This is a genomic window from Pseudomonas sp. MNR3A, assembly GCF_009650575.1.
In the GTDB taxonomy this organism is placed as follows: domain Bacteria; phylum Pseudomonadota; class Gammaproteobacteria; order Pseudomonadales; family Pseudomonadaceae; genus Aquipseudomonas; species Aquipseudomonas machongensis.
The window spans coordinates 1-57,671 of the sequence record NZ_VZZS01000041.1; the positions used below are offsets into that span (position 1 = coordinate 1).

The 57,671-nt window shown below is 62.2% G+C and carries 49 protein-coding genes and 2 pseudogenes (1 of these 51 running past the window's edge); 11 read left to right on the plus strand and 40 right to left on the minus strand.

From position 1 onward, the window contains the following. From F6X62_RS24265 to F6X62_RS24280, 4 genes and pseudogenes are all read right to left on the minus strand, one after another. Nucleotides 1–220 (minus strand): annotated as a pseudogene (locus F6X62_RS24265) (AI-2E family transporter); the annotation flags it as partial. Between the two features lie 12 nt (nt 221–232). Beyond that, a complete protein-coding gene (locus tag F6X62_RS24270) occupies nt 233–1,027 on the minus strand; it encodes a DUF4892 domain-containing protein (RefSeq protein ID WP_153774953.1) in 795 nt (264 codons plus the stop codon). A 107-nt stretch (nt 1,028–1,134) separates the two neighbouring features. Next, nucleotides 1,135–1,989, minus strand: a complete 855-nt coding sequence (locus F6X62_RS24275) for an alpha/beta hydrolase (RefSeq protein ID WP_153774954.1) — start codon at nt 1,987–1,989, stop codon at nt 1,135–1,137. Continuing rightward, nucleotides 1,986–2,774, minus strand: a complete 789-nt coding sequence (locus tag F6X62_RS24280; protein ID WP_153774955.1) for an alpha/beta fold hydrolase — start codon at nt 2,772–2,774, stop codon at nt 1,986–1,988. The genes F6X62_RS24275 and F6X62_RS24280 overlap by 4 nt, the downstream gene beginning before the upstream one ends. A gap of 225 nt (nt 2,775–2,999) precedes the next feature. Here F6X62_RS24280 and F6X62_RS24285 point away from each other — a divergent pair, with 225 nt between their 5' ends. After that, nucleotides 3,000–4,952, plus strand: coding sequence for a hypothetical protein (locus F6X62_RS24285; RefSeq protein ID WP_153774956.1), 1,953 nt, complete (start codon nt 3,000–3,002; stop codon nt 4,950–4,952). A gap of 92 nt (nt 4,953–5,044) precedes the next feature. Here the strand turns inward: F6X62_RS24285 and sixA are convergent, their stop codons facing one another. From sixA to F6X62_RS24300, 3 genes are read right to left on the minus strand one after another with little or no spacing between them, the layout of a single operon-like run. After that, entirely contained in the window at nt 5,045–5,503 is a 459-nt protein-coding gene (sixA, locus tag F6X62_RS24290; RefSeq protein ID WP_153774957.1) for a phosphohistidine phosphatase SixA, read from the minus strand. Further along, nucleotides 5,500–5,847, minus strand: a complete 348-nt coding sequence (locus F6X62_RS24295) for a DUF4389 domain-containing protein (RefSeq protein ID WP_153774958.1) — start codon at nt 5,845–5,847, stop codon at nt 5,500–5,502. The genes sixA and F6X62_RS24295 overlap by 4 nt, the downstream gene beginning before the upstream one ends. A gap of 37 nt (nt 5,848–5,884) precedes the next feature. Further along, complete coding sequence (locus F6X62_RS24300; RefSeq protein WP_112898747.1) at nt 5,885–6,910, minus strand: NAD(P)H-dependent glycerol-3-phosphate dehydrogenase; 1,026 nt, start codon at nt 6,908–6,910, stop codon at nt 5,885–5,887. A gap of 238 nt (nt 6,911–7,148) precedes the next feature. Here F6X62_RS24300 and F6X62_RS24305 point away from each other — a divergent pair, with 238 nt between their 5' ends. From F6X62_RS24305 to fabB, 5 genes are all read left to right on the plus strand, one after another. Continuing rightward, nucleotides 7,149–9,260, plus strand: coding sequence for a TonB-dependent siderophore receptor (locus F6X62_RS24305; RefSeq protein WP_153774979.1), 2,112 nt, complete (start codon nt 7,149–7,151; stop codon nt 9,258–9,260). After that, the gene (locus F6X62_RS24310; protein ID WP_153774959.1) at nt 9,260–10,150 is read left to right on the plus strand and encodes an ABC transporter substrate-binding protein; all 891 of its coding nucleotides are present in this window, start codon (nt 9,260–9,262) and stop codon (nt 10,148–10,150) included. Before F6X62_RS24305 ends, F6X62_RS24310 begins: the two co-directional genes overlap by 1 nt. Next, nucleotides 10,147–12,063 carry a response regulator gene (locus F6X62_RS24315; RefSeq protein WP_153774960.1) on the plus strand — a complete coding sequence of 639 codons (1,917 nt, stop codon included), beginning with the start codon at nt 10,147–10,149 and terminating at the stop codon, nt 12,061–12,063. Before F6X62_RS24310 ends, F6X62_RS24315 begins: the two co-directional genes overlap by 4 nt. A gap of 213 nt (nt 12,064–12,276) precedes the next feature. Then, complete coding sequence (fabA, locus tag F6X62_RS24320; RefSeq protein WP_054894238.1) at nt 12,277–12,792, plus strand: 3-hydroxyacyl-[acyl-carrier-protein] dehydratase FabA; 516 nt, start codon at nt 12,277–12,279, stop codon at nt 12,790–12,792. An 11-nt stretch (nt 12,793–12,803) separates the two neighbouring features. Further along, a complete protein-coding gene (gene fabB / locus F6X62_RS24325; RefSeq protein ID WP_054894239.1) occupies nt 12,804–14,024 on the plus strand; it encodes a beta-ketoacyl-ACP synthase I in 1,221 nt (406 codons plus the stop codon). A gap of 78 nt (nt 14,025–14,102) precedes the next feature. Here fabB and F6X62_RS24330 read toward each other — a convergent pair whose 3' ends face one another. Continuing rightward, nucleotides 14,103–15,107: an amidohydrolase family protein gene (locus F6X62_RS24330; protein ID WP_153774961.1), complete on the minus strand. Its 1,005-nt coding sequence runs from the start codon at nt 15,105–15,107 to the stop codon at nt 14,103–14,105. Nucleotides 15,108–15,225: 118 nt separating this feature from the next. Here F6X62_RS24330 and F6X62_RS24335 point away from each other — a divergent pair, with 118 nt between their 5' ends. Then, entirely contained in the window at nt 15,226–16,089 is an 864-nt protein-coding gene (locus tag F6X62_RS24335; protein WP_153774962.1) for a pirin family protein, read from the plus strand. A gap of 128 nt (nt 16,090–16,217) precedes the next feature. On the opposite strand, the gene F6X62_RS24340 is transcribed toward F6X62_RS24335, so the two are convergent. The 4 genes from F6X62_RS24340 to F6X62_RS24355 all read right to left on the minus strand — a co-directional run bounded on the left by F6X62_RS24340 (nt 16,218) and on the right by F6X62_RS24355 (nt 20,066). Then, nucleotides 16,218–16,943, minus strand: a complete 726-nt coding sequence (locus tag F6X62_RS24340; RefSeq protein WP_153774963.1) for a dienelactone hydrolase family protein — start codon at nt 16,941–16,943, stop codon at nt 16,218–16,220. Nucleotides 16,944–17,138: 195 nt separating this feature from the next. Then, the gene (gene htpG, locus F6X62_RS24345) at nt 17,139–19,046 is read right to left on the minus strand and encodes a molecular chaperone HtpG (RefSeq protein WP_065861955.1); all 1,908 of its coding nucleotides are present in this window, start codon (nt 19,044–19,046) and stop codon (nt 17,139–17,141) included. Between the two features lie 88 nt (nt 19,047–19,134). Further along, nucleotides 19,135–19,593, minus strand: coding sequence for a PaaI family thioesterase (locus F6X62_RS24350; RefSeq protein ID WP_153774964.1), 459 nt, complete (start codon nt 19,591–19,593; stop codon nt 19,135–19,137). Continuing rightward, nucleotides 19,590–20,066, minus strand: coding sequence for a PaaI family thioesterase (locus F6X62_RS24355; protein ID WP_054894247.1), 477 nt, complete (start codon nt 20,064–20,066; stop codon nt 19,590–19,592). Before F6X62_RS24355 ends, F6X62_RS24350 begins: the two co-directional genes overlap by 4 nt. A gap of 155 nt (nt 20,067–20,221) precedes the next feature. On the opposite strand from F6X62_RS24355, the gene F6X62_RS24360 reads away from it, so the two are divergent. Continuing rightward, nucleotides 20,222–20,497 (plus strand): hypothetical protein, encoded by a 276-nt coding sequence (locus tag F6X62_RS24360; protein WP_054894248.1) that lies wholly within the window; start codon nt 20,222–20,224, stop codon nt 20,495–20,497. An 82-nt stretch (nt 20,498–20,579) separates the two neighbouring features. Here the strand turns inward: F6X62_RS24360 and F6X62_RS24365 are convergent, their stop codons facing one another. The 11 genes from F6X62_RS24365 to sdhC form a co-directional block, all read right to left on the minus strand. Further along, the gene (locus F6X62_RS24365; protein ID WP_065861957.1) at nt 20,580–21,329 is read right to left on the minus strand and encodes a DUF599 domain-containing protein; all 750 of its coding nucleotides are present in this window, start codon (nt 21,327–21,329) and stop codon (nt 20,580–20,582) included. 198 nt (nt 21,330–21,527) lie between these two features. Next, nucleotides 21,528–22,841 carry a branched-chain amino acid transport system II carrier protein gene (gene brnQ, locus F6X62_RS24370; protein WP_054894250.1) on the minus strand — a complete coding sequence of 438 codons (1,314 nt, stop codon included), beginning with the start codon at nt 22,839–22,841 and terminating at the stop codon, nt 21,528–21,530. Nucleotides 22,842–23,229: 388 nt separating this feature from the next. Next, entirely contained in the window at nt 23,230–24,114 is an 885-nt protein-coding gene (sucD, locus tag F6X62_RS24375) for a succinate--CoA ligase subunit alpha (protein ID WP_016393102.1), read from the minus strand. Further along, nucleotides 24,114–25,280, minus strand: coding sequence for an ADP-forming succinate--CoA ligase subunit beta (gene sucC, locus F6X62_RS24380; protein WP_153774965.1), 1,167 nt, complete (start codon nt 25,278–25,280; stop codon nt 24,114–24,116). The genes sucD and sucC overlap by 1 nt, the downstream gene beginning before the upstream one ends. Nucleotides 25,281–25,450: 170 nt before the next feature. Next, complete coding sequence (gene lpdA, locus F6X62_RS24385; RefSeq protein WP_054894251.1) at nt 25,451–26,887, minus strand: dihydrolipoyl dehydrogenase; 1,437 nt, start codon at nt 26,885–26,887, stop codon at nt 25,451–25,453. Nucleotides 26,888–26,982: 95 nt separating this feature from the next. Continuing rightward, nucleotides 26,983–28,206, minus strand: coding sequence for a 2-oxoglutarate dehydrogenase complex dihydrolipoyllysine-residue succinyltransferase (gene odhB, locus F6X62_RS24390; RefSeq protein ID WP_054894252.1), 1,224 nt, complete (start codon nt 28,204–28,206; stop codon nt 26,983–26,985). A 42-nt stretch (nt 28,207–28,248) separates the two neighbouring features. Next, nucleotides 28,249–31,080: a 2-oxoglutarate dehydrogenase E1 component gene (locus F6X62_RS24395; RefSeq protein ID WP_063545586.1), complete on the minus strand. Its 2,832-nt coding sequence runs from the start codon at nt 31,078–31,080 to the stop codon at nt 28,249–28,251. A gap of 244 nt (nt 31,081–31,324) precedes the next feature. Next, entirely contained in the window at nt 31,325–32,029 is a 705-nt protein-coding gene (locus F6X62_RS24400) for a succinate dehydrogenase iron-sulfur subunit (protein WP_012315348.1), read from the minus strand. 11 nt (nt 32,030–32,040) lie between these two features. Next, on the minus strand, nt 32,041–33,813 hold the full coding sequence (gene sdhA / locus F6X62_RS24405) for a succinate dehydrogenase flavoprotein subunit (protein ID WP_054894254.1): 1,773 nt from the start codon (nt 33,811–33,813) through the stop codon (nt 32,041–32,043). Nucleotides 33,814–33,816: 3 nt separating this feature from the next. Further along, nucleotides 33,817–34,185: a succinate dehydrogenase, hydrophobic membrane anchor protein gene (gene sdhD / locus F6X62_RS24410; protein WP_054894255.1), complete on the minus strand. Its 369-nt coding sequence runs from the start codon at nt 34,183–34,185 to the stop codon at nt 33,817–33,819. Then, nucleotides 34,179–34,565, minus strand: a complete 387-nt coding sequence (gene sdhC / locus F6X62_RS24415; RefSeq protein WP_023628897.1) for a succinate dehydrogenase, cytochrome b556 subunit — start codon at nt 34,563–34,565, stop codon at nt 34,179–34,181. The genes sdhD and sdhC overlap by 7 nt, the downstream gene beginning before the upstream one ends. A 351-nt stretch (nt 34,566–34,916) precedes the next feature. Between sdhC and gltA the strand changes: the two genes are divergently transcribed. After that, nucleotides 34,917–36,206: a citrate synthase gene (gltA, locus tag F6X62_RS24420; protein WP_054894257.1), complete on the plus strand. Its 1,290-nt coding sequence runs from the start codon at nt 34,917–34,919 to the stop codon at nt 36,204–36,206. 71 nt (nt 36,207–36,277) lie between these two features. Here the strand turns inward: gltA and F6X62_RS24425 are convergent, their stop codons facing one another. The 9 genes from F6X62_RS24425 to F6X62_RS24465 form a co-directional block, all read right to left on the minus strand. Continuing rightward, nucleotides 36,278–36,883, minus strand: a complete 606-nt coding sequence (locus F6X62_RS24425; protein ID WP_153774980.1) for an START domain-containing protein — start codon at nt 36,881–36,883, stop codon at nt 36,278–36,280. A gap of 31 nt (nt 36,884–36,914) precedes the next feature. Beyond that, nucleotides 36,915–37,169, minus strand: coding sequence for a YkgJ family cysteine cluster protein (locus tag F6X62_RS24430; RefSeq protein WP_054894259.1), 255 nt, complete (start codon nt 37,167–37,169; stop codon nt 36,915–36,917). 107 nt (nt 37,170–37,276) lie between these two features. After that, on the minus strand, nt 37,277–37,747 hold the full coding sequence (locus tag F6X62_RS24435) for a hypothetical protein (RefSeq protein ID WP_153774966.1): 471 nt from the start codon (nt 37,745–37,747) through the stop codon (nt 37,277–37,279). 60 nt (nt 37,748–37,807) lie between these two features. Continuing rightward, a complete protein-coding gene (locus F6X62_RS24440) occupies nt 37,808–39,250 on the minus strand; it encodes a PLP-dependent aminotransferase family protein (RefSeq protein WP_054894261.1) in 1,443 nt (480 codons plus the stop codon). Nucleotides 39,251–39,429: 179 nt separating this feature from the next. Then, nucleotides 39,430–40,245, minus strand: a complete 816-nt coding sequence (locus tag F6X62_RS24445; RefSeq protein WP_054894262.1) for an OmpA family protein — start codon at nt 40,243–40,245, stop codon at nt 39,430–39,432. Next, nucleotides 40,242–40,595, minus strand: a complete 354-nt coding sequence (locus tag F6X62_RS24450) for a DUF4398 domain-containing protein (protein WP_054894263.1) — start codon at nt 40,593–40,595, stop codon at nt 40,242–40,244. Before F6X62_RS24450 ends, F6X62_RS24445 begins: the two co-directional genes overlap by 4 nt. A gap of 9 nt (nt 40,596–40,604) precedes the next feature. Beyond that, nucleotides 40,605–41,426: an ABC transporter substrate-binding protein gene (locus F6X62_RS24455; protein WP_054894264.1), complete on the minus strand. Its 822-nt coding sequence runs from the start codon at nt 41,424–41,426 to the stop codon at nt 40,605–40,607. Nucleotides 41,427–41,509: 83 nt separating this feature from the next. Further along, the gene (locus F6X62_RS24460) at nt 41,510–42,439 is read right to left on the minus strand and encodes an electron transfer flavoprotein subunit alpha/FixB family protein (protein ID WP_063545592.1); all 930 of its coding nucleotides are present in this window, start codon (nt 42,437–42,439) and stop codon (nt 41,510–41,512) included. Further along, nucleotides 42,440–43,189 carry an electron transfer flavoprotein subunit beta/FixA family protein gene (locus tag F6X62_RS24465; protein WP_153774967.1) on the minus strand — a complete coding sequence of 250 codons (750 nt, stop codon included), beginning with the start codon at nt 43,187–43,189 and terminating at the stop codon, nt 42,440–42,442. A gap of 540 nt (nt 43,190–43,729) precedes the next feature. Between F6X62_RS24465 and F6X62_RS24470 the strand changes: the two genes are divergently transcribed. Next, nucleotides 43,730–45,394, plus strand: a complete 1,665-nt coding sequence (locus tag F6X62_RS24470) for an electron transfer flavoprotein-ubiquinone oxidoreductase (RefSeq protein ID WP_063545594.1) — start codon at nt 43,730–43,732, stop codon at nt 45,392–45,394. 68 nt (nt 45,395–45,462) lie between these two features. Here F6X62_RS24470 and F6X62_RS24475 read toward each other — a convergent pair whose 3' ends face one another. The 7 genes and pseudogenes from F6X62_RS24475 to F6X62_RS24505 all read right to left on the minus strand — a co-directional run bounded on the left by F6X62_RS24475 (nt 45,463) and on the right by F6X62_RS24505 (nt 53,358). Further along, nucleotides 45,463–47,274: an ABC transporter ATP-binding protein/permease gene (locus F6X62_RS24475; RefSeq protein ID WP_153774968.1), complete on the minus strand. Its 1,812-nt coding sequence runs from the start codon at nt 47,272–47,274 to the stop codon at nt 45,463–45,465. A gap of 94 nt (nt 47,275–47,368) precedes the next feature. Continuing rightward, nucleotides 47,369–47,976: pseudogene (locus F6X62_RS24480) on the minus strand (Fic/DOC family protein). A 3-nt stretch (nt 47,977–47,979) separates the two neighbouring features. Continuing rightward, the gene (locus tag F6X62_RS24485; protein ID WP_153774969.1) at nt 47,980–48,147 is read right to left on the minus strand and encodes a YhfG family protein; all 168 of its coding nucleotides are present in this window, start codon (nt 48,145–48,147) and stop codon (nt 47,980–47,982) included. Nucleotides 48,148–48,243: 96 nt separating this feature from the next. After that, nucleotides 48,244–48,447 carry a formate dehydrogenase subunit delta gene (locus F6X62_RS24490; RefSeq protein WP_125929374.1) on the minus strand — a complete coding sequence of 68 codons (204 nt, stop codon included), beginning with the start codon at nt 48,445–48,447 and terminating at the stop codon, nt 48,244–48,246. Further along, nucleotides 48,444–51,332 carry a formate dehydrogenase subunit alpha gene (gene fdhF / locus F6X62_RS24495; protein WP_153774970.1) on the minus strand — a complete coding sequence of 963 codons (2,889 nt, stop codon included), beginning with the start codon at nt 51,330–51,332 and terminating at the stop codon, nt 48,444–48,446. Before fdhF ends, F6X62_RS24490 begins: the two co-directional genes overlap by 4 nt. Then, nucleotides 51,329–52,879, minus strand: a complete 1,551-nt coding sequence (locus F6X62_RS24500) for an NADH-quinone oxidoreductase subunit NuoF (RefSeq protein ID WP_153774971.1) — start codon at nt 52,877–52,879, stop codon at nt 51,329–51,331. Before F6X62_RS24500 ends, fdhF begins: the two co-directional genes overlap by 4 nt. Next, nucleotides 52,876–53,358, minus strand: coding sequence for a formate dehydrogenase subunit gamma (locus F6X62_RS24505; RefSeq protein ID WP_153774972.1), 483 nt, complete (start codon nt 53,356–53,358; stop codon nt 52,876–52,878). Before F6X62_RS24505 ends, F6X62_RS24500 begins: the two co-directional genes overlap by 4 nt. A 528-nt stretch (nt 53,359–53,886) precedes the next feature. Here F6X62_RS24505 and F6X62_RS24510 point away from each other — a divergent pair. After that, entirely contained in the window at nt 53,887–57,204 is a 3,318-nt protein-coding gene (locus F6X62_RS24510) for a type III effector HrpK domain-containing protein (RefSeq protein WP_153774973.1), read from the plus strand. Nucleotides 57,205–57,360: 156 nt separating this feature from the next. Here F6X62_RS24510 and F6X62_RS24515 read toward each other — a convergent pair whose 3' ends face one another. Next, nucleotides 57,361–57,671 carry the 3' end of a M20/M25/M40 family metallo-hydrolase gene (locus F6X62_RS24515; RefSeq protein WP_153774974.1) on the minus strand. 931 nt of this gene lie beyond the right edge of the window, so the window shows 311 of its 1,242 coding nt (coding positions 932–1,242); its start codon lies off the right edge, out of view — the gene reads right to left on this strand; it ends in the stop codon at nt 57,361–57,363.

Genomic DNA, 57,671 nt, shown 5'->3' on the forward strand with positions numbered 1-57,671 from the left:
GCAACGCGACCACCAGGATCCACACCGTCGTGAGGATGCTGGCCGCGAGGGTTTCGCGCCCACCCAGCAGGCGCGTCAACAAGCGCATCAGCGGCCAGCTGGCAAAGGCCAGGATCGCCCCCCAGAGTAGCGCCGAGATGAACGGCGCCATGACCCACAAGGCGGCGCCCAACAGCGCCAGCAACAGAATCTGGACCAGCAGACGGTCATTGTTGGCCATGATGGCCCTCGTTCAACGAATCAGTTCCAGATGCAGGCCCTCGGTAGGCGCCGTACCCACTTCGAGACGGGCACTGCGTACACCGGCCTTGACCAGTTGCTCGCGCCAGGCTTCGGCCGCCTGGCCGCTGAGGCTGGCACGCAGGGTGCTGTCCAGGTTCAGGCTGCGGGCCAGCAGCGAAACCCACGCAGGCTGTGGTGCGCTCAGGTCAGGGTAGTCGAGCTTGCCGGTATCGCGCATCTCACGCAGCACCGTGGCGGGTGTCGGCAGCACTTCGCCCAGCGGGCTGTCAGCGACGAATTCCTCGACATGCAGGTAGGCGCGGCGATTGCCGCGGGTGACGCTGTACAGGGCGACCAGCGTGTCGGCCTCTTCGGCCGAGCGGCGCAAAAGAATGAAGGCCTGCTGCTCGTCGCCACCATTGAGACGGGCGTTGTTGAACACATCGTTGGCCCAGATGCTGGCCTCGCCGCAGTCACGGCCCTGGCACCAGAACAGCGGATAGCCACCGTCGCGCTGCAGCTCCTCACGTGCGCTGGTAAAGGCTTCGCGGGCAGTGCGCTCCACCGGCAGTTCGTAGGTGACCGAGCTGACCTGGCCACGGCTCTCGACCTTGCCCTCGACGCGCAGGCGACCGCTGATCTTGCGTACCGGGCCCATGGGGTAGACCCTCTCCCCCTCCACGACCGGACGCTGGTCGACCACCTTGGCATCGGCCGGCACCGGCAGGCTCCCGGCCCACAGCAGCGGACTGGCGAGTGTGAGGCAGGCGGCGATGGCACTGCGAACGAGGAACGGCGCGCTCATCGGCCGTCCTTGCGGCGTCGGGCGCCGTGGCGAAGATCGTGAATGTCTGGCATGTATGGTTGTCTCCCTGTTCAACCCGCCAAGCCTCGACACTTGTCCAGTGCAAGTCAAGCAAAGCCAAAGAAGCGATTGAAACAGTCTGCGACAAGGGCCGCGCCCTGCGCATCGTTCAAGTGCAGATGATGACCACCGGGCAAGGTCACCTGCTCGAAGGGTAGCTGCTCCAGCAGAGTTGTGTGGCGCGCCAGCATGCCGTCCTCGGCGATCACCAGGCAGGTCGGGCAGTTCACCCGGCGCACAAAGGCCATGGCTTGCGCCTCGTTCAGGCGCACTGGCGACGGCAAGGTCAGGCGACTGTCGCTGCGCCAACTGTAACCGCCAGGCACCGGCATGAGCCCACGCTGGGCGAGCAGCTCGGCAGCTTCGCGGCTGACTGCGACCATGCCCTTCATCCGCGCCTGCACGCCCTCTTCCAGGCTCGGGTACACCGACTTGCGCTTGCCATCCAGGCGCAGTTGCGCCTGCAGTGCCATACCCAGGCGCTCGGCGGCATCCTGCTCGGCGACCGTAGGCGGGATGACGCCATCGATCAACGCCAGATGGCTGATCCGTTCAGGCAGTGCGCCCGCCAGCTGCACCGAGATGATCGCCCCCAGCGAATGCCCGAGCAGGCCAAAGCGCTCCCAGCCCAGTTGCTCGGCTACCCGCAGCACGTCATGGGCATAATCGGCCAGGTTGTAGCTCGCCCCGGCTGGACGATGCTGTGAATAGCCGTGCCCGGCCAGGTCGAGCGTGACAATGCGCAGGCCTTTCAGGCGCGGGGCCAGATGGGCGAAGCTGTTGGCGTTGTCGAGCCAGCCGTGCAGAGCGATCACCGGCAGGCCGTCGGCAGGACCGAACAGGTGTGCGGCCAGTTCGATATGCCCCAGGCTCAGGCGAATCTCCTCGACCTGCGCGCTCATACCTGGCTCCAGCGATCGAACAGGCCCTTGATCAGGCTGGCAGTATCGGTGGGCCGCTCCAGTGGAAACATGTGCCCGCCCGGAACGCTGTGATACTCCCCCCGCGGCATCGCACGTACCGCCAGGGCGTGGTGTTTGCGGATCACCCGGCTGCGATCGCCACGCACCATGGCCAGTGGCACCTGCAGTTGACGCGCAGGGGCCGGACTGACATGGGGAATGCTGCGGTAGATGCGCATCTCGGTGCTGGGGTCGAAGCGCAGACGCACGCCCTCCTCCACCGTTTGCAACCCGTGCTCGAGATAAGCTTCGAGGCAATCGGGATCGAACTGGCGGAACAGCGTCTTGCTGGCGAAATAACTGCGTGCGCTGTCGCGATCAGGAAACGCCTCGCGCCGTCCTTCGGTTCGCCCGGCTGGCGTGATGCGGTCGATGAAACCGAAGCGCTTGGCGGTGCGGATCAGCCACTGGTCAGCGCGGGTCAGCACCGGCGAATCGAGCATCACCACACCGCGGTAGAGCTCGGGTCGGCGCAGGGCGGCGTGCAGGTGCAGCACACCACCGAGGGAATGACCGACACCCCAGACCGGCGCCGGCTGCTGCGCCAGATGGTGCAGCAGCTCATCGACCAGGTTCTGCCAGTTGTCATCCACTGGAAAGCGCGGGTCGTGGGCATGCTGCTCCAGGTGACAGACCTGGTAGTCCGGGGCCAGGGCCGCGAACAGCTTGCCGTAGGTGGCTGAAGGGAAACCGTTGGCATGGGCGAAGAAGATCTGCTGCGACATGACCGCCTGGTCCGACTGGAGAGTGATAGCCCATTGTCAGCAACCTGCCGGTTGGCGGCAACGTTCTGAAAGGTCATCGGCAAGGGCTATCAGGTCACGTCGCGCTATCGAGGCGACGCAAAGCCCCATTGCGCCAGAGCGATACCTAGTATTTCTGTCAGTTTCACCCGTTTCTTGCCTGGTTCACACTGAGCCATAAACCCCCGGAAACCTGAGGAATTGGCGATGTCAACCGCTGAGGGCAAGCAGCAACTGCATACACAAAACCCGGTCTCGCGGCCTCTGACTTTCAAGGTCACACGCAGCGCCGAGACAGACTACCCCAAACCTTCCGTACTGCAGGCAACGGGCGACAGGCTCGATCCCATCGACGCGCTCAACGGCGCTACCGTAAGGGCACAGTATCCGACCATGCTACCCAGTGACATTCTGGCGGCGGACTGGGCCGGGAATACTGCGGCAGACAGTTGGCAGAGCGACCAACAACCCGGAAGTCTATTTGGGTATGTCGATTTCCAGGCGCCTGTCAGCGTGGTGGCTGCCAGCCAGGGCAAGACGGTCACCCTGCGCTACGCAGTAGTACGCAGTGGCCAGGCCGCGAAATTATCCTTGCCACTGCTGCTGGCGGTAGGAACCCTGGCGCAAGCCCATTTGCCTGCGCCTGTGATCCCCCAGGCCAACGCAACCACCAAGGTACTCGACCTCAACAACTTCACCGGTGATGCACAGGTCAAGGTTGAACCATGGCCATTGATCGCGGTGGGTCAACGAGTATGGGTCCGCTTGGACGGGACCCTCGAAAATGGCTCGACCCATACCTTTTACCTGGCCCGAGGCGCAGAGGTCACCGCGGACCAGGTAGCCGCAGGACTGGACCTGATCTTGCAACGCAGCGAACTGGAGGCGCTCAAGCATGGCTCCAGCCTCACGGCAACGGTGTCGGTAACATTCGACGCCAGCAACAACGAGGGACAGGCCCGAGTTTTCCCGGACGTGCTCTACACGCTCGAGAAGATCATCGCGGTCAGGCCCACCATCGTTTCCGTGAAAGACAACAACGGATTAGAGGTGCCGCACGGCAGCTCGACGACCTCGCCGAACCTGGTATTGAGCGGTCAGGCATCAGCCAACCAGCAGGTCGAAGTGCTCGACGGCGCCAGCGTGATAAGCACCGAGCCTGTCGCAGCGAACGGCAGTTGGACAAGCACACTGACAAGCTTGGGCGTGAAGACCTATGACTTCAAAGTCCGGGGCCTCTACGCAGGCAATCCTGAGTCTGATGTATGGACCGTACACAGGATCCAGGAGCTGGTCCTTGCAAGACCGGTCATTCCCCTGGCACCAGGCGATGTACTACCACCTCAAGCCGTCCCCTCCACCGGCCTGCCCGTCCTGGTCGAAGTCTACGGTGGCATGGCCATCGGTGATGTGGTGTCGGTGACTTTTGCGGGAATCGCTGGCGCCCCGCAGACTGTTGGCAGCGTAAGTCGGCTCACGTTTTCTGTTCCCAAGGCTCAGGTAGACGCCAATGCGGGCAGAACGGTGGCTGTGCAGTACCTGGTCACTCGAGTCTCTGGAGGGGCGGCGGTCCCCTCGCCTGCCGTGAACCTGCGGATCAACGTGGTGACTCCGCCCCTGACTATCGACACGTCGCCCGCGACGCTCAATGGCAGTATCCACCGCAACGCCAACCCAGTGACCAACCCACCCCCCAATGCATTCGTGCAGCGCACCGCCTCCGGCGGGAAACCACCGTATACCTACTCAACGAGCAACGGCAACGTGGTCGAAGTCAATGCTTCCACGGGGCTAGCGGTGTCTTATGGCAGCGGGACGGCGGAGGTGATCGTAACCGATACCGCCGGTGCCCGTGCCAGCTATCCGGTGACCGTATCCAATGTCAGGCGGGTTGAAGGCCTGGGCTCGTTCAATGTGTGGTATTGGTGCCGAGATCTGGCCGCGCAGAGAGGTGGAACATTACCTACGCTTGCAGAATGGGATGCGATGCGCGCTTGCTACAACAACAACCCAGGCATCAATGATCGGGCGTGGAGTGCGGACTCGGCGGGAACAGGCAGACGCTATGCGATAGACGTTGCCAACGGCAACAGGGTGTCCTTGCGTGCAACGAATATCGGTGGAGATACAGCTGTGGGTTGGGGAATATTCAGTCGCTGAGGCGCACTGGATCCATACTACGTACACCAGAAGGCCGAATGCATCGTCGTTATCGGCCTCCCACCACGCAAGCGCAGGACCTGAAGATAAAATCAGGGGGCGACACGCTGTCTCAGCAATGTCATCACACCGAGAGGTGGCAAATCCCCTTCAAGTTCTGCCAGGTTCGCAGTGCTCATATGTGCTGGCTGCTGCAAATGCCCATGCTCCAGCACTCCCACCAGCGCGCCCACCAATGGCTGATGACTGACCAACAGCACATGTTCAAGCCCCAACCGCTCGATCTCTGCGATGACCTCCTCCACCCGACTTTCCGGCGTAAGCCACGGCACGGTGCGTACCGGCTCGATGAAACCAAGGGTGTCATGCACCAGCGCAGCCGTCTGCTGGGCGCGCACAAAAGGGCTGGCAATGATCGCCTGCAACGGCTGGCCTAGCAGTCGTGCGGCGCTGTGCAGCACTTGCTCGCGACCATGGGCCGTGAGGCGACGCTCGGCGTCGGTGTTGGCCCGTGGCTCTGCCTCGCCATGGCGCAGGATCCACAGCTTCACAGCTTGGGCTCCTCGTCGCGCACCGGGTGCGGCGCCGGGGCAACCGCATGCGGCGCCTCGCCTTCAGGGGCACGGGGGCCAGGCCAGTCGGCAAACGGCCAGGGTTTCTGGTCGGTGTGGAAGGCGCCGAAGCGACCGATCTGCGACAGGTACTGGCTGAGGCTGTCGCCGAAGTTCATCAGGCTGGCACTCGGCGCGCCATACACCAGGCGGTAGATCAGCTGCACCAGCACCAGCCCGCCAAGCAGCAGCTCGGCCAGTTGCCAGACCACCAGGAACACCAGCATCCACAGCACCCGCAGGATGATCGACTCGCGCTGGGCGCGCTCGGGCGTATCGTTCATGTGTCGCTCCTTGCTCTGATTTGGAGCCGCTGACGGCTCAGTTGAAACCGCTGGTGGAAATGAAATCGACGTCGGTCTTGGGCTCGGCACGCATCAGGTGCTCGATCACCTGGGCCAGGGTTCGCCCCTCGAACAGAATCGCGTGCAGCCCGGCCACCAGCGGCATGTAGACCTGCACTTCCTGAGCCTTGGCCTTGAGCACTTTCAAGGTATTCACCCCTTCGGCCACTTCGCCCAGGCGGCTGACTGCCTCTTCCAGGCTCAACCCCTGCCCCAGGGCATGCCCGACCTGGTAATTGCGGCTCTTGGGCGAGGAGCAGGTGACGATCAGGTCACCCACCCCTGCCAGCCCCAGGAAGGTCATGGGGTTGGCGCCCTGGCTCACGGCGAAGCGGGTCATTTCGGCCAGCGCCCGGGTGATCAGCATGCTCTTGGTGTTCTCGCCCATCTCCAGCGCCACGGCCATTCCGGCGATGATCGCGTAGACGTTCTTCAGCGCGCCCCCAAGCTCCACACCGAAGCGGTCGGCGCTGGCATAGACGCGAAAGGTGCGCCCGTGCAGGACATCCTGCACGCGCTGGCACAGCGCCTCGTCCTCACTGGCAACCACAGTGGCGGTCAAGGCATGCTCGGCGATCTCACGGGCCAGGTTCGGCCCGGACAGCACGCCGATACGCGCCTGGGGTGCGATCTCTTCGAGAATCTGGCTCATCAGCTTGAAGGTCTGCGCCTCGATGCCCTTGGTCAGGCTGACCAGGCACTTGCCGCGCAGCAGCTCGGCATGTGGCGCGAGTACGCTGCGCAAGGCGCTCGACGGCAGCGCGACGAACACCAGGTCGCTCGATTGCAGGGTCGCCAGCAGGTCATTGACCGGCTCGACGCCATCATGCAGGCGAATGCCTTTGAGGTAACGAGGATTCTCGCGGTTGGCGCGCATGGCCTCGGCCTGCTCCGGGTCGCGCATCCATTGACGCACCGGATTGCCGTTTTCAGCCAGCAGGTTCGCCACGGCGGTGCCGAAGCTCCCGCCTCCCAGAACTGCAACAGGTTGCTGTTCAGTCATATTCAATCCGTTAAAGCCATTAAGTTAAGTGGCGACGCAGGCATTATACGGCTCGTCTGCTACAGAACCAGTGTCGGCACCAGCCTCTTCACAGGCAAAGCCGCCTGCACGGCGCGCGCACGCATGCCTTGCCAGAAGGGATTTATCCGAAAGAGGGTGGCAAATCCAGCGCAGATCACTGGAAAAACCCCCACGGTCGGTTACCATGCCTGGTTTATCCCGCACACAAGGCCGTCACGTGTTCCCAGGCACGCCTCCTGCCCCTCGCCTGCTGTTGCTGACCGCCCTGCTCGGGGGTTCGGCCATGGCCGATGACCTGTTCATCGACAACCAGGACCTGCCGCAGGTTCTGACCGCCACACGCCTGAAACAATCCCCGGCCGCAGTGCCCGGCAGCATGACCGTGCTCGACAGCGAACTGATCCGCGCCAGCGGCGCGCGAGACATCCCCGAGCTTTTGCGCCTGGTGCCCGGCATGATGATCGGCTACGGCGCCGGTAACCAGCCGACCGTCAACTACCATGGCAGCAACGTCAACGACGCCCGGCGCATGCAGGTGCTGATCGACGGCCGTTCGGTGTACCGCGCAGGCCTCGCCACCGTGGACTGGAGCGATATCCCGCTGGCGATCGAGGATATCGAACGCATCGAGGTGTTCCGCGGCCCCAATACCGTCAGCTATGGTGCCAACGCCCTGATGGCCGTGGTCAACATCCTCACCCGCAGCCCCGCCGACAGCCACGGCACGCGACTGAAGATCACCCAGGGCCAGGATGGCATCAACGATTTCTATGCCAGCCAGGGCTTCGGCTGGGAAGGCGGCGATCTGCGCCTGTCGATGTCCGGCATGCAGGACGATGGCTTCGACAAGAACCAGTACGGCCAGGACTACCGCGACAGCCGCCGGCTGACCCGCTTCAACCTCAGCGCCAGCCACACCCTGGCGCCCGACCAGACCCTCGAATGGCAACTGGCGGCCAAGGAAGGCAGCAACCAACGCCCCTACACCTATACCCCGGTGTTCCCCTTCATCACCGGGCGTGGCGACAACGCCGACCTCAACGCCAAGGATTACGCGGGCTCGGTGCGCTGGAACATCGACTTCAGCCCCGAGCACAGCCTGTACGTACAGGGCTCGGCGCAGCAGTTCGACCGCCAGCAGGTATGGCGTGCTTGCGATGCGACGCTGGCTTTCAGCCCCGAGTTGACCCGGCTGTGGCAACTCAATCCAGACTACGCCGAACAAGTGGCGCGCAACGCCAACAACCCGCCCAACAACAACGACCCGGTATTGCAGAGCCTGCGCAACCAGATCAAGAGCCAGTGGGACAACGGCGGTAACCGTGAAGTCTGCGGTGATGTCGACCAGAGCACACGCGAAACCCGCTACGACCTGGAAATCCAGGATACCCTGAGCCTCACCGACACCCTGCGCCTGCTCAGCGGCTTCAACTACCGCTATGACCGTGCCGACTCGCAGACCTACTTCAACGGCAGCCTCGACGACCGCACCTGGCGCTTGTTCGGACAGCTCGAATGGCGCGCCGACGAACACTGGATCCTCCAGGGTGGGGCCATGTTCGAGGACAGCGAGTTGTCCGGCAGCTCGCTGACTCCGCGCGTGGCGGTCAACTACCTGATCACCCCGCGCCACGGCCTGCGTGCGGTGTACTCCGAGGCCGTACGTTCGCCGGACATGTTCGAGAACAACGTCAACTGGAGCTACACGGTCAAGAACCTCACGCCCAACGCGCTGGGTTTGCAGAACGGTGAATACTTCGTCAAGACCCGAGGCCCGGGCAACCTCGACCAGGAGCGCATGCGCTCGCGCGAGCTGGGCTACAACGGCTACTTCGCGGACATCGACCTGAGTCTGGACGTCAAGCTGTTCTACGACGAAATCACCGGGATGATCAGCGAGCCACTGAAGAACAACCAGTACATCGCCAGCAATGCCAACAAGTCCCGCTTCAGCGGCACCGAGACACAACTGGACTGGCGCCTGAGCATGCGCGACCGTCTGCGCTTGACCTATGCCTACGTCGACGCCTGGGCCAGCAACCCCGACGACCGCCGACTCAGCGCACGCAACAGCGGCTCGGCCGGCTGGATGCGCGACTGGGGCCAGGGATGGTCGAGTGCCCTCTTCTATTATGGCGACGACGCCCTCAACCAATACCGCTACGAGCGTATAGACCTGCGCGTGGCCAAGCGCCTGCGGGTGTATGGCAGCTCGCTGGAGCTCGCTGCGCTGTGGCAGCAGCGCCTGGACGACCAGCCCACCACCATCGAGCAGAACCGCTACGACAGCCGCCATCGCCTGAGTTTCAGCGCGGAGCTGGAGTTCTGATGCTGCGCCTGCTGCGCCTGTTGCTGCTGTGCCTGTGGCCGATGGGCGCGCTTTCGGCCAGCGAAATCCTGCTGGTGGGCAGCGAAGACCAGCCCGGTGTGCGCAGTTTCGTCGCCGCACTGGAGGCACGCCGCCCTCACGACCACGTGCGCTTCCAGACCGTGGCGCAACTGCCCCGCCCAGCGTTGCTCAAACCCGAGACCCGCTTGATCCTGCTGGACAACGTCGCACTCGACTGGCGCATGGGCGAAACCGCAGGTCCTGCGGCGCTGGTCCTGCGGGTCAGCCGCGTGCAGGCCGAACAGCGCCTGGGAAAGTCGCGCCCCTCCTACCTGAGCCTGCTGTGGAGCGACCCGCCACTGCCACGGCAACTGCGCCTGACCCGCTACCTGCTACCGCAAGCGCGACGCATTGGCGTGCTGTACGGCCCCGGCAGCCGCTTTCTGATCGATGAGCTGCGCCAGGCTGCGCGTGGCCTGGGTCTGGAGATCGTCGCCCAGGACTGGGCCGACCTGCGTGACAGCCGCCCGTTGCAGCACCTGCTGGGCAACAGCGACGTTCTGTTGGGGATCGACGATCCCGAGTTGTACAACTCCAAGACCGCCAAGAACGTCCTGCTCAGCAGCTATGGCCGACAGATGGCGCTGATCGGCCCCAACGCCGGCTTCGTTCGCGCTGGCGCCCTGGCGAGCACCTACAGCGACCAGGACGACTGGCTGGCAGTACTCGACGACTTGCTCGACCAGCCGCCGGCACACTGGCCCCGTAGCCTCTACCCCGAACACTACGGGGTCAGCGGCAACCAGCAGGTCGCCCGCGCCCTGGGCCTGGAACCCATCGATCCGAACGCCGCCGCCCTGGCCCTGGCCGAAGGAGAACCCACCCCATGACCAAGCGCCTGAGCTGGGACATCCACACACGCACCCAGATCATCAGCCTGGGGCCCGCGCTGCTGCTCACCCTACTGTTGATCAGCTTCTTTACCTTCGTGCGTATCCAGGACTTGCGGCAGGAGCTCAACCACACCGGTCAACTGATCGCCAACCAACTGGCGCCAGCCTCCGAATACGGGGTGATCTCAGGCAACAACGAGGTGCTCGAAAGCTTGATGCGGGCGACCCTGAGCATCCCTCACGTGCGTTTTCTCGAGGTGCAGGACAGCCGCAACCACATCCTGGTCTACGTCGAGCAGTCGGGTGAAAGCGTCAGCCGCGCCCAGCGCGTCGAGGTGTTCCAGGCGCCCATTCGCCTGCAACAGATCCGCCTGGACAACGACTTCCTGCAGGAAGGCAAGACGCCCCCCAGCATTGGCGACGATTACCTGGGGCGAGTGATCGTCGGCATGTCCGACGACGCCTTCAGCGAACGCCAGCAGGAGATCGTGATCAAGGCCGGCATTCTCGCGCTGTTCGCCTTGCTGTTCACCTTTCTTCTCGCCCGGCGCCTGGCCAGGAGCCTGTCCAAGCCGATCAGTGACATGGGGCATGCGGTCGAGGCCATCCAGCAGGGCGAGTTCAACGCCCCATTGCCAGTGGTCGACGATAGCGAACTGGGTCATCTGGCACGCCACATCAACAACCTTGCCAGCGCCCTGGACCAGGCCAGCCACGAGCAGAGCCAGGCCATTGCCCAGTTGACCCAGGCGCGCGAGGAGGCCGAGCAGGCCAACCGCGCCAAGTCCGACTTCCTGGCGATGATGAGCCACGAGCTGCGGACCCCGATGAACGGCGTACTCGGCATGCTGCAGTTGCTGGAAACCACCCCGCTGACCGGTGAGCAAGCCGAATACACGGCCGTGGCCAGCGAGTCTACCGGCCACCTGCTCAAGGTGATCAACGACATCCTCGACTTCTCGCGTATCGAACGCACCAGCCTGGAACTGGAGCACATCGATTTCAACCTTGGCGAGCTGATTGCCAGCAGCGTGCAATCGTTCCAGCACAGCGCTCAACAGCGCAACCTGGCCCTGCACCTGCACCTGCCGCCGGGCATGGACCGCCTGCAAGTGATCGGCGATCCGACACGCATCCGCCAGATCCTGTTGAACCTGGTAGGCAATGCGTTGAAGTTCACCGAGCGCGGCGAAGTGGAGATCGAGGCCCGCTGGCAGATGCTCGACCGTCAGCTGCTCTGGCTGACCTGCGCGGTCCGCGATACCGGCATCGGTATCGACAGCGATCGGCTGGAAACGATGTTCGTCGCCTTCCAGCAAGCCGACAGTTCTATTTCAAGGCGTTACGGCGGCACCGGGTTGGGCCTGTCCATCGCCCGTACCCTGGCCGAGCGCATGGGCGGCAAGTTGCGCGGCGAAAGCCGCGAGGGCATGGGTTCGACCTTCACCTTGGAAGTCCCTTTGATGCTGTCGAGCAAGCCAGCAGCGCGCCTGCTCGGTCACGAGCATGACGCACTGCTGGGTGGCGACGGCCAGCGCGTCCTGCTGGTGGAAGACAATCCGGTCAACCAGAGCGTCATCGAAGCCATGCTGCGCAGCCTGGGCTTCGAGGTCAGCGTGGCACTGGACGGCGCGCAAGCGGTGGAAATGGCCGGCCAGCAAAGTTTTGCGGCGATCCTGATGGACTGTCGCCTGCCACTGATGGACGGCTACGAAGCCACACGCCGCATCCGCCAGCACGGCGCGCAACTGCCGATCATCGCCTTGACCGCCAATGCTCTGCAGGGCGATCGGGAACGCTGCCTGGCTGCAGGAATGAACGATTACCTGAGCAAACCGTTCAAACGCACCGATCTGCAACGCATTCTGCAGCGCTGGTTGCCCGGCCGGACAGCCGCGACTGGCGATTAATGATAAAGTGCGGCAGTCTTAAAGACTGGACAGGGCCGTCGTTGGCCCTGAAAATAAAACTTTCAGTGCACACCTGTACTTCTTTTGCCAGGTGCGCTGTGACTTTCACCACAACGCAATAGTCTACCTGTAGGCTGCCGCCCGGACTCTCTAGGATTTCGGGTTGGCCGGGAAGATTCATCCCCTGCCACAGGGGGTTATTGAGGAGCTCGCATGACCAAACAACACGCCTTTACTCGGGAAGACCTGCTGCGCTGCAGTCGCGGTGAGCTGTTCGGCCCCGGTAATGCGCAACTGCCCGCCCCGAACATGCTGATGGTAGACCGCATCACCCACATCAGTGAGGAAGGCGGCAAGTTCGGCAAAGGTGAATTGGTCGCCGAGCTGGATATCACTCCAGACCTGTGGTTCTTCGCCTGCCACTTCGAAGGCGATCCGGTGATGCCGGGGTGCCTGGGCCTCGACGCCATGTGGCAGCTGGTTGGCTTTTTCCTCGGCTGGCAAGGCTTGCCGGGCCGCGGTCGCGCACTGGGTTCGGGCGAAGTGAAGTTCTTCGGCCAGGTGCTGCCTACCGCCAAGAAAGTCACCTACAACATCCACATCAAGCGCGTCCTGAAAGGTAAGCTGAACATGGCCATCGCCGATGGCTCGGTCAGCGTCGACGGTCGCGAGATCTACACCGCCGAAGGCCTGCGGGTCGGCGTGTTCACCTCCACTGACAATTTCTAAGGGTTATTCGCATGCGCCGCGTCGTTATCACTGGTCTGGGCATCGTTTCGTGCCTGGGCAATGACAAAGCTACCGTCACCGAAAACCTGCGCAACAGCCGTCCGGGTATCCGTTACAACCCGGAATACAAGGAAATGGGGCTGCGTAGCCAGGTTTCCGGCTCTATCGACCTGAACCTTGAAGAGCTGATCGACCGCAAGGTCTATCGCTTCGTCGGCCACGCCGCCGCCTACGCCTACCTGGCGATGCAGGACGCGATCAAGGACGCAGGCCTGACCGAAGAGCAGGTGTCCAGCCCACGCACCGGCCTGGTTGCAGGTTCCGGCGGCGCTTCGACCCTGAACCAGATGGAAGCACTGGACACCCTGCGCGAGAAAGGCGTCAAGCGTGTCGGCCCGTACCGTGTCACCCGTACCATGGGCAGCACCGTATCGGCGTGCCTGGCTACCCCGTTCAAGATCAAGGGCATCAACTACTCGATCTCGTCGGCCTGTGCCACCTCCGCACACTGCATCGGCACCGCGCTGGAGCAGATCCAGTGGGGCAAACAAGACATCGTCTTCGCCGGCGGCGGTGAAGAAGAGCACTGGAGCCAGTCGTTCCTGTTCGATGCCATGGGCGCCCTGTCGACCAAGCGCAACGAAACCCCTGAGCTGGCCTCGCGCGCCTACGACGCTGACCGTGATGGCTTTGTCATCGCTGGCGGTGGCGGCATGGTGGTGGTCGAGGAGCTGGAACACGCCCTGGCCCGTGGCGCCAAGATCTACGCCGAAATCGTCGGCTACGGCGCGACTTCCGATGGTTACGACATGGTCGCCCCAAGTGGCGAAGGCGCGATCCGCTGCATGCAGCAGGCGCTGTCCACCGTCGACACCCCGATCGACTACCTGAACACTCACGGCACCTCGACGCCGGTCGGCGACGTCGCTGAAATGAAAGGCGTGCGCGAAGTATTCGGCGACAAGGCACCCAAGATCAGCTCGACCAAGAGCCTGTCCGGCCACTCGCTGGGTGCCGCTGGCGTGCACGAGGCGATCTACTGCCTGCTGATGATGGAAAACAACTTCATCGCCGGCTCCGCCAACATCGACGAACTGGACCCAGAGGTCGCCGACCTGCCGGTACTGCGTCAGACCGAAGAAAACGCCAAGATCGACACGGTCATGAGCAACAGCTTCGGCTTCGGCGGCACCAACGCCACCCTGGTGCTCAAGCGCTGGACTGGCAAGTAAGACGCTGCTGCGACAACGAAAACGCCCCGACTGGTTCGGGGCGTTTTCATTTGTGTTGCCTGCGAAAGGGTCGGAAGCTCAACGCTGCCTGGGCAGCACCGCAAGGAAATTATCCCTCGCCACCTTGCGCGCCACGGCTTCAGGCAACGCATCCAGAAACGGCGCGAATCCGTGCATCTGCTCGCCGACACTGCCGAACTTGCCCACCACATCCGAACCCAGCATGAATCGATCGGGGAAGCGCTCGACCAGCGCCAGCCACGCCTTGCGGGGCTGGCCCTGCTCATCCAGCAGATAGGGCTTCAGTACACTCCACGACAGGTCGATGTACAGATTCGGATAAGCCTCGAGCATGCGCGCAAGCGTTGGCAGGATGAAGTCCATCTGCGTCTGGTGACGATGGATCTCCATGCTGGTACCGGCATGGGCCCAGATGAAACGCGTATGGGGGTGATTGCGCAGCGGCTCCTCGATCTCCGCCAGGTACAATGGGTTACGCTCACGCTTGGAGGTGATGTTCGAATGCACCAGCACCGGCAAGTCACGCTCGGCTGCCAGGTGATAGATGCGTGTCATCGCTTCGTTGTTGGCTCTCGGCGTGTCTCCGCTGGTCAGTGCAGTGAGGTCATCATGCCGGGTGAACACCTCACCGATGCCCTGCCAGAACCCCGGATGCAAGTCGAGCATGCGCTCAATGTGACTGACCGCGTTCTTGTCCACCGGGTTGAAACCCGACAGGAATGGATGAAAGCGTTTCTGCTGTTCGGCCGACAACTTCTGCACCGCTGCCACTACATGGATATCGGTAGCACTGAACCAGTAGGCATCAGCGTCGTCGCCCGCGTAATAGCGTGGGCGCTTGGGTTCATCCTCATGCCATTTTTTCGCCACCGGGATACCGGAAATCATCGCGTGCTCGACGCCGGCCTCGTCCATGGCTTTCAGCAGTGCAGGCATGCCTTCGGTTTCCTGGAAGAAGTCGACGTAATGCAGATGGGCGTCACTGTAGCGATAGTCGCGCGCTTGCGCCGCCTGGCACAGGCACCCGGATAACACGATGCAGGCCAGCACTCTGGCAATCATGGAGCAGCTTCCTTGTTCCAGTCAGGAACAGGGTAGACCCGCGCGGCTGCAAGACGGTTCAGCACGCCGCCGCGACCCGCTATGCTAGGCGCACCCCCTGCCCGTCCGGAGCCCGACCATGAGCAGCCCCCTGATCATCCGCCCACGTGCCGAATCGGTGGAGGGCCAACCGATCCTGCGCCCGCTGCCATCGGCTCAGTGCCGCAGCGTCGGCCCCTTCGTGTTCTTCGACCACATGCTGGAAACCGACTACGCACCCGGCAACGGCATGGACATCCGCCAGCACCCGCATATTGGCCTGTCGACCCTGACCTACCTGTTCGACGGAGAGATCCTGCACAAGGACAGCCTCGGCTCGAACCAGCGCGTGTTGCCAGGTGACGTCAGCTGGATGACTGCCGGACGCGGCGTGGCACATGTGGAACGTACGCCGGCACAAGCCTTCGCCGAGGGCTCGCGGCTGCACGGCCTGCAGGTGTGGCTGGCATCGCCCAAGACGCACGAACAAGGCGATCCGAGCTACAGCTACCACCCCGCAAGCAGCTTGCCGGTGAGTGACAACCTGGGGGTACGCATCCGCCTGATCGCCGGCAACGGATTCTGCCTGGAGTCGCCAGTACCGGTGCTCTCTCCTACCCTCTACGCCCAGGTGCAGATGCAGGCGGCAACCTCGCTGATCGTGCCGAACGAGCACGCACAACGGGCACTGTACCTGCTCGACGGCGAGCTGGTGCTAAACGGCGACGAGGTAGAGGCGTGTAGCCTGGTGGTGCTGCCAGAGGGCGAAGCAGTGGAGCTGTATGCCGAAGGCGAGTGCCAGTTGGTGCTGATAGGCGGCGCGCCGCTGGACGGACCTCGGCGGATGAACTGGAATTTCGTTGCCAGTGATCCGCAGTTGATCGAACAGGCCCGGGCACGCTGGGCGGCAGGTGACTGGCCGCAGGTGCCGGGGGAGACCTCCCGGATCGAGCTACCTCGCTAGGTTCGGCCGCTTTGCGGCCGTTCGCCGGCAAGCCCGCTTCACAAGGGTGGAGCAACCCTGACAAGCAGCGCTGCACCTGTGGGAGCGGGCTTGACCGCGAAGGGCTGCATAGCAGCCCCAATACACCGTCAGTGTGAAAACACTTCTTCCAGCAGATTGTGCATCGCGCGGAAGGCCCGCTCCGAGGTGCGACGGTCGTACTGCATCTTGCCCGGCACGTTGGCATTCGGGTCGGTAAACGAATGTACCGCACCGCCATAGCTCAACAGTTGCCAATCGAGCTTGGCAGCGTTCATTTCAGCCTCGAACGCCGGCAGTTGCTCCTGGGGCACCAGCGGGTCGGAAGCACCGTGGAGCACCAGCACCGAGCCCTTGATGCGCTTGGCATCTTCAGGGTTCGGCGTGTCCAGGGTGCCGTGGAACGACACCGCCGCTTTCAGATCAGCGCCGGTACGTGCCAGCTCCAGGGCGCAGCAGCCGCCGAAGCAAAAACCAAAGGTACCTACCTTGCCCGGCGCCAGCAGCGCCTTGGACTGCCCGAGCAATTGCGCCAGGGCTTCCTGCATGCGCTTGCGCAGCTCGGCGCGGTCATTTTTCAGCGGCATCATCGCCGCACCGGCCTCATCGGCGTTCGACGGACGCACGCCCTGGCCATACAGGTCGGCGATCAGCACCACATAGCCCTTCTCGGCCACTTCCTTGGCGATTCGCTCGGCACCTTCGCCGATGCCCATCCAATTCGGCGCCATCACCAGCCCTGGTCGCCCCAACGCCCCCGGCTCGTAAACCAGACGGCTTTCATAGCCTCTGCCGGAAACGTGATAGACCAGCGACTCGACGATTACCTTGCTCATCAAACTCCTCCTGAACCTGGAACTGTTCCGTATCACAACCCTAGTGTGTACGGACCCCGGTGCAAAAGGCTAGCCGATGCTGACGATCTTCATGATTACCAGAAAGGTCAGATTAGAAAAAAGCGAGCCTGTAATTGATAAGTGTGAACGGGCACAAAAAACCCGCCGAAGCGGGTTTTTTCATGAAGCTCGAACTCAGGCCGACAGCTCGACCAGGAGCTTGTTCAAGCGACGTACGTACGCCGCCGGATCCTTCAGGCTGTCACCGGCAGCCAAGGCCGCCTGGTCGAACAGGATGTGCGACAGCTCCGAGAAGCGGTCCTCGCTCTGCTCGCTGTCGAGCTTCTCGATCAGCGGGTGAGTCGGGTTGAACTCGAAGATCGGCTTGGAATCCGGCACCTTCTGCCCACTGGCCTCGAGGATCTGGCGCATCTGCAAGCCCAGGTCCTGCTCGCCAATGGCCAGGATCGCCGGGGAGTCGGTCAGGCGGTGGGAAACGCGGACTTCAGCCACGCTGTCACCCAGCGCACTCTTCAGACGCTCGACCAGCCCTTCCTTGTCCTTGGCGACTTCTTCCTGGGCCTTCTTGTCCTCTTCGGAATCCAGCTTGCCCAGGTCCAGGTCGCCACGAGCGACGTCAACAAAGCCCTTGCCTTCGAACTCGCTCAGGTAGCTCATCAGCCATTCGTCGATGCGATCGGTCAGCAGCAGCACTTCGATGCCTTTCTTGCGGAAGACTTCCAGGTGCGGGCTGTTCTTCACCTGCGCATACGACTCACCGGTGAGGTAGTAGATCTTGTCCTGGCCTTCCTTGGCGCGGGCCAGGTAGTCCGCCAGGCTGACGCTCTGTTCGCCGCTGTCGTCGTGGGTGGAGGCAAAGCGCAGCAGGCCCGCGATCTTCTCCTTGTTGGCGAAGTCTTCCGCCGGGCCTTCCTTCAGCACCTGGCCGAAGTTCTTCCAGAAGCCTTTGTACTGCTCGGGCTCGTTCTTGGCCAGCTTCTCCAGCATGTCCAATACGCGCTTGGTCAGGGCCGACTTCATCGAGTCGATGATCGGGTCTTTCTGCAGGATTTCACGCGAGACGTTCAGCGACAGGTCGTTGGAGTCGACCACACCCTTGATGAAGCGCAGGTACAGCGGCAGGAACGACTCGGCCTGGTCCATGATGAACACGCGCTGCACATACAGCTTCAGGCCGCGCGGGGCCTCGCGCTGGTACAGGTCGAAGGGGGCGCGGGCCGGTACGTACAGCAGCGAGTTGTACTCGAGCTTGCCTTCGACCTTGTTGTGGCTCCAGGCCAGCGGGTTCTCGAAGTCATGGCCGATGTGCTTGTAGAACTCCTGGTATTCCTCGTCCTTGATCTCGGTACGCGAACGGGTCCACAGCGCGCTGGCGCGATTGACGGTTTCCCATTCCTCGGCCGGCTGTTCTTCGCCTTCGGCGGCAGCAGCCTGCTCCTTGGGCAACTGGATCGGCAAGGCAATGTGGTCGGAGTACTTCTTGACCACGTTGCGCAGACGCCAGCCGTCGGCGAACTCCTGCTCGTCCTTCTTCAAGTGCAGGACGATGCGGGTGCCGCGCTGCGGCTTGTCGATGGTGGCGACTTCGAAGTCGCCCTCGCCTTTGGATGACCAGTGCACGCCTTCGGCTGCAGGTGCGCCGGCACGACGGCTGAAGACATCGACCTTGTCGGCGACGATGAAGGCAGAGTAGAAGCCCACACCGAACTGACCGATCAGGTGCGAGTCCTTCTTCTGGTCGCCGGTGAGGTTCTTCATGAAGTCGGCGGTGCCGGACTTGGCGATGGTACCCAGGTGCGCGATGACATCGGCGCGGCTCATGCCGATACCGTTGTCTTCCAGCGTCACGGTGCCAGCATCCTTGTCGAAGCTGACGCGAATCTTCAGATCGGCATCGCCTTCGAGCAGCTCAGGCTTGGCCAGGGCTTCGAAACGCAGCTTGTCGGCAGCGTCAGAGGCGTTGGAGATCAGCTCGCGCAGGAAGATCTCCTTGTTCGAGTACAGCGAATGGATCATGAGGTGCAGCAGCTGCTTGACCTCGGTCTGGAAGCCCAGGGTTTCTTTTTGAGTCTCCACACTCATCGTCTTCAAACTCCGATCTGTTGGTCATTGCACCCGACGGCAATTACGCATGGCCGGGCAGATGTTCAGCAGATGGGGGCATGTCCGACTATTTCAAGGGCTTATGCGGTTCGATCTTGAAATGCGCCCGGGCAGTGGCGATAGGCGAGTCGCGATCGCCTTGCCAGGCGGTAATCGCCACGTTGGTCACTCGACGGCCCTGGCGCCATAGTTGGCACTGGGCAAAAGTGTCGCGGTAGTGCCCGGCGCGCAGGTAGTCGATGGAGAAGTCGATGATCTTGGGAATGCTCAGGCTCTCGCTGAAAATCAGCAGATAGAGCGCTGCCGAAAGCTCCATGAAACCCGCAATGACACCCCCATGGATGGCCGGCAGCAAAGGGTTGCCGATGTTGTCCTGATTGGCCGGCAGGCGGAACAGCAGGTCATCGCCCTGGCGCTCGCATTCGATGCCGATAAGCGCAGCGTAGGGAATCAGCGCCAGCAACGGCGCATAGTCGCCGCGGGCGTGGGCCTGAGTCAGCTGCTTGCGAACTTCCTCGGGAATCATGCCCTGCCCTCCTTGAGGCCGCTGCCGAAACGGATACCACCACGGGCTTCCTGCCCAAGACGCATGAAGGTGCCAACCACCTGACAAATCGGCTGAGCAGGGTCGTCCTGATAGGCCGTGCCGCGGGTGAAGATCACATCACGGGTGACGCGATAACACTGGGCATGGCCATGGATGTCCTTGCCAGGCTGCGCAGGATGCATGTAGTCGATACGCAGATCCAGGGTCGGGCAGACTTCGAACTGCGGCAGTACACAAAGGGTGGCCATGCCACAGGTGGTGTCCATCAGCGTGGTCAGCACGCCGCCATGGACGGCGCCAGTCTGTGGATTGCCAACGATCGCTGCCGACCAGGGCAGTATCAGGGTCATGCCCTCGGCATCAGCGTGATGGACACGCATCTGCAACACCTGGCAATGCCTGAGCGCTGAAAGAAAACGTCCAGCCATCGCCATCAAGGCCGTCTCACTCATGGTCCGCGTACTCCTTGCCGACTCGACATTTCACAAATCAACGGAAAAGTCGATATAGAACGGGGTGTTATATATCTGCAACCTGCGTTGAACTTATGGCTAGCGGATGGACTCGAAGGTTTCAAGTAAGTTATTCCACCAAGGAGAAACACCCCATGCGTAAACCTTTTGCTTTTGCTCTGATGCTGGCCGCTGCCATGGGCCTGGCTGCTTGCGACAAGGCGAGCGAAGACAAAGCCCAGGACGCACAGCAACATGCCGAGCAAGCCCAGGAGAAGATGGGCGAGGCTCAGGATAAAGTGAACGAGGCCGCCAAGGAAAACGCCGAAGCCGCCAAAGATCAGGCCGAAGCGCAGCAGAAAGCCGCCGAGGAAGCCCAGCCTTCCACTCCGGCACCTTCCACTGCTCCGGCCGAACCTGCCAAGCAGTAATTATGCTGAACGGAAAAACCCGACTTGCGTCGGGTTTTTTTTTGCCTGCAACTAACTGATGAAACGCTTCAGTCAGTGTCTATCAATTCATATGTACCGAAGTGTCCTTGCCCGCTTCGCTCTGCACACTTTCGGTGGGTGTGAAGACCATCACTTCCAGTACATGGGAGTGGAACTCCCTTCGGTACAGAATGAATACGACTCCGATACTCAGCACCATGAACATCCACGGACTGACGAACCAACTGAGCATGGCCATGCCGAAGTAATACGAGCGCAGCCCCAGGTTGAACTGGTTGGCCGCCAGCGAAAGCACCCTCGCCGCGCGTGAAGCGAAGGCTTTGCGCTCCAGCTCGCTGACCTGCCGCTCACCGATCATCGGCGCCGAACCCACCAACACCGCAGCGAAATTGTATTGGCGCATGCACCAACTGAAGGTGAAGAAGGCATAGACGAACACCAGCGCCAGGCACAGCAGCTTGATCTCCGACATCCCCTGCGAGGCCTGCTGCACCAGCGGCAGGTCGGCCAGCAGCGACAGCGCGCGATCGGAGGCGCCGAGCACGGTGAGGATACCTGCCAGGATGATCAGGGTGCTCGAGGCAAAAAACGAGGCATTGCGCTCCAGGTTGCCGATCACGCTGGCGTCGGCGATGCGGTTGTCGCGCAGCAACATACGGCGCATCCAATCTTCCCGGTAGAGATGCAGGACGCTGGCCAGGCACGCAGTGTCGCGCCCCTTCCAGGTGGCGTAGCGGGTGTAGCCGCCCCAGCATAGCGCGAACCAGGCGATGGCCAGCAGGTTGTGGAGATTGCTTTGGATGAAGGTCATGCAGGGTTTCCGAGGCCGGTGCATAGAGAGATTAGAGTCCGAATTCGACGCTGGCCATCGCCGAAAGGCACACTTGGGCTCTGAAAACCTCATTGCCAACAAAAAGCCCCGTATCCTTTCGGATACGGGGCTTCGGGTTCAAACACCCAGCAAGTGCCAATGGGCTTGTGGCCAGCACCTGCTGCAGGCTTCAACCCATCAGGCCAGCGCCTCGCGTGGCTTGCCGAGCAGACGGTCACAGACCACCGCCGCGGCCAGAGCGATCACCGAAGGTACCAGCCAGGCCAGGCCCTGCTCGCTCAGCGGCAAGTGCGCCACCGCGTCCGGCAGGATGTGCGCCAGGCTGCTGCCCTTGATCGCATCGACCATGCCGAACAGCAGCGAAACCAGCATGACCGGCGCAAGAATGCGTACAGGCGAGTTCCACAGGTCCTTCACGAAGCTCAGGCCCACGACCACGATGCATGGCGGGTAGATGGCGGTCAGCACCGGGATCGAGAACATGATCAGCTTGGTCAGGCCCAGGTTCGAGATCAGCAGCGAGAAGCCTGCCAGGATCACCACCAGGGCGCGGTACGACAGCGGCAGGATCTGGCTGAAGTACTCGGCACAGGCACAGGTCAGGCCCACGGCAGTGACCAGGCAGGCCAGCGCGATCAGCACGGCCAGGAAACCACTGCCCAGCGAGCCGAAGGTGTGCTGCACGTAGGCATGCAGAACCGCAGCACCGTTGCTCGCATTCGCAGCGATCTCATGGCTGCCGGCGCCGAGGCGGAACAGGCTGATGTACACCAGGGCCAGGCCTACACCGGCGATCAGGCCGGCGATGATGGCATAGCGAGTGATCAGCTTGGGCGATTCCACACCGCGCGAGCGAATGGCGTTGACGATGACGATGCCGAACACCAGGGCACCGAGGGTATCCATGGTCAGGTAGCCATTGATGAAGCCTTGGGAGAACGGAGCTGCGACGTAAGCCGGCTGCGCGTCACCAATCGAGCCCGCTGGCAGCGCGAAGGCAGCAATGCCGAGCACCGCCAGGGCGATGATCTTCAACGGTGCCAGGAAGCGACCGACGGTATCGAGCAGCTTGCCCGGATACATCGACACGGCCAGCACCACAGCGAAGTACACCAGGCTGTAGATGAACAGCGCCAGCGGGCTTTCACCGGTCAGTGGCGCCACACCCACCTCGAACGAAACGGTCGCGGTGCGCGGGGTAGCGAACAGCGGGCCGACCGAGAGGTAGCAGACCGCCGCCAACAGGCCGCCGAAGAACTTGCCGATCGGGCTGCTCAGGGCGTCCATGCCGCCACCGACCTTCGCCAGGGCAACCACGGTAATGACTGGCAGACCCACGGCGGTGACCAGGAAGCCCAGCGCCGCCATCCACACGTGCGGACCGGACTGCAGGCCAACGATAGGCGGGAAGATGATATTGCCCGCACCGACGAAAAGCGCGAACGTCATAAAGCCAAGCGCCAGGATATCCTGGCCTTTTAACACTTTCATTTAAGGAAGTACCACACTGCTGAAATCGGGATTCGAGAAGGGATTTCCACATGGATGAGGGAAATGCTGCCCGGCTTGATGAGCCAGACCCGTTTAGCGTGTCGTTCCCTTTTGGGGTACGGGCACAGAGTGAACGCGTAGGTTACAGAATTTGCCGGGCAAACGCACTGCAATGGTGCTGGTTGTCCGATGTGCGTATGTGTTTGTCGTCTGCGTGACCGAGGGTGGCTGGATTATCCTCGGATTGAAACCATCGTCTGCTGGAAAAATCCTATGGGCCCGATCGAATAATCTGAGTTGTCATTTCCGGGCCCATCGCGAGACGACCCAGAACGACAAAGGCCACCCGAAGGTGGCCTCTGTGCGCGTGGGGGGTATAGCGTGTTACTTACTTCTTGGCTTCCCAGCCAGTCAGCTCGGCCAAGGCCTTGCCGATGTCAGCCAGGGAACGCACGGTCTTCACGCCAGCGTCCTGCAGTGCAGCGAATTTCTCGTCTGCAGTGCCTTTGCCGCCGGAGATGATGGCGCCAGCGTGGCCCATACGCTTGCCCGCAGGTGCGGTAACGCCAGCGATGTAGGAAACGACAGGCTTGGTGACGTTGGCCTTGATGTAGGCAGCAGCTTCTTCTTCAGCCGAACCGCCGATCTCACCGATCATGACGATCGCTTCGGTCTTCGGGTCTTCCTGGAACAGCTTCAGGATGTCGATGAAGTTGGAGCCTGGGATCGGGTCACCGCCGATGCCGACGCAGGTCGACTGGCCGAAGCCGGCGTCGGTGGTCTGCTTGACCGCTTCGTAGGTCAGGGTGCCGGAACGGGAAACGATACCGACCTTGCCTGGCAAGTGAATGTGACCTGGCATGATGCCGATCTTGCACTCGCCCGGAGTGATGACGCCTGGGCAGTTAGGGCCGATCAGGGTGACACCCAGCTCGTCGCACTTGACCTTGGCGTCCAGCATGTCGAGGGTAGGAATACCTTCGGTGATGCAGACGATCAGCTTGATGCCGCCAAAGGCCGCTTCCAGGATCGAGTCTTTGCAGAACGGAGCCGGAACGTAGATGACCGAAGCGTCAGCGCCGGTTGCTTCCACAGCTTCCTTGACGGTGTTGAACACCGGCAGGCCCAGGTGGGTGGTGCCACCCTTGCCTGGGGTGACGCCGCCGACCATCTTGGTGCCGTAGGCGATGGCTTGTTCGGAGTGGAAAGTGCCCTGCGAGCCGGTGAAGCCCTGGCAGATGACTTTGGTGTCTTTATTGATCAGGACGCTCATTACTTGCCCTCCGCAGCTTTGACAACTTGTTGAGCAGCGTCGGTCAGGCTGGTTGCCGCAATGATGTTCAAACCGCTTTCTGCCAGTACTTTAGCGCCCAGTTCGGCGTTGTTGCCTTCGAGGCGGACAACGACCGGTACTTTCACGCCGACTTCTTTCACTGCACCGATGATGCCTTCGGCAATCATGTCGCAACGAACGATACCACCGAAGATGTTGACCAGAACGGCCGCGACATTGCTGTCGGACAGGATGATCTTGAACGCTTCGGTAACGCGTTCCTTGGTAGCGCCGCCGCCAACGTCGAGGAAGTTGGCTGGCTTGCCGCCGTGCAGGTTGACGATGTCCATGGTACCCATGGCCAGACCGGCACCGTTGACCATGCAGCCGATGTTGCCTTCCAGCGCTACGTAGTTCAGTTCGAACTTGGCAGCGTGGGCTTCACGGGCGTCGTCCTGGGACGGGTCGTGGAAGGTCTTCAGCTTAGGCTGACGGTACATGGCGTTGGCATCGATGTTGATCTTGGCATCGAGGCAGTGCAGGTCGCCGTCGGCCTTGATCACCAGCGGGTTCACTTCCAGTAGGGCCAGGTCTTGATCCTTGAACAGCTTGGCCAGACCTACGAAGATCTTGGCGAACTGTTGTACTTGCTTGCCTTCCAGGCCCAGCTGGAATGCCAGCTCGCGACCCTGGAACGGCTGAGCGCCGACCAGCGGGTCGATGGTAGCCTTGAGGATCTTCTCAGGAGTTTCGTGAGCGACTTTCTCGATGTCCACGCCACCTTCGGTGGAAGCCATGAACACGATACGACGGCTCGAACGATCCACTACAGCGCCCAGATACAGCTCTTTGGCGATGTCAGTGCAGGATTCGACCAGGATCTTGGAGACTGGCTGACCGTTGGCGTCAGTCTGGTAGGTAACCAGATTCTTGCCCAACCACTGCGCAGCGAACGCCTTGGCGTCTTCCTTGCTGCGAACCAGCTTGACGCCGCCCGCTTTACCGCGACCACCAGCGTGGACCTGGGCTTTGACAACCCACTCGGAACCGCCGATCTTGTCGCAGGCTTCTGCGGCTTGCTCAGGGGTATCTACAGCGAAACCCTTGGAAACTGGCAGGCCGTACTCAGCGAACAGCTGTTTACCCTGATACTCGTGAAGATTCATGCTTTTTACCGTCTTCGTTAGGTACTGCGCTTCGGCGCTGCGCTGTTTCCAGAGCCGCGCCACCTGTGACCGTTAACCCCGGATTTTTCCGGTGGCCCGGTCCGGCGGACATTCCGCGGTGGATCTTGCACGCAAGACCCACGACGGGCAGCCCGCCGTGGTTTTTATAATTAACGCTTCTTACGGTTGGCCACGTGAATGGCACCGCCATTCACAGCCAGCGCTGCTTCATGCAACGCTTCGGACAGGGTCGGATGGCTGAAGACCATCATGCCCAGGTCCTCGGCACTGGTGCCGAATTCCATTGCGATCGCGCCTTGCTGAACCAGCTCGGCAGCCGATGGGCCGATCACGTGAACACCCAGGACGCGGTCGGTCTTGGCATCGGCGATGACCTTGACGAAGCCACCGGTGTCGTTGGCAGCCATCGCACGGCCGCTGGCCGCGAACGGGAAGGTGCCCACGTTAACCTCAACGCCTTCGGCTTTCAATGCTTGTTCGGTCTTGCCGACCCACGCGATTTCCGGATGGGTGTAGATAACCGAAGGGATCAGGTCGTAGTTCATCTGAGCCTTGTGGCCCTTGATGCGCTCGACGACCATGATGCCCTCTTCCGAGGCCTTGTGTGCCAGCATCATGCCGCGAACCACGTCGCCGATGGCGTAGACGCCCGGCACGCTGGTGGCGCAGTAGTCGTCGACGAAGATGTAGCCACGCTCGTCGATGTTCACACCGCTGTCGGCAGCCAGCAGATCAGTGGTCACAGGACGACGGCCGACCGCAACGATCAGCTTGTCGAAGACGATCTTCTGCTCGCCTTCGGCGTTGGTGTAGGTGACTTCGACTTCGTCGCCGTTGACTTTGGAGCCAGTGACGCGCGCGCCCAGCTTGATGTCCAGGCCTTGCTTGGTCAGGGTCTTCTGAGCTTCTTTCGAGACGGCGGTGTCGGCAGCCATCAGGAAGGTGTCCAGCGCTTCCAGCACGGTCACTTCAGCACCCAGGCGAGCCCAGACCGAGCCCAGCTCCAGGCCGATGACGCCAGCGCCGATCACGCCCAGGCGCTTGGGTACCGATTGGAATTCCAGGGCGCCGGTGGAGTCGACGATGACGTTCTGGTCGACCGGAGCCGGCGGAATGTCGATCGGACGCGAGCCGGAGGCCAGGATCACGTTCTCGGCTTCGATGACTTCGGTGGTACCGTCAGCCTTGGTGACTTCGACTTTCTTGCCAGCCAGCAGCTTGCCGTGGCCCTGGATCGAAGTAACGCCGTTGGCCTTGAACAGGGTGGCAACGCCACCGGTCAGGTTCTTGACGATGCCAGCCTTGCGGCCAACCATCGCGGCGACGTCCATCTTCACTTCGCCAGTGGAGATGCCGTGGACGTTGAAGCTTTCTTTTGCTTCCTTGTATTTCCAGGAGCTGTCCAGCAGCGCCTTGGAAGGAATGCAACCTACGTTCAGGCAGGTGCCGCCCAGGGCCAGCTTGCCCTCGGCGTCGGTGTACTTCTCGATACAGGCAGTCTTCAGACCAAGTTGGGCAGCCTTGATGGCAGCAACATAGCCGCCAGGACCCGCACCAATCACCACTACGTCGAATTTCTGGGTCATAAAAGATTCCTTATCAGCTTCAAGCTACAAGCCGCACGCGGCAAGGCGACCTGCTCCGGTCGGGAGCCTGTCGCCTGCAGCGTGCAGCTGCGTGATTAGATGTCCAGCAGCAGACGGGACGGATCTTCCAGCAGGTTCTTGATGGTCACCAGGAAGGTTACCGCTTCCTTGCCGTCGATCAGGCGGTGGTCATAGGACAGCGCCAGGTACATCATCGGGCGAATGACCACTTGGCCATTGATCGCCATCGGACGCTGGATGATGTTGTGCATACCCAGGATCGCGGCCTGCGGCGGGTTGACGATCGGGGTCGACATCATCGAGCCGAAGGTACCACCGTTGGTGATGGTGAAGGTACCGCCGGTCATCTCTTCGATCGACAGCTTGCCGTCACGGGCCTTCTTGCCGAAGGTGGCGATGCCGTTCTCGATCTCGGCCAGCGACATCGACTCGGCATTGCGCAGCACCGGTACCACCAGGCCACGGTCGCTGGAGACGGCAACGCCGACGTCCGCGTAGCCATGGTAGACGATGTCGTTGCCATCGATCGAAGCGTTGACTGCCGGGAAGCGCTTCAGCGCCTCGGTGGCAGCCTTGACGAAGAACGACATGAAGCCCAGGCGTACGCCGTTGTGGGTCTTCTCGAACAGGTCCTTGTACTTCGAACGCAGGGCCATGACTTCGGTCATGTCGACTTCGTTGAAGGTGGTCAGCATGGCCATGCTCGACTGGGCTTCGACCAGACGCTCGGCGATCTTGGCGCGCAGGCGGGTCATCGGCACGCGCTTCTCGGTGCGATCGCCAGCAGCGACGACAACCGGAGCAGCGGCAGCAGCAGCCGGCTTGGCAGCAGGTGCGGCAGGGGCCGACTTCTTGTTGGCGACTGCAGCCACTACATCTTCCTTGGTGATGCGACCGCCTTTACCGGTACCGGAAACGGTCGCCAGGTCGATGCCGTTCTCTTCGGCCAGCTTGCGCGCGGCAGGGGCGGCAACCGGGTCGTCTTCGCCAGCGTCGGCGCCAGCAGCGGCCGGAGCGGCAGCAGGAGCGGCGGCGGCAGCAGGAGCTGCAGCAGCAGTGCCACCTTCAACGATCGAACCCAGGACTTCGTCGGACAGGACGGTGTCGCCCTCGCCCTTGACGATGTCGCCCAGCACGCCATCGGCGGTGGCCAGGACTTCCAGGACGACCTTGTCGGTCTCGATGTCGACGATCAGCTCGTCACGCTTGACGGCTTCGCCCGGCTTCTTGTGCCAGGTGGCAACGGTGCCATCGGCAACCGATTCCGGGAAGGTTGGGGCTTTGATCTCGATAGCCATTATCAGTGTTTCCTTAAATTCGGTTTCAGGTGCGCGAAGGCATTAGACAGTGAACGCGTCTTGCAGCAGCTTTTCCTGCTGTTCGGCGTGCTTCGATGCGTAACCACAGGCTGGCGCGGCAGAAGCGTCGCGACCGGCGTACTCCAGGACCAGCGCCTTGTTGTGGCGGCCCAGGATACGGCGCATGTGATGCTGGCTGCTGTACCAGGCACCCTGGTTCATCGGCTCTTCCTGACACCACACTGCATGCTTGAGGTTGGTGTAAGGCGCCAGGATCTCGACCAGGTCGTCCTCAGGGAACGGATACAGCTGCTCGATACGCACGATGGCGATGTCTTCGCGGCCTTCGGCACGGCGTTTTTCCAGCAGGTCGTAGTAGACCTTGCCGCTGCACAGCACCAGGCGCTCGACCTTGGCCGGATCGATGGCATCGATTTCCGGGATCACGGTCTGGAACGAACCTTCTGCCAGATCTTCCAGCGTCGAGATGGCCAGCTTGTGGCGCAGCAGCGACTTTGGCGTCAGCACGATCAGCGGCTTGCGCAGCGGACGGATGACCTGACGACGCAGCAGGTGGTAGATCTGCGCCGGCGTGGTCGGTACGCACACCTGAATGTTGTGCTCGGCGCACAGCTGCAGGTAGCGCTCCAGACGCGCCGAGGAGTGCTCGGGACCCTGCCCTTCGTAGCCGTGTGGCAGCAGCATGGTCAGGCCGCACAGACGACCCCACTTGTGCTCGCCGCTGGTGATGAACTGGTCGATCACCACCTGCGCACCGTTGGCGAAGTCACCGAACTGAGCTTCCCAGATCACCAGCGCGTTCGGCGTGGTGGTGGAGTAGCCGTATTCGAAGGCCAGTACAGCTTCTTCCGAGAGGTAGGAGTCGTACAGTTCGAACTTCGGCTGGCCCGGGAACAGATTCTTCAGCGGAACGTAGGTGCTGGCGTCCTTCTGGTTGTGCAGCACCGCGTGACGGTGCGAGAAGGTGCCACGGCCGATGTCCTGGCCGGTCATGCGGATCGGGTGACCTTCGAACTGCAGAGTGGCGTAGGCCATGGTTTCTGCGTAACCCCAGTTGATCGGCAAGCCACCGGCCTGCATCTTCTGGCGATCTTCGTAGATCTTGGCGACCTGGCGCTGGACGACGAAACCTTCCGGCAGCTCGAGCAGCTTGGCCGACAGCTCCTGAAGGGTCTTGAGGTCGAAGCGCGTGTCGTGACGCGCGGTCCAGGCATGGCCCAGGTACGGACGCCAGTCGACGAACAGCTCGCGGTTAGGCTCCTTGACCAGGCTCTTGACCACGTGCAGGCCATTGTCCAGCGCGTTGCGGTACTCGTCGATCTTGGCCTGAGCGCGCTCGGCGTCGATACGACCGGCTTGAATCAGCGCGTCGGCGTACAACTCACGGGTGGTGCGCTGCTTGGTGATCTGCTGGTACATCAGCGGCTGGGTGCCGTTCGGCTCATCGGCCTCGTTGTGGCCGCGACGACGGTAGCAGACCAGGTCGATCACCACGTCACGCTTGAACTGCATGCGGTAGTCGATGGCCAGTTGCGTCACGAACAGCACAGCTTCCGGATCGTCGCCGTTCACGTGCAGGATCGGCGCCTGGATCATCTTGGCCACGTCGGTGGCGTACTCGGTGGAGCGCGCGTCCAGCGGGTTGCTGATGGTGAAACCGACCTGGTTGTTGATCACGATGTGCACGGTACCGCCGGTCTTGAAACCGCGGGTCTGCGACATCTGGAAGGTTTCCATGACCACGCCCTGGCCTGCGAAGGCCGCGTCGCCGTGGATCGAGATCGGCAGGACCTTGTCGCCGACAGTGTCGTTGCGGCGGTCCTGGCGGGCACGAACCGAACCCTCTACCACTGGCGAGACGATTTCCAGGTGGGACGGGTTGAACGCCATTGCCAGGTGGACTTCACCACCAGGGGTCATGACGTTGCTGGAGAAGCCCTGGTGATACTTCACGTCACCGGAGCCCAGCTCGTTCATCTTCTTGCCTTCGAACTCGTCGAACAGCTCGCGCGGGTTCTTGCCGAAGGTGTTGACGAGCACGTTCAGACGGCCACGGTGGGCCATGCCGATCACGACTTCCTTGGTGCCGTAGGAGCCGGAACGCTGGATCATTTCGTCCAGCATCGGAATCAGGCTTTCGCCGCCTTCCAGACCGAAGCGCTTGGTACCCGGGTACTTGGTGCCCAGGTATTTCTCCAGGCCTTCACCCGCGGTAACGCGCTCGAGCAGGTGAGTCTGCACGTCAACGGAGAAATCAGGACGGCCACGAACGCTTTCGAGGCGCTGCTGGAACCAGCTGCGTTGCTCGGAATCGACGATGTGGGTGAACTCGGCGCCAATGGTGCGACAATATGTCTTCTGCAGCGCCTCGAAGATTTCGCGTAGGCTCGCTTCCTCTTTGCCGATGAACAGGTCGCCGGCACGGAAGGTCGTATCAAGGTCGGCATTGGTCAAGCCGTAGTGATTGATCGACAGGTCTACAGGCGCAGGGCGCTGCCACAACCCCAACGGGTCGAGCTTGGCAGCCTGATGGCCGCGCATACGATAGGCCTGGATCAGTCGCAGCACTTCAACCTGCTTCTTCTCGTGTTCACTGCTCACGCTCCCGGCGGAAACCGGTTGGGCGCGGCGCTGGTTCTTTGCCAGCAGTACGAAATGGTCGCGGATCGTAGAGTGCGATACGTCGGTAGCGGTGCTGCCGTCGGCGGGCAACTTCTGGAAGTAGGTGCGCCACTCTTCTGGCACAGCGTTAGGGTCGTGCAGGTAGAGCTCGTAGAGCTCTTCCACATATGCAGCGTTACCACCTGAAAGGTGGGCGCTTTCCCACATGCGCTGCATCACGCTTTCTTGCATGCTTGGTCACCCTCGGTTAGGGGACGGATCGGCAAGAACCACGCAAACCTGGAAAAGTCCGAACACAGCGACTAACCACGCCACCTGGATCCTGCAGATTTTCCGGGTACCAGCCCGGAAGCCCCTGCTGGTCTCATATCTTCATAGGTAATGAGCGCGGGCTTTTTGGGCCCTTGCTCGGGTTTTACCTCGGCGCGGGCTCACCACCCGCGCTTCGGCTTACTGCTGGTGCAACATTTTTGAATCAGGTGCCGCTCTGCAGCAGCATGTTACGTACGTGGCCGATCGCCTTGGTCGGGTTCAGACCCTTCGGGCAGACGTTCACGCAGTTCATGATCCCGCGGCAGCGGAACACACTGAACGGGTCATCCAGCGACGCCAGACGCTCTTGCGTCTTGGTGTCACGGCTGTCGGCCAGGAAACGATAGGCCTGCAGCAACGCGGCGGGGCCCAGGAACTTGTCCGGGTTCCACCAGAACGATGGGCAGGAGGTCGAGCAGCAAGCGCACAGAATGCACTCGTACAGACCGTCCAGCTTGTCGCGATCTTCCGGCGACTGCAGACGCTCGATGGCCGGAGCCGGAGTGTCGTTCTGCAGGAATGGCTTCACCTTCTCGTACTGCTTGTAGAAGATGCTCATATCGACGACCAGGTCACGAATGACCGGCAAACCTGGCAGCGGACGCAGGACCAGCTTGTTGCCCTTGACCACACCCGAAAGCGGGGTGATGCAGGCCAGGCCGTTCTTGCCGTTCATGTTCATGCCATCGGAACCGCAAACGCCTTCACGGCAGGAGCGACGGTACGAGAAGCCCTCGTCCTTCTCCTTGATCAGCGCCAGTACGTCCAGCACCATCAGGTCCTTGCCACCGGTATCGACGTCGAACGACTCCATCTTGGGCGCCGAGTCGGTGTCCGGGTTGTAACGATAAACTTCGACTTTCAACATAGCGGCCACCCTTAGTAAGTCCGGACTTTTGGTTCGAAGGCAGGAACTGTCTTCGGCGCAAAGTTGACGCCACGCTTGGCGACGCGCTTTTCACCCGGGTAGTACAGGGTGTGGCACAGCCAGTTCTCGTCGTCACGGTCTTCGAAGTCTTCACGGGCGTGAGCGCCGCGGGACTCTTTACGGGCTTCGGCTGCGATGGCGGTCGCTTCGGCAACTTCCAGCAGGTTCTGCAGCTCCAGCGCTTCGATACGCGCGGTGTTGAAGGCCTGGGACTTGTCGTTGATCTTGACGTTGGCAATGCGGTCACGCAGGCCGGCCAACTGCTCGATACCCTTCTGCATGTATTCGCCAGTACGGAATACACCGAAGTAGTTCTGCATGCAGCTCTGCAGCTCGCGCTTGAGGCTTGCGACATCTTCGCCAGTGGTGCGCTCGTTGAGCTTGTTCAGGCGGTTCAGGGCAACGTCGACATCGGTGTCGCTCGCGTCGCGGTACTCGACGCCGTCGCTCAATGCCTTTTCCAGGTGCAGGCCGGCAGCGCGACCGAATACCACCAGGTCGAGCAGCGAGTTACCGCCCAGGCGGTTGGCACCGTGAACCGATACGCACGCCACTTCACCCACAGCGAACAGGCCTGGGATGATCTGATCCTTGCCTTCGGCGTCCATGGTGATGGCCTGGCCATGAATGTTGGTGGCAACGCCGCCCATCATGTAGTGGCAGGTCGGCACGACCGGAACCGGCGCGACCACCGGGTCGACGTGGGCGAAGGTCTTGGACAGCTCGCAGATGCCTGGCAGGCGGCTGTGCAGCACTTCCTCGCCCAGGTGGTCCAGCTTCAGCAGTACGTGGTCCTTGTTCGGGCCCACGCCGTTGCCGGCGATGATTTCCTTGACCATGGAACGGGCGACCACGTCGCGGCCAGCCAGGTCCTTCGCGTTCGGCGCGTAACGCTCCATGAAGCGCTCGCCGTGGGCGTTGATCAGGTAGCCACCCTCACCGCGGCAACCTTCGGTGACCAGTACACCGGCGCCGGCGATACCGGTCGGGTGGAACTGCCACATCTCGATGTCCTGCACCGGCACGCCTGCACGCAGGGCCATGCCGATACCGTCGCCGGTGTTGATCAGGGCGTTGGTGGTGGAGGCGTAGATACGGCCCGCACCGCCGGTGGCCAGAACGGTGGCCTTGGACTTGATGTACATGGTTTCGCCGGTTTCGATGCAGATCGCGATCACACCGACGAAAGCGCCGTCCTGGTTCTTGACCAGGTCAACGGCGTAGTACTCGTTGAGGAAGGTGGTGCCCGCCTTCAGGTTGCCCTGATAGAGGGTGTGCAGCAGGGCGTGACCGGTACGGTCGGACGCGGCGCAAGTACGCGCAGCCTGGCCGCCCTTGCCGAAGTCCTTGGACTGGCCACCGAACGGACGCTGGTAGATACGGCCGGTTTCGGTACGCGAGAACGGCAGGCCCATGTGGTCCAGCTCGAAAACCGCAGCCGGGCCTTCCTGACACATGTACTCGATAGCGTCCTGGTCACCGATGTAGTCGGAACCCTTGACGGTATCGTACATGTGCCAGCGCCAGTCGTCGTTCGGGTCGGCCGACGCGATGGCGCAGGTGATGCCGCCCTGGGCGGATACAGTGTGCGAACGGGTCGGGAACACCTTGGTGACTACTGCGGTCTTGTGGCCGCCTTGAGCCAGCTGCAGTGCTGCGCGCATGCCCGCACCGCCGCCACCGATGATGATGGCGTCGAAGGAAATGGTTGGAATGTTAGCCATGAATCAGATACCCCAGAGAATCTGCACACCCCAGACGAAGTAAGCGAACATCGCAACGCCGCATACCGCCTGGAACAGGAAACGAATCGCAGTCGCCGACTTGCCGAACGACATAGGCGTCAGGTAGTCGGTGGCAATGGTCCACATGCCGACCCAGGCGTGAGCGCCCAGGGCAACGAGTGCCAGCAGACTGAAGATCCGCATCGCGTTGTTGGAGAACAGAGCGTGCCACTGGGCATAGTCGATGCCCGGGTGGATCGCGAGGTAGCCGATCAGGAAGATGAAGTAAGCCGCGAGAACGACCGCCGAGACGCGCTGCGCCATCCAGTCATAGAGGCCCGAACGCGACAGGTTCGTGACATTAGTTACCATACCCAAACTCCCGCCAGAACGATCAGCACCACGGAGATGACGATCACGATTTTCGAGCCCAGCTTGCCGCCTTCCAGCGTCTCACCGACACCCATGTCCATGATCAGGTGGCGAACACCTGCGACGAGGTGATACAGCAGGCCGGACAGCAGGCCCCAGGTCACCAGTTTGGCCAGCGGACTGGTCAGACACGCCTTCACCTCGGCAAAGCCTTCCTCGGAACCCAGCGACTTGCCCAATGCGTACAGCATGATGGCAAGGCCGAGGAACAGGATGACGCCGGAAATACGGTGAAGAATGGACGTGTACGCGGTGATCGGGAGTTTGATGGTCCTTAGGTCTAGGTTTACAGGTCGTTGGCTTTTCACGGCTTTTTTCACACTGAAGAGCCCCTAGCGAACAGGGCAAAGTTGTTGGTAAGTGTACTGGTCAGGTACCCACCACCGAAGAGAACACGACACCCAGCAGGGCGGGCTGGAAAGCCCCTGGGAGTCGGCTGCCGAGTATAGACAGTTAGGCTGCTTATGACAACGTAAGGGGCTAGCCCGAATAGCGCATTGCCTTTAGCGAACAAAAGGCGTAAACGGGCGGCAATTTCGTGAAAATCATGGGCTTGGAGGGTGTTTCAACCAGCCTTTAGGCAAATTGACATTCGAATTTATCCCTCTATAGTGGTGCGGGCCCTGCGTGGGGGGTCTGTCTGATGATTTCAAGCATTAATAGGAGGCCACATGGCTGACAAAAAAGCGCAGTTGGTCATCGAGGGCGCAGCCCCCGTAGAGCTGCCCATTTTAACCGGCACCGTTGGTCCCGATGTTATCGACGTCCGCGGGTTGGGGGCATCCGGTCACTTCACCTTCGACCCCGGTTTCATGGCGACCGCCTCGTGCGAGTCGAAGATCACCTACATCGACGGCGACAAGGGCGTGCTGCTGCACCGCGGCTACCCGATCGAACAGCTCGCCGAGCAATCGGACTACCTGGAAACCTGCTACCTGCTGCTCAACGGCGAACTGCCGAACGCAGAGCAGAAGGCCCAGTTCGTCAGCACCGTGAAGAACCACACCATGGTCCACGAGCAGCTGAAATCCTTCTTCAACGGTTTCCGCCGCGACGCCCACCCGATGGCCGTCATGTGCGGCGTGGTCGGCGCCCTCTCGGCGTTCTATCACGACTCGCTGGACATCAATAATCCGCAGCACCGCGAAATCTCCGCCGTGCGCCTGGTCGCGAAGATGCCGACGCTTGCAGCGATGGTGTACAAGTACTCCATGGGCCAACCCATGATGTACCCGCGCAACGACCTGTCGTATGCAGAGAACTTCCTGCACATGATGTTCAACACCCCGTGCGAGATCAAACCGATCAGCCCGGTGCTGGCCAAGGCGATGGACCGGATCTTCATCCTCCACGCCGACCACGAGCAGAATGCTTCCACCTCCACCGTGCGCCTGGCCGGGTCTTCGGGTGCCAACCCGTTCGCCTGTATCGCCGCCGGTATCGCCGCACTGTGGGGCCCTGCCCACGGCGGTGCGAACGAAGCGGTCCTGACCATGCTCGATGAAATCGGCGATGTCTCGAACATCGACAAGTTCATCGCCAAGGCCAAGGACAAGAACGATCCGTTCAAACTGATGGGCTTCGGTCACCGCGTCTACAAGAACCGCGACCCGCGCGCCACCGTGATGAAGCAGACCTGCGACGAAGTCCTGCGCGAGCTGGGCATCAAGGACGATCCGCAGCTGGAACTGGCGATGCGCCTGGAAGAGATCGCCCTGACCGATCCGTACTTCATCGAGCGCTCGCTGTACCCGAACGTCGACTTCTACTCGGGGATCATCCTCAAGGCGATCGGCATTCCAACCAGCATGTTCACCGTGATCTTCGCCCTGGCACGTACCGTGGGCTGGATCTCGCACTGGAAGGAAATGCTCTCCGGCCCGTACAAGATTGGTCGTCCGCGCCAGCTGTACACCGGCGAGCCGCAGCGCGACATCACCGCACTGAAAGACCGCAAGTAAGCCGCCCAGGCTGAACGCAAAAAGGCTGCCCTCGGGCAGCCTTTTTCATTGGGCCATTCGACGAGAGAACCTCAGTTCTTCTCGGCCCGCTCACGCAAGCCTTTCAGCGTATTGAACGGCGCATCCACCACGAACTTGTTGGCCAACCACGAAGGCACGCTACCACCCGGCTCGGTGTGCACCTGATAAGTCACCTCGGTGCTGTCGCCCTTGGGCACCAGCTTCCAGAAGCCCTCGACCTGCGCCACGCGCACGAAGCCCTTCTCCTCCGGCAGGTACTTCGGATCGCCCTCGAGCTTGCGGGTCAGGCTGCCATCGGCTTCCTGCACCGTGGTCACGTGCAGGATCGAATCGCGCGGCGTCACCGGCCAGGGCGTATTGAATTGGGTGTAGGTCCAGCTCTGGTCGCCCTCATGCTTGAGCAGCTTCTGCGACTTGCACTCATGCACCCAGGCGCAGGCGCCGGCTACATCCTCCTGCAGCGCCTTGACCTTGGCCAGCGGCGCCTTGATGACGGTCACCCCACGGTAGGCCTTGTACTTGGAACCCGACACCTCGCTGAGGGACACCTTGATGCCCTCCTCGTCCTTGGCCACCTGCCAGCTCTCGGCCCAGGCCGTCGGCGCCAGCAATACACCCATGCCACACAGCAGTACAACGCGCTTGATCGATCTCATCATCTTGTTCCTTTTGTCGAAGATCCAAACGTCACGCCGCCGTCATCTGCTCCAGCCAGCCAATGATCCTGATCGCATCGTCGCGATCACTGCCGCAGACATCCACCTCGGCCTTGAACCCGCCACAGACCTTTGGCCGTTCGGGCTTGCCGAACAAGGCGCAGAGATAGTCCACGGACAGGTGCAGGCAACGCTCGCCCGCCGGCTTGCCCTGGGGCATACCGGGGATCGGCGAACTGATGGAAGGGGCAATGCAGCAGGCACCGCAGCCCTCGCGGCATTTCATGACAACTGGACTCCCTGGAACTGAACGGGACGGACATCCCTGGATACTAACCGCTCAAACATATGTTTGAAATTACCGAACCGATGAAATCCGCGGTGACTCGGCAGTCAGTTGCGAAATTCGAAATCGATGGCGGCACCCTCGACATCACGGCGACTGTCGTTGCGCAACTGCAACTGCATTTCGTTGCTGATCAGCCGGCCGTTGAGCTGGAACGGGCTGTCATCGGACGCGGGCTTTTCGGGGAACATCGATGGCAGCAAGGGTTTGCGCGTCGACGAGGCATTGCCGACATCCGGCTTGAGGTTCTTCACCATCTCGGTCGGCAGGCTCAGATCGAGCTTGGGATTGGGCAGTGGCTTGCTCGCCGCCTTGCTGACCGGCGTGCTCTTTGGCTTTGGCTTAGGCTTGCTTGCGGGTTTACTGGCCGTCTTCACCGGAGTCTTGACCGCCGGTTTGGCGGTCTTGCCCTGAGAGACTTCGCTCTTGGTTTGCACCTGCGCAGCCTGCACCGACGCCCCCGGCAACCAGGGCAGCGCAAGACACAGGATCAGGGCAATAGGGCGAAACGCATTCATGGGCATCAAGAGCATGGCATCAAAATGCCTATGCTCCCTGTTCCCCGCCCTTATGACAAGCTACAAAATCGAGACAGCGGACTCTCGACACAATTGTTGGGCCAGCAGCCCCAAGGTCATCACCGCCCGCTCTGCCTCCTTGCTCCAGGGAATCCCGCAATTGAGGCGGATGCAGTGGTTGAATTGCTCGGTGTTGCTGAAGATCAGACCAGGCGCGATGCTGATGCCCTGCTCCAGCGCCCGCACATGCAACTCCTGGGTATTGACTCGCCCCGGCAGGCTGACCCAGAGAATGAACCCACCCGTAGGCCGAGTCATCTGCGTGCCGTCCGGGAAGTGCTGCTGCACCGCCAGCTGATAGGCACTGAGATTTTTGCGGTACTCCTGGCGAATGAAGCGCAGGTGGCGGTCGTAGCCGCCATTCTCGAGATAGGCCGCCACACCCATCTGGGTGACACTGCAGGCCGAATGCGTGGTGAAGGTCTGCAAGCGCTGGATCTCGTCCTGGTAGCGCCCAGGAATCATCCAGCCGACTCGAACCCCTGGCGACAGCGTCTTGGAGAAGCTCGAACAGTAAATCACTCGATCCAGCCGGTCGAACGCCTTCAGCGCCTTGGTTCGCCCCTGCTCGAACATCAGTTCGCCATAGATATCGTCCTCGACGATCTGGATATCGAAGTCTGACGCCAGGCGCAGCAACTGTTTCTGCCGCTCTTCCGGAATGGTCCCGCCCAGAGGGTTGCTCAGGCGCGCCGTCAGCACCAGGGCCTTGATCGACCACTGGTTGGCAGCCAATTGCAGCGCTTCGAGGCTGATGCCGGTGGACGGGTCGCTGGGAATCTCGATCACCTTCAGGCCCAGCAAGTCCGCCAACTGCAGCAGCCCATAGTAGGTCGGCGACTCGGCGGCGATCAGGTCGCCAGGACGCGTCAACACGCGCAGCGCCATTTGCAAGGCATCGACACAGCCATGGGTGACAATCACCTCGCGCGGGTCGACCAGCACGCCAGCGTCACGCATGCGAATGGCGATCTGCCGGCGCAGCGGCTCGAACCCCGGGCTGAACATGTAGCTGAAGGCACGCGGGCTGTGGAACCGCGTCACCTTGGCGATCTGCTGGTGCAGGGCCCGAACCGGCAGGTAGTCCACATGGGGAACAGCAGCGCCAAACGGGAACACGCCATCGCGGCGCGCTTCAGTGAGCACTTGCTGGATGATACTGGCCCGGGTGACCAACCCAGGGCGCTCGACCCGGGCGATATCCGGCGTCTGCGCGGTCAGGGCGGGCGTCTGGTGGACATAGTAGCCAGACTGCGGGCGGGCACGGATCAGCCCCTGATCCTCGAGGTTGGCGTAGGCCTGCAGCACCGTGGCATGACTGACATTGAGCTGGGCGCTCATCTTGCGCACGGAAGGCACGCGCTCGCCTGGCTGGTAGACACCGCGACGGATGTCATCGGCCAGTTGCTGGGCAATGCGCTGGTACAACAGCAGGTTGGTCATGGTGATTCTCGAAGCGCGGACGGGTTCGTTGTTCTTGTACGACTCACAGTCGAGACAGAATACCGTAACAGTTGCAAAGTGTACTGGGACAGTTCCGAGAATAGTCGACATTACACTTGCTTGACAGCGGCGAACAGACGAACCGTCAGCGCGGGTGCCAGGCCGCACCCGAACAGCACTCAGCGCGGCGGCGCGAGCTTGCCCTTCTCATCGGAGAACACGATCTCCACACGGCGGTTCTGCGCCCTGCCCCGCTCCGAGGCGTTGACCTCGACCGGGTACTGATCGCCATACCCCTCGACCTCGATGCGCTTTTCATCGATGCCCAGGTCGACCAGCATGTCCGCCACGGACTGCGCACGGTCACGGGACAGCTTCAGGTTGTCTTCGGACGCCCCGGTGCTGTCGGTGTAGCCCTCGATCCGCACCACGCGGCGCGGGTTGAGCTGCAGGAACTGCACCAGCTTGAGCACCGTGCGACTGGCGGAGTTCTTGAGCTCAGCCTCGCCGGTGTCAAACAGCACGTCCCCCAGCGTCATTACAAGGCCGCGATCGGCCTGCTCCGATGCCAGGGCGGCGATCTGCGATTCGACCCACTTGCCCTGCTGCTGCACGCTGGCCAGCTTCGCTTCACGCAGCGCCAGTTGCAGACGCTGGCGCTCCAGATCGAGCTTGGCCAGGCGCTCCTGGTTCAGTGCCAGATTGGCGTGCTCGCGGGCGATCTCGCTGTAGCGCTGGCTGAGGTAGGCATAGTGACGCACATCGGTGCCGCTGCCGACATAGCTGGCCAGGCGCTCTGCACGCGCCAGCGACTCACCGGCACGGATCACATCGCGCGGTGCACTGCGCAGCACGTCGGAGTTGTCCTTGACCTTCTGGAACGCAGCCGTGGCATCGTCCAACGCCGACTCGCTGCGCTGGCTCGCGCAACCCTGCAGACCGACGGCCAACGCCAACACGACCAGGGCAGCGCCGGGCTTGAATGTACGGCTCATGGCTGCACCTCCAGCTGCTTGCGCAGGCGCTTGATACGCGACTCGGTCACCTTCAACTGTTCTTCGCTTTTCTGGGTCAACACCTGAGCCTCGGCCAGGCGTGCATCCAGCTCGGCCTGCTCGGCGCGCATGCGCGCATCACGAAAGTCTTCGCTGACCATGTTGGTCTTGGCTCGGGCGAACTTGTCTTCGGCCAGCTTGAACGCCTCGACCTGCTCAGTCGCGCCGACAGCCTTGGCCTGCTCCAGCGCCTGCTCGGACAGGCGCATCTGCTCATGAGGAGCCGGATCGTTGGCACAACCGGCCAGGGCTGCAACAGCCAGGACCAGGATCAGTGGTTGGATTCTCACGCATTCTTCCTACTGTTTGGGGGCGTCCCCGGTCATCTGCATCTGCGCTTTCCAGCGCTCCACATTCCGCTGCAGCACCGCCTCGGAGGCGCCAGAGATCGGCAATTCTGTCAGCTTTTTCGCCAGTTGCCCACGCAGCCAGGCATCGTTACAGGCCGAATTGTGCGACACCGCCAGGTACAGCCCCGGACGATCCACCGGCAGGCCGCGTGCGACGAGGTCGTTACTCATGCCCAGGCTCTGGGTCATGGCCATCCCCGAATAGCGCCCCGCCAATACGTAGTCGACCTGCCCGAGCACCAGCTTCTGGAAGGCCTGGGTGAGATTCTGCGCAGGCACCAGCTTGAGTTGGGACTTGGCGAACGCCTCGAACGCCGGGGTCAGCCGGGCCTTCTCCGAAAGGCTGCCCTGATAGCGGGCCAGATCCGCCGGACCGTCGAAATCCAATGCCGAATCATGGCGAGTCCAGACCAGGTATTCGTTGAGCTGCAAGGGGGGATGGATGTAGTCCAGCGCGGTCAACTGACCGACTTGCATCGGCGTGTCCAGCAACAGGTCCATGCGCCCGCTGCGCACCTCCTCCAGCGCCTGCTCGCGGCGCCCGGCATGCAGCACCTCGACCCTCACCCCCAACTCGCCCGCCACCTGGCGCAACAGGTCGACATTGGCACCGATCAGGTGCCGGGGGTCTTGCGGGTCCTGCCAGGAGTACGGCGGTGCATCCGGGCTGCCAGTGGCCACCAGCTTTTCACACTTGCCGGCGGCCATCGCCTGCGAGGATAACAAGGCCACCATGCAGGTCAGCAACCGACCCGTTCTGCCAAACGCCATTACCTTACTCCTTGCCAGCCATGCAAAAAAAAGCCCGACCCCTGTCACGAGGGTCGGGCTTCTTTATAAGTGAAGCGCTCGGATCAGACCAGCTTTTCCAGCTCCGGCACCGCCTCGAAGAGATCGGCAACCAGGCCGTAGTCGGCCACCTGGAAGATCGGGGCTTCTTCGTCCTTGTTGATCGCGACGATCACCTTGGAGTCCTTCATGCCCGCCAGGTGCTGGATCGCGCCGGAGATACCGACGGCGATGTACAGCTGCGGCGCGACGATCTTGCCGGTCTGGCCGACCTGCATGTCGTTCGGCACGAAGCCTGCGTCGACGGCGGCGCGAGAGGCGCCGACCGCAGCACCGAGCTTGTCGGCCAGCGCGTACAGGTGCTTGAAGTTGTCACCGTTGCCCATGCCACGGCCGCCGGAGACGACGATCTTGGCAGCGGTCAGCTCGGGACGGTCGGACTTGGCCAGCTCTTCGTTGACGAAGGCCGACTTGCCGGCGTCGTGGGCGGCAGCAACGGCTTCCACCGCAGCCGAACCACCTTCGGCGGCCACGGCGTCGAAGCCGGTGGTGCGCACGGTGATGACCTTGACCGCAGCGCTCGATTGCACGGTGGCAATGGCGTTACCGGCATAGATCGGACGCTTGAAGGTATCGGCGGATTCGACCGAGACGATCTCGGAGATCTGGTCGACGTCCAGCAGCGCGGCGACGCGCGGCAGGATGTTCTTGCCGTTGGTGGTGGCCGGAGCCAGCACGTGGCTGTAGCCCTTGGCCAGTTCGACGATCAGTGGCGCGACGTTTTCCGGCAGGGCGTGGGCATAGGCCGCATTGTCAGCGACCAGCACCTTGGCAACGCCAGCGATCTTGGCCGCAGCCTCGGCTACGCCGCCGACGTTCTGGCCTGCGACCAGCACGTGGACGTCGCCACCGATCTTGGCGGCAGCAGCGACAGTGTTCAGGGTGGCCGGGGCTACGGCACCGTTCTCGTGTTCAGCGACAACCAGGATAGTCATTTAGATTACCTTCGCTTCGTTCTTCAGCTTCTCGACCAGTTCGGCCACCGACTTGACCTTGATACCGGCGCTGCGTGCAGCAGGCGCTTCGACTTTGATGGTCTTGGTGGTGGAGGCGGTGGATACGCCCAGCGCATCTGGAGTCACGGTCTCCAGCGGCTTCTTCTTGGCCTTCATGATGTTCGGCAGCGACGCATAGCGCGGCTCGTTCAGACGCAGGTCGGTGGTGACGATCGCCGGCAGGTTCAGCGCGACGGTCTGCAGGCCGCCATCGATCTCACGGGTGACGTTCAGCTTATCGCCAGCCACTTCGACCTTGGAGGCGAAGGTGCCCTGGGCGTAGCCGGTCAGCGCAGCCAGCATCTGGCCGGTCTGGTTGTTGTCACTGTCGATGGCCTGCTTGCCGAGGATGACCAGCTGCGGCTGCTCTTTATCGACGATGGCCTTCAGCGCCTTGGCCACGGCCAGGGAGTTCAGTTCCTCGCTGCTCTCGACCAGGATGGCACGATCGGCACCCAGTGCCAGGGCGGTACGCAGTTGCTCCTGGGCGGCGGTCGGGCCGACGGCAACGGCGACGATCTCGGTCGCAACGCCCTTCTCTTTCAGGCGTACGGCTTCTTCCACGGCGATTTCGCAGAAGGGGTTCATGGACATCTTGACGTTTGCAAGGTCGACGCCGGAGTTGTCCGCCTTGACGCGAACCTTGACGTTGTAGTCGACCACTCGTTTGACAGCTACAAGAACCTTCATGGATTCCTCGTTACTCTCCGGTGAAAAGAATGTCGCCTGGGGCGTGCCCGGCGAATGCGCGTGGGTACAAGGACACCTCTGAAAACGTTCCGGGTCGAGCGAAATTTGCCATGACCGATCAGTCCTGTACGGACTGGCGGGGCAAAACCCGCGGGTCATTTTCTGTCGTGGCGTGTAGACTCCACTACAAAAAGGGTTTCGGCCTGTATTCCCTGCTCTACGCCTGGTTTTTAGAGGTGCACCTGCGCCCGACGGTCAGCCTACGGCGAGCGTAAAACCGCTCGTATCTTGACCGTAACACCCAATCCGGTCAATACGGCAAATTGGCCAGCCTCCAGCCGCCCTCCTGTGATTTTACTGGGCTGCGGCAAATTCAAACAAACGTTTGTATTGGACCCGCCAAGTGGTGTAGATATAATGCGCGGCCAAGACAAAACGGTGTAGTCCGCCACCGGCACGGCTACAGCTGCCCCGACCGTGAGCGGGCATCCGACACCCATAAGACAAGCAACGCGATGAGCCTTGAGTAGGAGAGAACCTGTGGAACGCGAATACATGGAATTCGACGTGGTCATCGTCGGCGCAGGCCCGGCGGGCCTGTCTGCCGCCTGCCGCCTGAAGCAGAAGGCCGCCGAAGCCGGTAACGAGATCAGCGTCTGCGTGGTCGAGAAAGGCTCCGAGGTCGGCGCCCACATCCTCTCCGGCGCGGTCTTCGAACCCCGCGCGCTGAACGAGCTGTTCCCCGATTGGAAAGAACTCGGCGCCCCGCTGAACACCGAGGTCAAGCGCGACGACATCTATGTGCTCAAGGACCAGGGCAGTTCGGTCAAGGTGCCGGACCTGTTCGTGCCCAAGACCATGCACAACCAGGGCAACTACATCATCTCGCTGGGTAACCTGTGCCGCTGGCTGGCCCAGCAGGCCGAGAACCTGGGCGTGGAAATCTACCCGGGCTTCGCCGCTCAGGAAGCGCTGTTCGACGAGAACGGCGTAGTCCGTGGCATCGTCACCGGCGACCTGGGCGTCGACCGCGAAGGTCAGCCCAAGGACGGCCTGTACACCCCCGGCATGGAGCTGCGCGCCAAGTACACCCTGTTCGCCGAAGGTTGCCGCGGCCACATCGGCAAGCAGCTGATCAAGCGCTTCGACCTGGACAGCGAAGCCGACGTGCAGCACTACGGCATCGGCATCAAGGAAATCTGGGAGATCGACCCGAGCAAGCACGAGCAAGGCCTGGTGGTGCACACCGCCGGCTGGCCGCTGGATGTGGTGAGCGCAGAGAACACCGGCGGCTCGTTCCTCTATCACCTGGAGAACAACCAGGTAGTAGTTGGCTTGATCGTCGATCTTTCCTACGCCAACCCCTACCTGTCGCCGTTCGACGAGTTCCAGCGCCTGAAGCACCACCCGGTGATCAGCCAGTACCTGGAAGGCGGCAAGCGGATCAGCTACGGCGCCCGTGCCATCTGCAAGGGCGGCCTGAACTCGCTGCCGAAGATGGTGTTCAACGGCGGCGCGCTGATCGGCTGCGACCTGGGCACCCTGAACTTCGCCAAGATCAAGGGCAGCCACACGGCGATGAAGTCCGGCATGCTGGCCGCCGATGCAGTGGCCGATGCCCTGTTCGCCGGCAGCGAAGGTGGCGACGCCCTCAACAGCTATGTCGAGGCGTTCAAGGCCAGCTGGCTGTATGAAGAGCTGTACGCCAGCCGCAACTTCGGCCCGGCCATGCACAAGTTCGGGCCACTGTTCGGCGCTGCGTTCAACTATGTCGACCAGAACTGGTTCGGCGGCAAGCTGCCGTTCACCCTGCACGACACCAAGCCCGACTACGCCTGCATGAAGCTGGCTGCCGACGCGAAAAAGATCGACTACCCCAAGCCCGACGGCAAGCTCAGCTTCGACAAGCTCAGCTCGGTGTTCCTCTCCAGCACCAACCATGAAGAGGAACAACCCTGCCACCTGAAGCTGACCGATCCGAACGTGCCGATCGCCACCAACCTGCCGCTGTACGACGAGCCGGCCCAGCGTTACTGCCCGGCCGGGGTCTACGAAGTGGTCACCCAGGAAGACGGCAGCAAGCGCTTCCAGATCAACGCGCAGAACTGCGTGCACTGCAAGACCTGCGACATCAAGGATCCGTCGCAAAACATCACCTGGGTCACCCCAGAAGGTGCCGGCGGCCCTAACTACCCCAACATGTAAGGCCCGCGCCGCATGAAAAAAGCCCCCTGGCAGCGATGCCAGGGGGCTTTTTCATCTGCTGCCGATACTCAGGACAGCACCACCGCGTCCTGCTCGAACAACGCCCAACCACCCTTTCCATCGACCTCCAGCCGGTGGCTGTGAAAGCCAGCCAGCGTGCTGCGGTGCCCGACACTCACCAGCAAGGTTTCCGGCATTTCGTTGCGCAGCAGCGAATACAAGGCATGTTCCAAACCTTCATCCATCGCCGAGGTGGACTCATCGAGAAACACCACGTGCGGCTGGTTGAACAATACTCGGGCGAACGCCAGGCGCTGCTGCTCGCCGATCGACAGGATGCGCGTCCAGTCGCGGCTTTCCTCCAGGCGCTCGGCCAGATGCGCCAGGTTCACTTGCCGCAATGCCTGTTGCATCCGTGCATCCTGCTCCTGACCGACCTGGGCCGGGTAGGCGATGGCGGTGCGCAGATCCCCCAACGGCAGGTAAGGCCGCTGCGACAGGAACAGCGCCTGCTCCCCCAAAGGCCTCGCGACCGCCCCTTCTGCATAAGGCCACAATCCCGCCAGGGCCCGAAGCAGCGTGGTCTTGCCGCTGCCCGAAGGCCCCTTGATCAGCAATGCCTGCCCGGCCTGCAGGTTCAGGCTCAGGTCGGCAATCAACCGGTGGCCATCCGGGCGCAGCACCTGCAAACCTGCGATATCCAGGGCCCGCGGCAACTCCCGGGTTGCCACGTGCGGCAGCTCGCTGGCCTGGTGGTTGGCATCGAGAAAACCGGTGAGACGATCGAGGGTCGCGCGGTAGCTGGCAAAGGTGTCGTAGGACTCCCGGAAAAACGATAACGAATCCTGCACCTGCCCGAACGCCTGCGACGTCTGCATCACGTCACCCAGCTTGATCGCTCCGCTGAAGAAACGCGGCGCCTGCAGGATAAACGGGAACACCACCGCCACCTGGCTGACACCCAGGTTGAAACCGTTGAACTTCAGGCTCCGCCAGACCAGCGCCCAGACATTGCCGATCAAGGCGAAGAAGCGCCCGAGCAACGTGCCCCGCTCGACCTGCGCGCCCTGGTAGAAGGCAATGTTCTCGGCGTTCTCGCGCAAGCGCATCAGTGCGTAACGAAAGTTCGCCGTGAGCTTCTCGTTGAGGAAATTCAGGCGAATCAACGGCCGCCCGAGGCGGAAAGCGATCCAGGTGGCGATGAGCACATAGACGTACACCGCAAACACCATCGCCCGTGGCACCTCGACCCCAGCCACTGCCAGTGGCGCCGACAGCCCCCAGAGAATACCGGTGAAGGCAACCAGCGAGACCAACGCACTCACTGCCCCAAGGGCCAGCGACACCGAGCCGGTAACGAAGGCGTTGACGTCCAGTTCGATACGTTGGTCCGGGTTGTCCACCGGCTCTTCGAGGAATTGCCCGCGGTAGTAGGCATCTCCGTGCATCCAGTCGGCGGTCAGGCGCTCGGTCAGCCAGACCCGCCAATGGATGTTGAACGACTGGGTGACGTAATAGTTGAACAGAGAACGCAGCACATGAATGGTTGCCAGTACCGCGAACACCCCGAGCAGGTACCAGAACGCCGTCTGGTCCATGCCCTGCAGGGCGCTATAGAAACCGTTGTACCAGAACGAGAACAGCACGTTCATGCGCACCGAGAACAGCGCCAGGAACAGCAGCAGGGCAAACACCAACAGCGGACGCCAACTGCGCCTGAAGCTGAAGTAATCGCCTGCCAGTTGCCAGAACTGCTGGCCCCAGCGAGTGAAGCGCACCGCCAGGAAAGCGGCGGCGGTGAAGCCGACAAGGGTGATCAATGAAGCGACTGCAAGCCAGCTCAGGCTCTCTTGCAGGGCCTGGTGCCAGTTCATTTCCATGGTGGGGTTTCCGTGGCGAGTATTTACTCGAGCCTAGCACCGGCCGGGGTTGGCGAAGATGACGGAGGTTTCATGTTGGGCGTCGCCATGAACGCTAAACAGGCGACAAGCCGATGATGGTCCGCCCGATGCACTTGTCGAAAACCGCTTCCAGCGGCGAATAATCGCAAACAACTGCCGCTATGTTCGCAGCCACCCACTCATCAGGATCGACCGACCACCAGTCGATGTCAAAACCCGCGTTCAAGATCACGTGTTCATAAAGAATCCGCTGAGCTCGCCCATTTCCCTCGCGAAATGGATGGACCATGTTCAAATCGCCAAAGCTTTCTGCCACGGCGCGGATCAGATCCGCACGCGAATAGCCCTCATACCAGCTTTGCCTGCAAGGCTGCTGAATACTTTTGAAGCTTCGGCTTCAATGCGACTCATATTGCAGAAACGCGTGTGGCCTTTGGAAATATCGAGCGTGCGAATTTCTCCAGCCCACGCATAAATATCCTGAAAAAGCGCGCGATGAAGCCTCTGGAGATAGGGAAGATCGTAAGGAGGGAGCTCGAATGGAAGCTGGCTGGCAGCGAGCTCGGAAAAGTCCCGCTCGGCCCTGGCAAGCGCTGAATCATCACGAAGATCAAGTAGATTGCACAGGACGACCGTACCGGGATAACAGTAGGCGTCCTGTCCGACACCATACTTATCCAAGGATCAAGCCTGCTTGCGGTATTGACGCAACAACTCTTCCTTGGACGGGAGCATACACTCCGCGGAGTCAGGCGTGACATCAAAACCCTCAAGGCGCAGACTGGCTGCGTAGTTCGAGCGGCGAGTCTTTTCCCAAGCTGCTTTTTTGGTTTCCAAGCTAATGCCTTTCACCGTTCAACGCCTCTCACGGGGTGATGGAAGTTCGATTATAGCGAAAACGGCTAATGCCTGCGCGGCCTCGGCATGGGTCATGCCGAGGCCAGATCACTACCCCAACGCCTCCCGCACCTTCGAATCGAGACCCTCCCCCGCATGGGCCTCGATCCATTCGCTCAACTGCCGGCGCATCGCTGGGGTCCAGAAACTCTGCAAGTGCTGCCTCACCCCCTGCACCGCCAGCGCCCGGTCCGGTTCGCTGTCGAAGTAGTGGGCGATCTGGTTGGCCATCTTGACCAGGTTGTCACTGCTCATCGGCGCACCTCGGCTTTTTCCTGTCCCTCGGCCTGGCGCCGCTCCTTGAGCAAGCGCTGCTGTTCGTCACTGAAATGCTGATAGCGCTTCTGCCATTCAGAGGGCTGGAACACCCGCACCACCTCAACCGCCGTGACCTTGTACTCGGGGCAGTTGGTGGCCCAGTCGGAGTTGTCGGTGGTGATCACGTTGGCACCGGACTCGGGGAAGTGGAAGGTGGTGTACACCACGCCCGGCGCTACCCGCGCACTGACCCGCGCACGCAACACGCTCTGCCCCGCACGGCTGCCCACGCCAACCCAGTCGCCGTCGCGGATGCCACGGCTTTCGGCATCGTTGGCGTGGATCTCCAGGCGATCCTCATCGTGCCAGGCAACGTTGTGGGTGCGACGGGTCTGGGCGCCGACGTTGTATTGGCTGAGGATGCGGCCGGTGGTCAGCAACAACGGATAACGGGCATTGACCTTCTCGTCGGTGGGTACATAACCGGTGAGCATGAATCGCCCCTTGCCGCGCACGAACTGGTCGATGTGCATGGTCGGGGTGCCGTCGGGCGCGGCTTCGTTGCATGGCCATTGCAGACTGCCATGACGATCGATCTCCGCGTAGCTGACGCGGTGGAAGCTCGGCGTCAGGCGGGCGATCTCGTCCATGATCTCGGACGGATGCCGGTAGTCCATGCGGTAGCCCAAGGCATTGGCCAGGGCCACGGTCGCCTCCCAGTCGGCCTTGCCGGCCAGCGGCTCCATCACCTTGCGCACCCGCGAGATGCGGCGTTCGGCGTTGGTGAAGGTACCGTCCTTTTCCAGGAACGAGCTGCCTGGCAGGAACACATGGGCGAACTTGGCGGTTTCGTTGAGGAAGATGTCCTGCACCACCACGCACTCCATGGCCATCAGTGCCGCGGTGACGTGCTGGGTGTTCGGGTCACTCTGGGCGATATCCTCGCCCTGGCAGTACAGCGCCTTGAAGCTGCCATCGAGCGCGGCCTCGAACATGTTGGGAATGCGCAGACCAGGATCAGGCTGCAAGGTAACGCCCCAGGCCTGCTCGAATTCACTGCGCACGGTCTCGTTGGAGATATGCCGGTAGCCTGGCAATTCGTGAGGGAAGGAACCCATGTCGCATGAGCCCTGGACGTTGTTCTGACCACGCAACGGATTGACGCCCACGCCTTCGCGACCGATGTTGCCGGTTGCCATGGCCAGGTTGGCGATGCCCATCACCGCCGTGCTGCCCTGGCTGTGTTCGGTGACGCCCAGGCCATAGTAGATCGCCGCATTGCCAGCGCCCGCATACAACCGTGCCGCCTCGCGGATCTGCTCGGCAGGTACGCCGCAGATCGGCCCAAGCGCCTCGGGTGAGTTCTCGGCCAGGCTGACGAACTCACGCCAACGCGTGAACTCGGCACTCTCGCAGCGCGCGTCGATGAAGGCCTGGTCGAGCAGCCCTTCATCGACGATCACATGGGCCAAGGCATTGAGCATGGCGACGTTGGTGCCCGGACGCAGTTGCAGGTGCAGCTCGGCGCGGGCGTGGGGCGAGTCGACCAGGTCGATGCGGCGCGGGTCGATGACGATCAGCCGCGCGCCCTGGCGCAGGCGGCGCTTGAGCTGCGAGCCGAACACCGGGTGAGCGTCGGTCGGGTTCGCGCCGATCACCAGGATCACGTCGGCCTGCATGACCGAGTCGAAGCTCTGGGTGCCGGCCGATTCGCCCAGGGTCTGCTTCAAGCCATAACCGGTCGGCGAATGGCAGACCCGCGCGCAGGTGTCGACGTTGTTGTTGCCGAAGGCGGCACGCACCAGCTTCTGCACCAGATAGGCTTCTTCGTTGGTGCAACGGCTGGAGGTGATACCGCCGATCGAGTCGCGTCCGTACTTGAGCTGGATGCGTCGGAACTCACTGGCGGCATAGGCCAGCGCCTCATCCCAACTGACTTCCTGCCATGGGTCTTCAAGGCGCTTGCGGATCATCGGCGTGGTGATGCGATCCGGGTGGGTGGCGTAGCCCCAGGCGAAGCGCCCCTTGACGCAGGCGTGACCGTGGTTGGCGCCGCCGTTCTTGTCCGGGACCATGCGCACCAGTTGATCGCCCTTCATCTCGGCGCGGAACGAGCAGCCCACCCCGCAATAGGCGCAGGTGGTGATCACCGCACGCTCCGGCTGGCCGAGCTGGACCAAACTCTTCTCAGTCAGGGTCGCTGTCGGGCAGGCCTGCACGCAGGCGCCGCAGGACACGCACTCGGAGGCGAGGAAATTCTCGCCACCGGCCGCTGCCACCCGCGACTCGAAGCCTCGACCATTGATGGTCAGGGCGAAGGTGCCCTGAATGTCTTCGCAGGCACGCACACAGCGGCTGCAGACGATGCACTTGCTGGGCTCGTAGTCGAAGTACGGGTTGGAGACGTCCTTGGCCTCGTCAAGATGGTTGGCGCCGTCATAGCCATAGCGCACCTCGCGCAGGCCCACCTGGCCGGCGACCGTTTGCAGCTCGCAGTTGCCATTGGCCGAGCAGGTCAGGCAGTCCAGCGGGTGATCGGAGATGTACAGCTCCATGACATTGCGCCGCAGGTCGGCCAGGCGCGGCGTCTGGGTGCGCACCACCATGCCTTCGCTGACCGGCGTGGTGCATGAAGCTGGGTAGCCGCGCATACCGTCGATCTCGACCATGCACATGCGGCACGAGCCGAAGGCTTCGAGGCTGTCGGTGGCGCACAGCTTGGGGATGCTGGTGCCCAGCAGCGCGGCGGCGCGCATCACCGAGGTGCCTGCGGGGACACTGATCGCACGGCCGTCGATGTTCAGGCTGACCTGCAGCTCACTGTCGCGAGCAGGCGTGCCCAGGTCGATGTCGCTGTTGGCGGGGTCGAAATAGTTGATCATTGCGCGGCCTCCGAGCTGGCCAGACCGAAATCGGCGGGGAAGTGCTTGAGGGCGCTGGCCACCGGGTAAGCGGTCATCCCGCCCATCGCGCACAGCGAGCCGTACTGCATCGTGTCGCACAAATCGCGCAGCAGGTGCGCCTGGTCTTCGCGCGCAGCAGGGTCGCTGCTGGCGATCAGGCGATCCACCACCTCCATGCCGCGGGTCGACCCGATGCGGCAGGGCGTGCACTTGCCGCAGGATTCCTCGGCGCAGAACTGCAGGGCGAAACGCGCCATGCCGGCCATGTTCAGCGTGTCGTCGGCGACTACCACACCACCATGGCCGATCATCGCGCCGATGGCAGCGAAGGCCTCGTAGTCCAGCGGCGTATCGAACTGCGACGGCGGCACCCAGGCACCCAGCGGGCCACCGACCTGCGCAGCTTTCAGCGGACGACCACTGGCGGTACCACCGCCATACCCCTCGACTAGCTCACGCAGGGTCAGGCCAAAGGCACGCTCGACCAACCCGCCCTGGCGCACGTTGCCCGCCAGTTGGAACGGCAAGGTGCCCAGCGAACGGCCCATGCCAAAGTCGCGATAGAACGCTGCACCTCTTGCCAGGATGATCGGCACAGAAGCCAAGGTCAGGACGTTATGCACCAGCGTCGGCTGGCCGAACAGGCCCTCGAGCGCCGGCAGCGGCGGCTTGGCGCGCACGATGCCGCGCTTGCCTTCGATCGACTCCAGCAGCGCCGTCTCTTCGCCACAAATATAGGCGCCAGCCCCCACACGCACCTCAAGCTCGAAAGCCACGCCGCTGCCGGTGACGTCCAGATAGCCGGCTTCGCGGGCCAGCATCACCGCTTCGTTGAGCACTCGGATGGCGTCCGGGTACTCGGAGCGCACATAGATGTAGCCCTTGCTTGCGCCGACCGCGAGGCCGGCGATGATCATGCCCTCGATCAACAGGAACGGATCGCCTTCCATCAGCATGCGGTCGGCGAAGGTGCCGGAGTCGCCTTCGTCGGCGTTGCAGACGATGTACTTCTGCCCGGCCGGTGCCTGGCGCACGGTGCGCCACTTGATACCCGCCGGAAACGCGGCCCCGCCTCGGCCACGCAGGCCGGAATCGAGCACCGCGGCAACCACTGCATCGCCATCCAGCAATGCAGCCTTGCGCAACCCCTCGAAGCCGCCATGGGCTTGATAGTCATCCAGCGACAATGGCCGGGTGATGCCTGCGCGGGCAAACAGCAGGCGCTGCTGGGTCTTCAGGTAAGGGATCTGTTCGACAGGACCCAATGCCAGTGGATGCTCAGCCCCTTTGTCCAGGGCCTCCAGAAGGCCCGGCACGTCTTCAGGCATGACCGGTCCGAAGCCCAGGCGCCCTTCGGCGCTTTCCAGCTCCAGCAATGGCTCGAGCCAATACAGGCCACGCGAGCTGGTGCGCTGGATCTGCAGCGGCAGTTGCCGCTTCGCGGCCTCACGTTCGAACGCCTCGGCGAGCTGGTCGGCGCCCACTGCGCGAGCCAGCGAATCGCAGGAAATACACAGCTTGATCATGCGCCCGCCTCCACCCTGCAGCTGTTCACCAAAGCCTGCAGACGCTCGGGCGTGAGCCGCGCATGCACCTGCCCGTCCAGCTCCAGCGCTGGCGAGCAGGCGCAAGCGCCGAGGCAGTACACCGGGCGCAGACTCAACGCTCCATCTGCAGTGGTGCCATGGTCGTCCAGCCCAAGCTGTTCGCGCAGCTGCGCGGCCAGGGCTTCGGCGCCGCGGCTCTGGCACGACTCGGCGCGGCACAGGCGCAGGGTGTGGCGTGCCGGGGGCAAAGTGCGGAAATCATGGTAGAAGCTGATCACCCCACGCACTTCGGCGAGGCTGAGGTTCAGCGCATGGGCGATCTCGGGGACTGCTTCATCGGGTACATGGCCCAGGCCTTGCTGGATGGCGTGGAGGATCGGCAACAGCGCGCCGGGCACCTCCTTGTGGTTGTCCAGCACACGCTGGATCAAGGGCAGGTCAAGCGTCTCTTCAGGCATACAGCGGACCTCGGCAACCCGGATCCGCCCGAAGGTGCGGGCAGGTGTCCGGCGGTGTTCTGCTGTGGCGTTCCGGGCCTGTCACGGTCACAGGATCACGGTCGCCCTCCTCGTCCAAGCCGGTGCGTCTGTGCACACTCGGTCCTCGGACATCCTGGTAAGAATGGCACCGTTGGCCGAAAACGATAGCGCGCAAGCGACAGGGCACATCCTGAAACCGACGCATGCGAGACTGCACATAAGCTCACCTCCACAAGCGCAGTGCCAATCCGGGAAAGATAGTTACGAGTCATTTCACAACTTCTCACTTAGTTAATAGCTTGCCGATAACAATGGCTATTTACCAAAAAACACTTCACTTGACAGGCAACTAAATTCACAACTTCCGCTGCGGCAATCACATTATTTAGCAAACGCGTGAAAACGATAATGAATTCACGCTTCGCACGTTTATTTTACAATTTGAAACAAATATGACTTATTGCCTCCTTATCGTCGGAATCCTCCTGTATCACTAGGTCCGGCCCCATGAGAACCTCGAACACCGACGCCCCTGGCACATCGTCCTCGGACAATCCCCTCGCTCGTTTCGAAACTGCGGTCACCCGCTCGCTTTCCAACTTCAAGGACACGCCAGACGCCACGCCGGCCGGTAACAAACGCTTCGTCGTCGCCGCCGCGGTCGACAACAAGAAGGAAGCGGAGATCGCCGCCGCGCTGGCCACCAACGACCCGGAAGTCATCAAGCACATCAACGACCCCAACCTCGCCGATATCGGCAACACCGGTATCCCGCTGGCCAACATCGCCTCGATCACCAAGCTTTCCGACAACGTCCTGGATTTGAAGACCCGCGACGGACGCGACATCGTCATCATCAAGCAGATGACCCCCTACCTGTTCGACGGCATGGCCAGCAAGACCGACGCCGTGGACGCCCTGAACAAGAGCAAGGCCGAGGGCTATCGCATCGCCCAGGCCGGCGATGTGCCACCGGGCATGGACGACTACAAGTTCATCGGCCCTGCCGACGAGGTCGGTCCCGGCCTGATTCGCTACGAAACCCAGTCCGGCGACAAGGTGATCGTCGCCAACGAGACCAACCATGCCCTGTTTGACCAGGTGAAGTCCGACGGCGAAGCCCTCACCCTGATCAACAAGAGCGAGCAGGAAGGCTATCGCCTGGCCAGGGCCGACGAGCCCGCCGATGGCATCAAGGCCATCGGTACGCCCGAGGAACTGGGCCACGGCCTGATCCGCTACGAAACCGAAAGCGGCGAGAAGATCATCGTCTCCCAAGGCATCAGCCCGGATCTCTATGCCTCGATGAGCAAGGAGTCCAACGGCATCTTCGGTGTCGACGGCGCGGTCGACACCAGCTGGATCGACAATTCCAAGTACGCCAGCGGTGTGCGCGACTGGGACACCATCACCGGCAACAAGGGTGCCGACAAACCCTCTCAAGCCGAAAAAGACCTGGAGCGCCCGCGTGCCGCATCCAAGATGCTCAGCGACAACTGGGACAAATGGGGCCTGCACGACCGCAAGATCGACTTCTCCAACCCACCCAGCGACCTGCCGCCCGAGGCGCAGGCCACCCTCAAGTACCTGGCGGGCAGCCCGAGCCTGATGAACGCCCTGGACAGCGGCGGCCTGGGCAAGAGCGATGGCGTCATCACCCACGCCGATGTCGACAAGTTCATCAGCCAGCAGAACAAGGACCTGTCGGCTGCCTCCTCTTCCTATTCGAAGTTTCTCTCGAAAAACCCGGGCGCTTCCGACCTGGCCAAGGAAAACGCCAAGTCCGCAGCCATCGTCATGGCCAACATCTCGCTGGTCAGCAGCGCTGGCCCGCAGATGGCAGGCGCCAACCAGCGCGCCAACAACGGTAGCCTGACCACCGACAACCTAAACGCGATCAAGTCCGACAGCGGCCTGAGCCCCGAGCTGACAGGCGCTGCCGGTTACTGGTCCAACCCAGGCATGTGGCACGTGATGGACTCGGCCGGCGACCACCCCGCGACCGCCTCCTCCGACGGCATCGTTCAGCAGAAGAACATCGGCGCCTGGCTGGAAAACCAGGCGCCGAAGGACGACCACGGCGTGCTGATGATGCTCAGCAACGCCTCGATTCGCGGCTCTCTGGCGGGCGTGGACACCTCCAAGCTGACCAAGGACGTGCTCGAGCACCCCGAGAACTACGACGGCAAGACCAAGGCCGCGGCCATGCTGGAAATCACCGACGCGCGTGCGCGCCTGCAGGCCAGCGACAAGGTCGACGGCGACCTGTATGCCGGCATCACCGCCGACAGCCAATACCACCTCAACCCGACCAAGTCCAAGGTCATGAAACAACTGGACGATGCCATCTCCAAGCTGGGCAACGACGCGGACGTCAAGGCCTACATGGCCGCAAACCAGGGCCCGGGCATGCGCGACATCATCAACGCCGACCCGGCGATGAAGAAAGCGCTGCAGCACAGCCAGGACAGCCAGATCAACAGCGGCAACATCATCAACACCGCCCTGGCCACCATGGACGCCAATGGCAACCCGTTGTCGCTGCCCGATGCCCTCGCCCTGGCCGGTACCGATGCCACCCTGACCGACCTCGCCCTGGGCGGCGACGGCAACGTCGACCTGGCATCGATCGCCGAGAAGTCGGGCAAGTCCGGGGATATCGAGCAGTATTTCCGCGAGCACATCCTCAACGGCAAGGACCTGGAGGACGGCCTGTCCAAGGGCGGCGACCCGATGACCGTCATCGGCCAGTACGCCTCCAATGCCGCGCTGTTCAAGGAGTTCCTCGGTGACAAGGTGACGCCGCAGGAAGCCTCCGAAGTCGGCCAGCGCATCAACCAGGCAGTGTCCGATTCACTGATCGACGGTGCCGACAACAACACGCTCAAGGACATCTTTGGCGACGGCAGCGGCAACTTCGATGAAAACAAGGCCAAGGCCATCATCGACAAGGCCATGGCCGACGATCCGGACATGTTCAAGGACTCCAGCGGTGCGCCGATCCGCCCGCAGGATGTGATCTCGATGCTGCGCTCGGTGTGGGACACCAACCGCCAGGGCGAGAAGATCAGCGACGTCCTGCCCAAGTCGATCGACGGTCTGAAGCTCAATGTCAGCGAGTCGTACAAGCAAGGCCTGCTGCACATCGGCAGCGCCCTGCTCGCCGGCGGTGTGCTGGCCGCACGTTCCGCCACCGGGGGCAACAGCCCGACCGACAACGCCTCGCGGGTTTCGGCAGGCATGCAGTTCGCCGGCCTGATCATCGAGGGCGGCACCAAGTACGCCAAGGAAGCCGGTTATGGCATGGTCTGGAAACCCACCCCGGTCGATCCGTCCAAACCCGCCCCTATCGGCGAATTCCCGACCGGCAAGATGGTGCAGAACACCGACGGCATCAACCGCCTGGGCAACCTGGGCAAGGTCATCGGCGGTGCGGGCAGCTTCATCGGCGGCGTGCTGGGCCTGATCAGCGGCGTCAACAGCGCCTTCGCCGGTGACAAGGTCGGGGCCGGCTTCTCGCTGACCACCGGCGCGCTGGGCACAGGTGCGGCGATCACCTCGATCATCGAAGGCGGTGCGGGCCTGTTTGGCCTGGCCGATGTCGGCGCCATCGCCGGTGCCTTCTCCGGCGTGCTGGGCTGGGCCACGGCGGGTATCGGGTTGGTGGCCGGGATCGTGTTGCCGATCATCGAAGTAGCCAAGCGCGAGAAGATGCAGGACCAGTTCTTCGGCGAGCTCAAGCCGGTGCTGGACAAGTACGACCTGACCGGCGGACCGATCACCCAGGAGGATCGCGACGAGGAGTACAACTTCGCCTACGGCTGAGGCAAGGCCGCCCGCGCCTGCTGGCCTGCGATGCAGGGTTGTCAAAACCTGCGTGGGCCTTGTGGGAGCGGGCTTGCCCGCGAAAAAAGACGCCGCGGCAAATGAAACCGGGATGCCGGTCATCGCAGGACAATATCCACTTGATCCGACGCGCGCTTACTTCGCCGCCTCGGACAATTGCTGGATCAATGCCACTGTCAGATAAAGCCTCGGCGCGATGCTCGACAGCTCGATGTACTCGTCATCGGCATGCAATCCCGCTCCCACCACGCCCATGGTTTCAAGCACTGCCGGCTTCTCGCTCCCGGGCACGTAGGCATAGCCCGCATCAGTCCCGAAACGCATAGCGATTGGCTCGATGTTGCGATCGATCTTCGCATAGAGCGCCTGGGCGGTTTTCGCCAACTGCTCAGAGCCGGCGTTCTTCGCCAGCGGCGGGCGGCCCTTGTCGAGGCGCACCGTCACTT

Excerpts from the sequence above, each read along its gene's own strand:
- lpdA (WP_054894251.1), bottom strand. The coding sequence starts at position 26,887 with ATGACCCAGAAATTCGACGTAGTGGTGATTGGTGCGGGTCCTGGCGGC.
- F6X62_RS24460 (WP_063545592.1), bottom strand. The coding sequence starts at position 42,439 with ATGACTATCCTGGTTGTCGCTGAACACGAGAACGGTGCCGTAGCCCCG.
- F6X62_RS24330 (WP_153774961.1), bottom strand. The coding sequence starts at position 15,107 with ATGATTGCCAGAGTGCTGGCCTGCATCGTGTTATCCGGGTGCCTGTGC.
- F6X62_RS24315 (WP_153774960.1), top strand. The coding sequence starts at position 10,147 with ATGACCAAGCGCCTGAGCTGGGACATCCACACACGCACCCAGATCATC.
- F6X62_RS24505 (WP_153774972.1), bottom strand. The coding sequence starts at position 53,358 with ATGCCTGAAGAGACGCTTGACCTGCCCTTGATCCAGCGTGTGCTGGAC.
- F6X62_RS24355 (WP_054894247.1), bottom strand. The coding sequence starts at position 20,066 with ATGAGTGAGACGGCCTTGATGGCGATGGCTGGACGTTTTCTTTCAGCG.
- F6X62_RS24275 (WP_153774954.1), bottom strand. The coding sequence starts at position 1,989 with ATGAGCGCGCAGGTCGAGGAGATTCGCCTGAGCCTGGGGCATATCGAA.
- F6X62_RS24465 (WP_153774967.1), bottom strand. The coding sequence starts at position 43,189 with ATGAAGGTTCTTGTAGCTGTCAAACGAGTGGTCGACTACAACGTCAAG.
- sdhD (WP_054894255.1), bottom strand. The coding sequence starts at position 34,185 with ATGGTAACTAATGTCACGAACCTGTCGCGTTCGGGCCTCTATGACTGG.
- F6X62_RS24455 (WP_054894264.1), bottom strand. The coding sequence starts at position 41,426 with ATGGCGTTTGGCAGAACGGGTCGGTTGCTGACCTGCATGGTGGCCTTG.
- fabB (WP_054894239.1), top strand. The coding sequence starts at position 12,804 with ATGCGCCGCGTCGTTATCACTGGTCTGGGCATCGTTTCGTGCCTGGGC.
- F6X62_RS24270 (WP_153774953.1), bottom strand. The coding sequence starts at position 1,027 with ATGAGCGCGCCGTTCCTCGTTCGCAGTGCCATCGCCGCCTGCCTCACA.
- F6X62_RS24340 (WP_153774963.1), bottom strand. The coding sequence starts at position 16,943 with ATGAGCAAGGTAATCGTCGAGTCGCTGGTCTATCACGTTTCCGGCAGA.
- F6X62_RS24300 (WP_112898747.1), bottom strand. The coding sequence starts at position 6,910 with ATGACTGAACAGCAACCTGTTGCAGTTCTGGGAGGCGGGAGCTTCGGC.
- F6X62_RS24445 (WP_054894262.1), bottom strand. The coding sequence starts at position 40,245 with ATGAGCCGTACATTCAAGCCCGGCGCTGCCCTGGTCGTGTTGGCGTTG.
- F6X62_RS24425 (WP_153774980.1), bottom strand. The coding sequence starts at position 36,883 with ATGAGATCGATCAAGCGCGTTGTACTGCTGTGTGGCATGGGTGTATTG.
- F6X62_RS24500 (WP_153774971.1), bottom strand. The coding sequence starts at position 52,879 with ATGATCAAGCTGTGTATTTCCTGCGATTCGCTGGCTCGCGCAGTGGGC.
- F6X62_RS24335 (WP_153774962.1), top strand. The coding sequence starts at position 15,226 with ATGAGCAGCCCCCTGATCATCCGCCCACGTGCCGAATCGGTGGAGGGC.
- htpG (WP_065861955.1), bottom strand. The coding sequence starts at position 19,046 with ATGAGTGTGGAGACTCAAAAAGAAACCCTGGGCTTCCAGACCGAGGTC.
- sdhA (WP_054894254.1), bottom strand. The coding sequence starts at position 33,813 with ATGGCTAACATTCCAACCATTTCCTTCGACGCCATCATCATCGGTGGC.
- F6X62_RS24510 (WP_153774973.1), top strand. The coding sequence starts at position 53,887 with ATGAGAACCTCGAACACCGACGCCCCTGGCACATCGTCCTCGGACAAT.
- F6X62_RS24395 (WP_063545586.1), bottom strand. The coding sequence starts at position 31,080 with ATGCAAGAAAGCGTGATGCAGCGCATGTGGGAAAGCGCCCACCTTTCA.
- brnQ (WP_054894250.1), bottom strand. The coding sequence starts at position 22,841 with ATGAAAGTGTTAAAAGGCCAGGATATCCTGGCGCTTGGCTTTATGACG.
- F6X62_RS24295 (WP_153774958.1), bottom strand. The coding sequence starts at position 5,847 with ATGAACGATACGCCCGAGCGCGCCCAGCGCGAGTCGATCATCCTGCGG.
- F6X62_RS24310 (WP_153774959.1), top strand. The coding sequence starts at position 9,260 with ATGCTGCGCCTGCTGCGCCTGTTGCTGCTGTGCCTGTGGCCGATGGGC.
- F6X62_RS24350 (WP_153774964.1), bottom strand. The coding sequence starts at position 19,593 with ATGATTCCCGAGGAAGTTCGCAAGCAGCTGACTCAGGCCCACGCCCGC.
- F6X62_RS24280 (WP_153774955.1), bottom strand. The coding sequence starts at position 2,774 with ATGTCGCAGCAGATCTTCTTCGCCCATGCCAACGGTTTCCCTTCAGCC.
- F6X62_RS24365 (WP_065861957.1), bottom strand. The coding sequence starts at position 21,329 with ATGACCTTCATCCAAAGCAATCTCCACAACCTGCTGGCCATCGCCTGG.
- F6X62_RS24400 (WP_012315348.1), bottom strand. The coding sequence starts at position 32,029 with ATGTTGAAAGTCGAAGTTTATCGTTACAACCCGGACACCGACTCGGCG.
- gltA (WP_054894257.1), top strand. The coding sequence starts at position 34,917 with ATGGCTGACAAAAAAGCGCAGTTGGTCATCGAGGGCGCAGCCCCCGTA.
- sucD (WP_016393102.1), bottom strand. The coding sequence starts at position 24,114 with ATGAGCGTCCTGATCAATAAAGACACCAAAGTCATCTGCCAGGGCTTC.
- odhB (WP_054894252.1), bottom strand. The coding sequence starts at position 28,206 with ATGGCTATCGAGATCAAAGCCCCAACCTTCCCGGAATCGGTTGCCGAT.
- sucC (WP_153774965.1), bottom strand. The coding sequence starts at position 25,280 with ATGAATCTTCACGAGTATCAGGGTAAACAGCTGTTCGCTGAGTACGGC.
- F6X62_RS24490 (WP_125929374.1), bottom strand. The coding sequence starts at position 48,447 with ATGAGCAGTGACAACCTGGTCAAGATGGCCAACCAGATCGCCCACTAC.
- F6X62_RS24285 (WP_153774956.1), top strand. The coding sequence starts at position 3,000 with ATGTCAACCGCTGAGGGCAAGCAGCAACTGCATACACAAAACCCGGTC.
- F6X62_RS24430 (WP_054894259.1), bottom strand. The coding sequence starts at position 37,169 with ATGAAATGCCGCGAGGGCTGCGGTGCCTGCTGCATTGCCCCTTCCATC.
- F6X62_RS24475 (WP_153774968.1), bottom strand. The coding sequence starts at position 47,274 with ATGGAAATGAACTGGCACCAGGCCCTGCAAGAGAGCCTGAGCTGGCTT.
- F6X62_RS24440 (WP_054894261.1), bottom strand. The coding sequence starts at position 39,250 with ATGACCAACCTGCTGTTGTACCAGCGCATTGCCCAGCAACTGGCCGAT.
- fabA (WP_054894238.1), top strand. The coding sequence starts at position 12,277 with ATGACCAAACAACACGCCTTTACTCGGGAAGACCTGCTGCGCTGCAGT.
- fdhF (WP_153774970.1), bottom strand. The coding sequence starts at position 51,332 with ATGATCAACTATTTCGACCCCGCCAACAGCGACATCGACCTGGGCACG.
- F6X62_RS24360 (WP_054894248.1), top strand. The coding sequence starts at position 20,222 with ATGCGTAAACCTTTTGCTTTTGCTCTGATGCTGGCCGCTGCCATGGGC.
- F6X62_RS24435 (WP_153774966.1), bottom strand. The coding sequence starts at position 37,747 with ATGAATGCGTTTCGCCCTATTGCCCTGATCCTGTGTCTTGCGCTGCCC.